This window comes from Mycolicibacterium rhodesiae (assembly GCF_002086695.1).
Taxonomy (GTDB): Bacteria; Actinomycetota; Actinomycetes; order Mycobacteriales; family Mycobacteriaceae; genus Mycobacterium; species Mycobacterium rhodesiae.
This window is the reverse complement of sequence record NZ_MVIH01000010.1, coordinates 56677-114081: the sequence shown is the minus strand read 5'-3', so window position 1 is coordinate 114081 and position 57405 is coordinate 56677. Positions and strand designations below refer to the sequence as shown.

Below are 57405 nucleotides of genomic sequence, written 5' to 3'. Positions count from 1 at the left end.
TGTTCACCGGTTTCCCGGCCTTGGTTTCGATGCCCAAACGAATCTCAATGTTGCAGAAGAGCAAGCCGACATTGGGCAGCCTGCCGGCGTCCTTCGCGGCTAGCACTTCTTCGTAGCGCCGAGTGAGCAAGTAGTCAGTGATCCCGAGCGACTCAACGCCCGGATCGGCGGCTTCGACAGCGTCCAGGTACTGCTCCATCGACGTGGAGCCGAACCGATCTTCCATGGCGGTACCGGGTGTGTGGATGTGTGGCTCCCAGCGACGCCAAACAGCGCCCCGGGGGTCAAGTCCTCCGCTGGTTTGAATCATGATGAGGGCTCTTGTAACCGTCCGCCATCACGGAGAACTAGGGGCTGAACAGCAGCGAGGAGCGTCTGCGTAAGAGCGGCGAAGCTGGGGGCGACGGTCCGATCTCCCGCCGCGGCACCCTCGGCGAGCGAGGGTAAAACAGAGCTGCGGGCCGTCCCTGCTTGCTCCAGGAACTTCAACGCCCGCAGGCTGATTACCCTCGCGTCGTCATCCGCAAGGTGGCGACGCAGGCCTGTGACCAGATCCGCCGTTTCCACGGCTTGGAGTAGTCGCAGCATGTCGAGTGCGTCCTTCTCCTTCACGCGGTTTGCCGCCGTTCTTGCGTCGACCAGTCGATCCTCGATCTTGATGGCCTTCGCGACCAATAGGGCTGCTGGTCCAGCGACGTTGACCTCGACTCGACGGTGATCGCTGGGATCAAGAGCGCGCAGCGTTTGTGAAGCATGGTCAACGACAGCTGGTTCCAGCCCAGGGGTGATTCGGGCGGCCCATTCGCCGTGGCCTGGCAGCCGTGCTGCGCGCGCCTTTTTCTTGGTGCGGCCAGATTGGGACGGAGTGACCATGATGTCGACGGCGACTTCGCCTGCCCCCAGCCAGCTTCCGGGGTTAGGTCCCGGTTTGAACTCCGCGTTCGTCAGAGCAGTGGTGATTTCGGGTTCCTCTTCCAACGCCACAACGTTGAGTGCGAGGTCACCGTCGGTGGTCATCGGCTGCTCGACGAAATCGCCCGCCCCGGTATGCGTGTATATCGCCTGAGCCCCGACCACAATGATGGCTGGCAGGTGGTCGCCAAGCGCCTGCAGGGCATCAAGCAGCACTGCGCGCGCTGCGACATACTCTGCCGGATAACCTGTTTCACTCGCGCCAGGCATCATCGTCCCTCGCTAGCACGTCGATGAGCTGCTCGGCTTCCTGGGCCAGCCGGCCCCTCGGCAGGGTCAGCAGATCCGCAAGTACCTGCCCGATCGGCGCGATCCGCAGTCCTGACGCGGAGGTTTCGGCCTCCCCGAGCAGCGTCCGATCTCGCGGCGCTGTAATTAGGACATTGCTTGTGGCTCGGTCGCTTCGCACGAGTTGGAGGTTGCCGGCCGTAGCCGTGATGTCGCTGCTATAGAGGGTGAGCAAACTCAGCGGCACAACGGGTGTGATGCCGGAGGGCAGGTATTCGCGCGCTGCCGCGGAGCCCGTGACGGTGACGACGTCGCTGCTGCCTCGAATCTGGTCGAGAGTGCGCGTTATGCCTCGCGGGGCGATGTAGTCAAGCACGACGCCGTTTCCGTTGAGGAAGCTGTAGTCGGCGGTCCACCGATCCAGGAGTGTGCGCTTGCGCACACGGGTGATCGTGCCCTCTTCGGATCGCTCGATGGCACCAGCGTCCACCAATGTGGGCATCAATTTAGAGACCGCGGCCGAGCTGCTCGACGACAGCGACGCTAGCTCACGTACCCCCACCGGGGGGTGGCCTTCCAGGAGATGCCGAATTACGCGCGCAGTGGCGGGGCCTGTGAGGCGCATGGTGGCCGCGGACTCACGAGGCCGTGGCGGCTTGGCGGCACCCTCGAGGCGGATCAGAACTACAGGATCTGATGACGTCAAGCTGACCCAACCGGTCGTATCTAGGTAGCTGATCCCCGCTTCTTCCAATTCACGCCGCAACGGCGGGCTGGCGTACTCGGTGATAAGCAGCAGCTTTGCGTTGTCCATTGGCGCCATCGCTCGCAACTGCCTAACTACATCGTGGACCGACGGACGCGGGGTGCTTTTCGCCTCGATGAGAAAGGTTGCTTCGGTGCGGTCGGCGCTGGTCAGGGTGAGCATGGCGTCATGACGTTGCGGCGCCGCTGGCTGGACGATGGCCTCCACATCCCAGTCCTCCGGTAGCCTGGCGCGCAAAGCTTCGACGGCTACCCTCACGAGCTCCGTTTCTGCTATCGAAGCGTTTCGCGCCATGAGAAACATGATAATTTACGAAACACCAGAGGGCAATGCCGCCAGTCTTGGTATTGGTCCTGCCGTCGGTGTCCTCCAGTATCGAACCGCGTGCGACACGCAGCCGCAGGGTGCACTGAAGCGTCGCGGCGTGGGGGTAGCGTCCGACCCAGGACTGTGACGAAACCCCGACCGGGGTTCGGCCCGCCAGTCGGGGGTTCTCGTCGATCTGCATTTGGTCGATGCGCTGTTGACGGTAACACCAGACGATCCGCTTCCTTTAGGGAACGCCGGGTGGCGAGGCGGCGACTTCGATCACATCCGGTAAGGAAAATGATGGCGCCACAGGACGAGCCGGTGCGCACCGACGAGACCCAAAAACGGTTGCTGGACTGGACGACAGGCCAGGCTCCATCGGAGCGGCTCGCCGCCCAGGTGCTCCTCGCCGCGGGGTACGAGGACGTCGACCCGTCGCATCCGCTCGGCGGCCCGGACGGCGGCCGGGACGGCGAGTGCACGCGCGACGGCGTGCGAGGAGTCTGGGCGGTCTACTTCTCTCGCGGCCAGGACAGGACGCTCACCAAACTCAAAAACAAGCTGAAGGCGGACATCAAGGCCGCGGCAAAGCACAACCCAAAGTTTTTGGTATTCGTCACCAACCAAGAGGTCCGGGTCTCCGAGCGCGACGCGCTGCGTGAGCTCGGCGTCGACTTCGAGATCGAGCTGTTCCACAACGAAAGGATCGCCGCGATCCTGGACCAGTCGCACTTGGCCCAGGTGCGGCAACAGTTCCTCGGCATCCCAGCGATCGCCGTCGCACCGCTGGACGTCCACGTCACGGTGGACAGTTCCGCACTTGCATTCACCGACCACGACAGGCTCCGCGACACGTTCGTGGCGATGCGAGAGGACCAGATCCGAGAGCGTTCCGAAGAGGGCCACGAGCGGGTGCGCAAGGAAGAGGAAGCGCGGGCGATCGAGAGGGCGGCCCGCGAACGCGAGGCGCAAGCTCGTGCGGCCGCGGAGGGTCGTCCCTACCTGGCTGGGCTCAGCGGCATCATGGACAGCTTCGCGCTGAGGAACCCGATCATGGCAGGCCTCGCGACACCGACCGTGGCGGACATATTCCCGAACGGCATCCCCGGTATGTATGGCAGCAAGCCGCCGAAGCCGCCGGAACCGTTGAGCGAGGAGCAAATTCAGGCGAAGGTCGAAAAATATCGTCGGAAACTCGACAAGCGGTGGCCGTCCTGCCGCGACTATCTCGCAAGTGTCGCGTTCCCAGCCCTTCGCTTCCGCATACGTAACGCCGCCGAGGTGTTCCTCAAAGAGGTCGAAGTCATCGTGACGTTCCACGGTGCGCGCGGCGTTTCGCACAGGGGATTGCAGGCATACGAGTTCAACAAGGTCGAGAACCCCAAGTGGTCACCGCCCGCGGGCTCTTACGGCATCACCACCGCATATGCCGAACCGTTTGAGTTGGCGCGGCCGCGTGACTACCCGATCGAGTGGCGGCACAATGACGATGGTGACCTCGAAGTGGTCGTTACGCTCCCGCAACTGCGGCCCCATCCGGAATGGCGCAGCGACCGGTTCGACGACGACGTGGTGTTGATCGTCGACCCCGAATTCGAGGGCGACGAAATCACCGTGTCGTACACCGTCACGGCGAACCCGTACGGCAAGCACCTCGTCGGTGAACCGTTCACCGTCCCCGTCGAGCGGCGTTCCATGTACGAGGTGTTGAAGACCACCGACGCCGCTGCGAAAAAAGATTCATAAGATGTCGGCTCTGGTCGCGCTTTTCTACATTGCTGTCCGGTAGACGGGTCTACATGATCGATAGCGACACAAGATATTTGGGCCGGTATTAGGGCCAAAATAGGGCCAAACATTCGGACCAGGCGATCTGACGGGTCCAATTTGGCCGGTCCATGAGTCTCTGACCAGTGCAAACGGAATCTTGTCAGCGGCTGAACCGCCTCACACGCGGAAGGTTCTCGCTTGGATGTCAACCCGGGCCGCCCGGGAAGTATCTCTGCTGGGGATCAAGCAGGTTCAGGCTAATCGGCACGAGGCAAGCGGGGTGACGGGAGGTCCCAGCGATCCGCTCTGTATCCCGCTCGTTTATTCAACGAGTAGGAGTCGGATCCCATGGGAATGACGACTCATGTTAAGACGCGATGTGACTCAAATCCGTTGCCTTGCAGGTAAAATAGGCACCAGTCGGTGTCGTCGAGACCCGCACGAAATGAATTGATGTTATGCGATTCACACATGTCGGCGGGTAAGTGTCGACCTTTGAATTCAGCTTCCCGGTGCTGGATTCAGCCGACGTCGCCTGCGTCGAGGCCGAAAACGTGTACGGGGGCGGACTTGCCTTTCAGCGCGTGCGATCCTCGGTCGATCAGCCCTGCTGGTCGGGTCTGAAGGGCGTGGACGGAATGCTCGGCGGCAAGGATTGTGTCGCCGGTGGTCTTGGTGAGCTGTTCGATGCGGGCGGCTACGTTTGTGGTGTCGCCTATCAAGGTGAATTCGAGGTGGCCCGCGGCGCCGATGGTTCCGGCGATCACGATGCCGGTGTTAATTCCGATGCCGATCCGAAGTTCTCCACCGAACCGCTTGGCGACCAGGCGTTGGATCGACAGGGCGGTTCGCACGGCGGCGTCGGCATGATCGGCGAGATCGTTGGGGGCGCCGAAAACAGCTAAGGCTCCGTCGCCGAGGAACTTGTTTACATGCCCACCGGCATCGACAACCGCCGGAACCACTATCTCGAACAGAGCGTTGAGGCGAGCGACAGTGTCCTCGGCGGTGTTCGCCTCGGCGAACGGGGTGAAATCGCGGATATCAATGAACATCACGGTCACCTCGCGGCGCTCACCGGTGAAGACGTCGTCACCCTGCTCCAGGAGACGTGCCGCCAGATTTGGGTCAACATATGCACCGAACGCTGTTTGAAGTCGTTGCCGCTCAGCTAATCCGGCCTGCATACGGTTGAACGACGCCGCCAACACGCCCAGGTCGTCGTCCTGAACGACCGGGAGGCGCTGGCTGTAGTCGCCGGCAGCAACACGGTTGGTTCCCTCGGCGAGGTCGCGGATTGGTGTCAACGACGGCGCGAAGGAGGTCCCGAGCGTGATCGGCACACTGAAGCCCAGCGCCAACCCGAACCCAATCACGACAATGAGCACAGGGGCCTCGCGGGCGCGATCCACTACGACTGCAACCATCGCGCCTACGACAGCGAACGTGAAAGCAACTGCCAACACGGTCAAGTTGGACCATGCGGCAAATGTCGGGCGAGAGCGGGGCAAGCTATTACCGAGCCCTGTATCGCCGACGAGAGCGACTCTCGCCGGCCGCACGGCTGCTTCCACGTAGCTGTGCACACCGGTCAGCGCCACCGAAAGTCCAAAGGTTGCACCCAATATCGCGTACTGGACCAGCCGCGACCCCGTCGCCCCAGCGATCAACCCCACGAGGAAGAACTGCAAAGCGGCGAAGAGAGGTCCGGTTACTATCCATCGGAGTCCCGCCATCCGAGTGAATACGTAAGTGGCCTCCAGCGCCCTCAGGCGGTCGACCTCAAGCCCGGCTGCCCTCCGTTCCACAAGACGGTTAACGCCCAGTCCGGGAGGAATATTGAGGTACCCCATCGCCATCATGGTGCCCACGGTCACCGCGGCCGCCTCGATATAGCGATCGGACCGTTCAAAAGCGACGATCAGAAACGACAATACGAGGGAGATCGACACCACCGCGGGGACGCTGAGCGCGTAAATCGCCCATGAATATCTCGCCCCATACCGATTCCACGCCCACTGCCAGATGCGGTCCATCCCGAAACATTAATCAGCCAGTCAGTTTGTGACCCGTAACCGCACCGGATTTGCTTCATGCCGAGTGCGACTGGAGGTCCTGCATTCTGGAACCCCAAGATTGCGAGATCGCGAAACGGAGATCCCAGAGTTATCCAACGATTGCACTTGGTTACGACCCGATGCACGTGCCCTATCGATGTCTCCTGCATCCTCGCCCGTGGGTTGCGATACGTTGTCGTCTTTTCCGGCCTGCGACCACTGGAGTTACCCCTGACGCGCGGGTGTGGAGTCACCCGACAGCCAATGTTGACGACGTTCACGAGCGCCACGGCGAAAGCCGAGCGCCAGCATCGGCCAGCACAATCCACTAGCAAAGATTGAGCCATGTTTGCCAACGCCGGACTACGTCGCCGCCCCTCGCCAGCTAACACGCAAACGCAAAGACTTCGGATTTGGGAACAAATTTGGGAACAAAACCCTCCGAAACAGTCCGAAATGGATGAGGCGCCCTGGAACGCCCCGAATTGTCGATAGCCATTTACCTGCATAAATGAGACTTAACAGACCTAGCAAACTATTGAGACGACAGCTCATAACCCAGAGGTCGCAGGTTCGAATCCTGTCCCCGCTACTTAGTAGAGCGGCCCTCGGAGATTTCTCCGGGGCCGTTCTAATGTCTGTAGGCTTCGTTCGCCGAGATGCGCTCGGCGAACGTCATGCGGGTAGGCCGGTGGTGCGTCGTGAGTGCGCGATTCGAGGAACTCGACTGGTCCGAGACCCCCATGGGGGTGATCAGCCTGCGCAGACGGAAAGAGCCGTCCCTGAACGTCGACGTGTATGAGGTCAAGCTCGGCGATGAGTTCCTGATGTCGAGCCTGTTCACTGCGGCCGAGGTAGCGCTCGCGCGCATCGGCCTGGCCCAGGCGGTCGATGGCGACCTCGATGTCGTTGTCGGGGGACTGGGACTCGGCTACACCGCCCAGACGGCGATAGAGGATCCCCGTGTTCATTCGCTGGTCGTGGTGGAGGCACTCGAAGAAGTCATCGGCTGGCATCAGCGTCGGTTGCTTCCGGACACCACCGAACTGGCGTCGGATCCGCGGGTGCGCCTGCAAGAGGGCGACTTCTTCGCCATGGCCGACAGCGAAGCCGGTTTCGATCCGCAGACACCGGGCCGGCGCTTTCACGCCGTGCTCCTCGATATCGACCACACTCCGCGGCACGTCCTGCACCCGAGTCACTCTGCCTTCTACACGCCGGCGGGCCTGGAAAAGCTCGCCGGGCACCTGCATCCTGGCGGGGTCTTCGCGCTGTGGTCCGATGATCCACCCGACGCGGAATTCGAGGCCGTCCTCGCCGAAGTCTTCGGCGAGTCCGAGGCGTCCGTCATCCGGTTCCCCAACCCGCTGACCGGCGGGTACTCAACCAACACGGTGTACGTCGCGCGGTAGATGTCGCCGGCGTACGGCCCATCGGGGTCGGTCCGCCGCGTAGTGTCTCCTGCCGGCCTGGCGGAACCCTCGCGCGCGACCCTCTAAACAGTCCGCCTAAACAGTCCGCGCCAACCGCTCCGCCAATAGCCCTGCAAACTTCGCCGGATCATCCAGCGTGCCGCCTTCGGCCAGAAGCGCTGTGCCGTAGAGCAATTCGGCGGTCTCGGCCAGTTCGGGATCGCCGCCCCGGCCGGCGAACGCATCGCGCAAACCCATCACCAGTCGATGGCTCGGGTTGAGTTCCAGAATGCGTTTCTCAGAAGGAACCGTCTGCCCGGATGCCGCCAGCATGCGCGCAAGCGCCGGCGTGATGCCGAAGCTGTCGGTGATCAGGCAGGCGGGCGACTCGGTCAGCCGGGTCGACAGCCGCACCTCTTTGACATGGTCGGACAAAGTCTCCGCAAGCCACTCGAGCAGACCGGCGAACTCCTGCTCCAGCTGGGAACGCTCGGCCTCGCTGGTCTCCTCCTCGGCGGACAGGTTCACCTCACCCTTGGCGACCGACTGCAGCCGCTTGCCGTCGAACTCGGGAACCATGTCCACCCAGACCTCGTCGACCGGGTCGGTGAGCAGCAGCACCTCATAACCCTTGGCCTTGAACGCCTCGAGGTGCGGTGAATTCAGCAGCTGCTGACGGGATTCGCCGGTGGCGTAGAAGATCTGGTCCTGACCGTCTTTCATGCGCTCGACATACTGTGCCAGCGTGGTGGGTTCCTCGTCGCTGTGCGTCGAGGCGAACGACGACACCGCCAGAAGCGTGTCCTTGTTGTCGGCGTCGGACAGTAGGCCTTCCTTGAGGACCCGGCCGAACTGCACCCAGAACGTGCGGTACTCGTCCGGCCGCTCTTTCTGGATCTCGGCGATCGTCGACAGCACCCGTTTGGTGAGTCGTCGGCGGATCGCCTTGATCTGTCGGTCCTGCTGCAGAATCTCGCGAGAGACGTTGAGCGACATGTCCGCCGCGTCGACGACACCCTTGACGAAGCGCAGGTACGGCGGCAGCAGTTCCTCGCAGTCGGCCATGATGAACACCCGCCGCACGTACAGCTGTACACCCACCCGCGCGTCCTGCTGGAACAGATCGAACGGCGCATGCGACGGGATGAACAACAGCGCCTGGTACTCGAAGGTGCCCTCGGCCTTCATCGGGATGACCTCCAGCGGGTCGTCCCAGGCGTGCGCGATGTGCTTGTAGAACTCGGTGTATTCCTCTTGGGAGACTTCGTCTTTGGGGCGAGTCCACAGGGCCTTCATCGAGTTGACTGTCTCGGTCTCGATGGTGACCTGTTCCTCGCCGCCCTCCTCGGCGGCCGGGTTGCGGCGCTCGACCTGCATCCGGATGGGCCAGGAGATGAAGTCCGAGTACTGCTTGACCAGCGACCGGATCTTCCATTCCGAGGTGTAGTCGTGCAGCTCGTCCTCGGTGTCCTCCGGCTTGAGGTGCAAGGTGACCGCGGTGCCCTGCGGCGCGTCGTCGACGTCGGCCACGGTGTAGGTTCCCTCGCCGCTGGACTCCCACCGGGTCGCGGAGCTCTCGCCCGCCTTGCGGGTCAGCAGCGTGACTTTGTCGGCCACCATGAACGACGAGTAGAAGCCGATGCCGAACTGACCGATCAGTTCCTCGGAGGCCGCAGCATTCTGTGCGTCCTTGAGTTGCTGGCGCAGCTCGGCGGTCCCGGACTTCGCCAGGGTGCCGATCAGGCCCACCACCTCGTCGCGGGTCATGCCGATTCCGTTGTCGCGGATCGTCAGCGTTCGTTCGGCCTTATCGATGTCGATCTCGATGTGCAGGTCGGAGGTGTCGACGTCGAGGTCTTTGTTCCGGAAGGCCTCCAGGCGCAGCTTGTCCAGGGCGTCGGAGGCGTTCGAGATCAACTCCCGCAGGAATGAGTCCTTGTTGGAGTACACCGAGTGGATCATCAGATCCAGCAACTGGCGGGCCTCGGCCTGGAACTCCAGCTGTTCTACATGTTCAGTCATGGTGAATCCGTTCGACGCGACGACAATTGATGCCGGCGAGATAATAGCGAGGCCGCGGTCGCGCGTGACGGCATGATGGACCCAATGAGCGCACGACCTAGAAACCGGCCGCTTCGAGCAGTAGGCGCGGTGCTGGCCATCCTGATGGCGCTGCTCGTGTCCGCACCAACCGGCATCGCGTATGCGGCCGTCGCGGCGCCGGCCGGCGACGTGCTGTCGATAGGGGATCCCGACGCACTCGGGCAGATCGACCTCTACGTCGATCCGCTGTGCCCGTTCAGCGGCAAGTTCGTGCGGACTCATGGCGACGAGATCAGCAAGCGCATCGAGGACGGCTCACTTCGGGTCAACGTGCGGTTCGTGAGCTTCCTCGACAAGTACTCCGCCAGCGGCACCTACGACATCCGAGCGATCTACGCGGCCTACGTGGTGGCCGACCAATCCCGATCGAGCGACGTCGCGTGGCGCTTCATCGAGGCGATCTACGCCAAGGGCGCCCAGCCCAAAGAGGGTGGCGACACCGACCTGAGCAACGACCAGCTGGCCGACATCGCCGACCGAGTCGGCGCGCCCCAGCTGGCCCAAGATCTCATTCGGGTCGGCCTGCCGATCGGGTTCGACGCGCACGTCATCGCGGCCAACAATCTTGATGTGCTGCACCGGTTTCCCGAGCCGGGCGTCCCGCTGGTCGTCATCAACGGCCAACCGGTCGACGAGGATTCGGACTGGCTGGCGCAGCTGCCGGGCTGAGACTAGAGCTGACCAACGGCCGGGCCGCTGGCCGCTTTTGCAATTGGGACGTCGGTTATGAAATGAATCGGCGGGGAGGACCTCTTCCCGCGCAACGCGAATCAATTTGTCTGATTATCTCCAGCCGCAGCGCGGTGGTGCGTAGCTCCGAAACTAATGCCAATATCGCACAGGTGCCCGCAATCCAACCATCGGATCCGCTACCGGCGGCACGCAGAACGCCTGCTTGCGATCGATCGCTTTACTCGCGGTTGCTGCTATACCAAATAGAGCGTCGAAGGCGGACCGGATCCTTTAAGTGCACGACCGAGCGATTGAAGTTGACCATCCGTGAGTTGGCAAATGTAGTCGATGACTGCTCGCGCAAGGGCAGCGTCGTCGTGGGCATGTTCGGTAAGTTCTCGAAATGTAGCGGGCAACTTTGCGCGCTTCTGCGGGTCAGTCCCACAACTCTTGCACCAGGTGAAAAGCTGGTCAAGAATTGACCTCATCACATAGGACTGGCCGTGTTGCGTTATGGCGAGTTCCGCTCTGCTGTGCACGAATTGGCTCGTGAGCCATTTCAGGACTTGGATTTCGTGCCAGTCCTCCGGGTGCAGTTTGGCTATCCCGCTCTTTTTGTCCACCGCGATTCGTGGAATATAGAAGTCGACGCGTCCGGCAAAGGCTGTTCGAATCAGTGCATACGCAGATCGGGAGCCGTCGAACTGGCGGTACATGCTGAAGCGGACCAGCGTCAGCACCTTGTTTATGGCCTGGTCAAAAAGAATCTTGTCGTATACGTCTTTGTTCTTTTTCGCGAGTCCTATCTTGCATTCTTCCAAATCCTGGTACTGATATGTGGTAGGCGGATCGCCATTTTTCTTCTGCTTGTCCGAGTAGTCGTCTAGGATGGCCGTGATATGGTTGCGGGGAAACAGCCCGGCGGTGTAGAAGTCCTCGAGATCGTGAAGCGCATAGGTAATGTCGTCTGCAATGTCCATGATCGACGCTTCAAGGGTTTGTACGTCTCCCATGACCCCCAGTGCTTTGCGCGGTTTTAGGAGGTGCATGTCGTAGTCGTCGTCGTAAGCGTTGAATTTCTTAGTTCTGTAATCGTCGCCGGTCTTTTTCCGCTTCCAGGGATACTTGATTACCGCAGCCTTTGTGGCGTTGGTGAGATTCATGCCGTCTTCGTGACAGAAACGGAATTCTCGACGGGTGATTATTCGCAGCGTTTGCGCATTGCCTTCAAAACCGTCAGCCAGCTTCCAATCTTTGGCCCAATCCTTCAGCACATCCTCCCCCGCGTGGCCGAAGGGAGGGTGTCCGATGTCGTGCGCCAATCCGGCTGCTTCTACGGTATTGGGATCAAGCCCACCACCTTTGTTGATCAAGTCCTTCGGTATCTCGTCAGCACCTGTGCGCAGCGCGAACTCTTCTGCGATCCGCCGGCCGACCTGAGCGACTTTGAGGGAATGTGTCAGCCGGCTGTGCTTTAGGTCACCGGAGTGGTCGGGCGTGACGATTTGCGTCACGCCCTCCAATCGGCGGAACGTCCAAGAATGCAGTATCCGATCACGGTCTATCTGGCTCTCCTGCCGCCGCACCTGAGACCCGTTCCCGCTGGGGCGGGGTTCTTGACGCTCGCGGATGTCCCGGTTTAACGGTGAAATTTGTTGGCTCACACGCGCTCTCGGTGCCGCGACACGGTCGCCCACGAGTTCAATCTCGCCCCACTGAATTGCGTCCCAGAGTTCGACGGCGACCGCCTGAAGGCTTGCTCGCTCCATTCGCGCGACGTTTTTGAGCAATTTGCCGACCGTGAGCGAAGTGTTAGCAACTTCATCGAGAAGTCGAGCGCGGAGTTGTTCCGCTAGATCTGGTTCCATGAAATCCCCCCGGCTATGCGCCAGCTGAGGTCGCTCGTCCAATCACGGCATTCGCCAAGACAGGCCTATCAGTTATTTGACGATGGCGAAAGTATCGACGAGGAACTCACAGGGGTTTGACAGATTGGCAAGTTGGCGCCCTACCAATTCCCCGATGCGTTGAACTTCGTCGATCCGCTGTGCCCGTTCAGCGGCAAGTTCGTGCGGACTCATGGCGACGAGATCAGCAAGCGCATCGAGGACGGCTCACTTCGGGTCAACGTGCGGTTCGTGAGCTTCCTCGACAAGTACTCCGCCAGCGGCACCTACGACATCCGAGCGATCTACGCGGCCTACGTGGTGGCCGACCAATCCCGATCGAGCGACGTCGCGTGGCGCTTCATCGAGGCGATCTACGCCAAGGGCGCCCAGCCCAAAGAGGGTGGCGACACCGACCTGAGCAACGACCAGCTGGCCGACATCGCCGACCGAGTCGGCGCGCCCCAGCTGGCCCAAGATCTCATTCGGGTCGGCCTGCCGATCGGGTTCGACGCGCACGTCATCGCGGCCAACAATCTTGATGTGCTGCACCGGTTTCCCGAGCCGGGCGTCCCGCTGGTCGTCATCAACGGCCAACCGGTCGACGAGGATTCGGACTGGCTGGCGCAGCTGCCGGGCTGAGGCTAGAGCTGACCCAACGGCCGGCAGACATTGGACAGGGCATTCCAGTACTGACCCGGCGGGCAGTTTTCCGCCTGCCGCGGCGTCTGGCAGGTATTGGTGATCGGGTCCCAAAACTGCCCGTTCACACAATTCAACGGTTCAGCAGCACTGACACCCACACCGAACGGTGCTGCTGCGGCGATGCAAACGCTTGCGACGGCGGCGACCGTCGCGCGACGACGAAGTGATTTCATGCGCTTATTTTTCCCGACCGTGCAAGCGCGCAAACCCCTAGCCCGCCAACCCCAGCAGCGGCGGCACCAGATACCGCCGGGCGAACGACCGCAGCGCGTCGTCGTCACCCAGCGCCACGTCCTGCGACGGCGTCAGCACGAACGACACAATGATCCGCACGGTCACCTCGGCGACTTCGAGCAGCTCCAGCTGAGTGCGACGGTCGTCGGGCAGCGCCACCGCCAGCTGATGCGCCAGGAATGACGACGCCGTCCGCACCACGCTGTCGCCTTCGGTCGTCAAGAACGGCAGCACCGTCTCCGGCTCGGTGGCGAGCAACCGCTGCAGCAATGCATGCCCGCGCAGGGTGTTCAGCGTGAAGACAAACCCCTCGACCAGCTTGTCTTCGGCCTCGTCGTAGCTGCCTGCCTCGGCGGCCAACTCGGAGAGGAACCGCTCGAGTTCCCGCAGCAGCACCGCCTCGACGATGGCGTCCTTGTTGGCGAACGTCCGGTATAGCGTCACCCGCGCCAGCCCCGAACGCTTGGTGATGTCCTCCACCGTGGATCGGCGGATCCCGAACAGCTCGAATTGCTTCAACGCCGCGTCCAGGATCTTTTCGGCGTTGCCTTCCACCGTCGGCGACCCGAACCGCTGCACCGCTTTGGCGAGCAGGCCGCTGTACTTCATTGCTGCAGTGTAAGGCCTGCTCGGACGCTATTGATACAAACAGACCGAGAATGTATCTTCGGTTTCACCGGCTCAATCGCGATCCAGGAGGCTCGACATGGCTGCTTCGACCAGGACGGCACCGTCACCGAGTCGAGAGGAGTTCTCCGACCGGCTGCTCAAAGGTTCGGCCCGCAAGTCCTACGCTCCCGTCGTCGACATCGACTGGGACACCCCCGTGGTGCCCGACAAGTACTTCCTCCCGCCCCGGATGGTCTCTCTCTACGGCACGCAGATGTGGCAGGAGATGAGCCGCGAACAGCAGATCGAACTGTCTCGGCAGGAATTCATCAACCTGCTCTCGGCCGGTGTGTGGTTCGAGAACATCCTCAATCAGGCGTTGCTGCGCGGCCTCATGCACGCCGACGTCACCGCGGCCTCCTCGCACTACTCGCTCACCGAACTCGGTGACGAGACCCGCCACATGGTCATGTTCGGCCGCGCCATCCAGGCCGTCGACGGTAAAGCGTTCCAGCCCAGCCGGATTCAGCGGATGACCATCAACCTGCTGCCGTTGGTGTTCCAGAAGACCGTGCTGTGGATTGCCGCACTGGTGGGGGAGGAGATCTTCGACGCGCTGCAGCGGGAGATCCTCGACGATCCCGACATCCAGCCGATCGTGCGCCGGGTGATGCGGATCCACGTCACCGAGGAAGCGCGCCACATCCAGTTCGCGCGCGACGGCGCCCGTCGCGACGTCCCCAACATGCGGCGTCGAAACCGCTTCCTGCTCGCGACGATCCACGGCGCCGGCGGCCCGTTCTACCGTTACCTGTTCACCAACCGCGCGGTATACCGCCGGGTCGGGCTTGACGGCCACGAAGGACGACGGCAGGCCCGCGCCAATCCGTACTTCCACGAGACCACGCGAACCGGGTTCGCACCGCTGGCGGCATTTCTGGAGGAAATCGGCCTGATGAACCGGATCAGCCGCCGCATGTGGAAACGGAGCAACTTCCTATGACAGCCGCGGCCGACGACAGCGGTGTCTTCGACGGTGAGGCGGAACTGGACGTCGCCGGTGTGCGCTGCGCCGTCCGGGTTCGCCTCACCGGACACCTCAACCCGATCGACGGGCAATACCACTGGCAGGGCCTCGCCTACGGCGCACCCGATGCCGTGGCGGCGGGCAAGCCTGCCCAACTGACCATCGGAAACCGCAGTGTCACAGTCAAACTCGTCGAGCGGGTGCCGTCCGGGCAACTCATGATCAGCGGTATCGGCACCCCGCCCTACGACCTGCTGCCGGTCTAGTCCTGGCCCACCCGCAGATGTGCGGTCATGAGCAGTCCGTCGTAGACCGACCGGTCCGGCATCGCGCCGTCGTGCGGTACGCCCTGAAAATCGGTGGCGACCTGCTGGGCGAGGTCGCGCAGCTTCACATTGGTCTCTTGTGAACGCCAGCGGAGCAGGTCGAAGGCCGCGTCGGCGCTGATGCTGTACACCATCATCAGCATCCCTTTGGCCTGATCGATGGGCGACCGGCGCGCGGCGATGTCCTCGACCTCATTGCTCACCTGCTCCTGTGCGCTACGGAGGTCACCGGTCATGTCGATGTAGAAGCCGTCACTGCCGATCACCTCACCGGCCTCGTCGCGCAACTGGTTGCCCACGACGACCACATGGTGGGTTCGACCTTGCGTGTCGCGAATACGGTGCCGCGTGCTGAACGGCTCCCGGCTGTGGCGTATCCGCTGCAGCAACTCGATCAACTCGTCGCGATCCTCCGGGTGCTTGTGGGACAGCACCAATTCGGTTGTCGGAGTGACGGACCCGGGCTCGTAGCCATGCATGCGGGTCACCTCGTCCGACCACTCCCAGCGGTCGTCGGCGAAAAAATATCTGACCCACCCGATCCGAGACAATGAGCCGGGTTCGGGCGGACGCCGACCACTACCGCAGCTGCGCTCACCCCGGCGATCATCTGGCCGCCCCGACATGTGCAATACCCTTCGGCAAGTCTGCGTCAATTTTGACGTTCTCTCAGTTCCCAACGCTGGCCATTTTAGTCGCTGTCACCGGCGCTGACGTGCAGGTTTCCCATGATCGGGACAGCGTCATCCTTCCTTCACAACTAATAGATGTTGGGCATTGGAGCGCATCGCCAGAGGGTGTGCGCGATATAGCCGGGTGAACACGCTCGATGCCTCTTTGGTGGTAAGTTGGCGGTTCGAACAGTTTGCTGCAGGGGGCGAGGAGGCAGGCCATGGCCGAGCCGCTGAAGGTCAATCCGGAGTCGCTGGTCACTTCGGGCGGGGTGTTGGATCAGCACTCGCAGAACGTGTTCGCCACCCACACCCAGGCGGACCAGACCATCGAGTCGTCGTTGTTCAGTTGGGTGGGGCAATCGCAATCCGCGCTCGCGGCAAAAGCTGCCACCTGGTCCACCGTGACCACGACCCTGACCACGCGCCTCTACGAACATGCCGAAGGCCTGCGGGTGAGTGGAATGACATTCGCAGCGATGGATCAGCGCGACGCCGAGGAGCTCGCCGACGTATATCGGCCGAACGGCCAGGCGCGTGACGCTTAGCGTCGCAGACATCGAGCGATGGGATCCCGAGGCCGTCCGCGAAGTGTTTCACGCAGCCTCCGCGCGCAGCGGAGCCGCGACCGACGCCGCGCGGGCCTCTGAGCAGCTGCCGGCATTCGAGTCTTGGGGTGGCGTGTCGGCGGACGCCGCCCGCGACGCGATCCACAAGACTCGGGTGGACCTCGACGCTCATGCCCGTGAAGCCCTCGCGGTTGCCCAGGCTGCGCAGAAGGCTGCCCAGGACATCGAGAAAGTGAAGATCGAACTCCGCGAGCTCAAAGACGACGCGAGAAGCCAGGGACTGGACGTCGACCCCGCGTCCAACACAGTGGTGAAGGGCCCCGGGTTCAAGGGGACGGCCGCGGATCTGGCCGCGAAGATCGCCGACCTTCAGACCCGGTTGAACGCAATCTTGGCCGAAGCCAACGGTGTTGACGCCGAACTGGCCGCGGCGATCAACATGGCGGACGGCAAGCTGCCGATTCCGGATGCGCAGCCCACTCCGCCGCCACCGCCGGAGTCGACGCCGCCCGAGGACGTCAAGAAGTGGTGGGATTCGCTGACGCCGGAACAGCAGCAGGCCGAATTGCGGGACAACCCACCATATATGGGCAACCTCAACGGAATTCCCGTCGAGGCTCGCGACCAGGCGAACCAGACCGCGATGCGCACCGACATCGAGAACATCCAGGAAGCCGCCAGCCGGCACGGTGTCTCCGCGCAAGACGTGCTTGACGATCCGTTCCGCTACGGCTGCACCCCGGACGACGTGACCCGCTACACCAATGCGGTCAAAGTGGAGCAGGCACTCGAAGACGATCAGCTGGCAACCGGCGCCCAGACATTTCTGCAGGTGTATCAGCCGACGAAGTTCGATGGTCAGGGCCGCGCGGCGATCGCGATCGGCAACCCCGACAAAGCCGCCAACACCACGGTGGTGGTGCCGGGCACCAGCCACAGCGTCACCGAGGGCTGGCTCAGCGCCAGCGACGCCACCAATTTGTACAACGAAGCCGTGAAGGCCGACCCGACCCGATCGGCGTCGGTCGTCGCCTGGATGGGCTATGACGCGCCGAACAGTCTGACCGACCCGCAGGTCGCGCAGACCTCACTGGCGCATCAGGGCGGCGCGCTGCTCGCTGCAGATGTCAACGGCCTCAACGTCACTCACGGTCCTGGCTCGTCGCACATGACCGTCATGGGGCACTCCTATGGCTCGACGACGGTGGCTGACGCCGCGGCCGGCTACGGGATGCACACCAACGACGTGATCCTCATCGGTTCGCCGGGTACCGATATGGCCAAGAGCGCCGCCGACTTTCACCTCGCCCCGGGCGGGCATGTGTTCGTCGGCGCCGCCTCGACCGACCCGGTCACCCAGCTCGGCGGTCTTCCTCAGGTGCACATCCCAGGTACCGGAGTGAATCTGGCGCTGGGCACCGACCCCGCGATGGACGGGTTCGGCTCGACGCGTTTCAAAGCGGAAGTCCCCGGCTGGACCATCAACGATCACAGCCACTACTTCGAACGTGGCACCGAGTCGTTGTTCAGCATGGCCGACATCGTCTCCGGCCACGGTGACGCCCTTGCTCTCGACGGCATGACCGCCCCGCATCGCAGCGACAACTTCCTCACCGACATCGGCGTGCTGCCGTCGGATCCCGAGCTTTTTCGCGCCCCGTCATCAGGCCACTACCACTAGGACAGAACCCAGTGATCTTGCCGCGCAAAAGAATCCCGCTTGCGGTGACCATGATGGTCGCCGCCGCACTATCAGGATGTGGAATCATGCAATCCGATGCTGACAGAGTCTCCAACCCGCTGACCCCGGAGCAATCCAAGGCTCAGGTGATGGATGCCGCGCACGACATCGTGACGACGTTGAACATCAATGTCGTGGAAGCGGCGTTTTGGCACGCGTCCTGTAATGACCAGGGCGACCCGCCTTTCCGCGGACAGATGCGCATCGCGTATCCGCCGGCCGCTTCGTTCGCGGCGTCCGACACCGAGATCGCTCAGATGGTCCAACAGCTGCGCAACACCGGGTGGACCTCCGATGCGGGATTCCAGACCCACGGAACGGCGTTGACCAAGGGCAATGTGGTGGCTGTCTTCGGCCCGCAGAACGTCAGCAACCCCAACCGTGACATCGAACTGTTCGGCGAATGCCGTGATACCACCACGACCAAGGACACCAAGGGCCGGGTGGAGCGCGTCACGCTGCCGTGAGTGCTCCGGCGTTACGAGGCGATCTCCGCGATCGCCGACGGAGTGTCCAGATCGCCATAGGCATTGGCGTAGCGCTGCGCCAGGGCGACGGCGACTTCGAGGCGCTGCCAGAGGCCGCCGCCACTGCTGGCGGTGGCCAGCCACAGCGCCAGGCCGTGCGCGACCGACGCCCGATAGCGCAGCCACACCTCCTCCGGCGACGGCAACTCCTCGGCGGGCAGGCCGAGCGCATCGCGGTATTCCTCCAGCAGCTCCCGCTCGTGCTCGCGACGATCCTCGACGGTCAGCGCGCCCTGCAGGAAGTACCCGACATCCAGTGACCAGTTGCCCCGGCGTGCGACCTGCCAATCCAGAAATCCGACCTCACCGTCGGGCGTGACGTAGGTGTTGCCGATGTGCGGATCGCCATGCAGCAGGGTCTGCGGCGAGGTGGTCAACGTCCGGATGTACGGCTTCCACACTTCCTCGACCAGTTGGTCGATCGACAGCGACAGCACTTCAATTGGGGTGCTGTCGTCGAGCTGTTCCAAAGCGCTCGGCAACGGCGCGTACTGCAGGCCATCGAACGGCTCGAAGGGTTCCAGCCAGCCCAATGCCTGCTCTTGCAGCACGCGATCGCCCCAGAATCGTCCGTGCAGTCGCCCGAGCCCGCGTATCCCGGAGCGTGCTTGATCGACGGTGAGCGGCCGCAGGGAATCACGTGGGTCCGCGCCACGTGCGGTCAGGTCTTCCATGACGAGACAGAAGTCGTAGGCATCTTCGTCGAAGAGCGCCGCGTAGACGACGGGATGCTCCAGCGGGAGTTGGACTCCCGAGCTGAACAGCCGCGGCTCGTGGAACATGCCGCTGGTCATCCGGATCAATTCCTTGTGGTCGGGGTCGGCGGCCTTGACGAAGACGGTCGCCGGCCCCGTGCCCTCGGAGTAGGACAACCGAAGGCGCGCACGACGATTGGTGCCGTCGTCGCGGAGGTCGATCGTGACGTCGCTGACGGTGGCGCCGGGGTGGTGGGCGGCCAGGGCGTCGGTCATCCAGGCCGGCGACACCTCGGCGAAATCGGTGGGCATTGACAGTGCGGGCGAGCTCATCTCGGCGGGCGCTCCTTGGGTGTGACTCGTCTGGACTATTACGACACGATTCGTGTCGTAATAGTGGGAAAGGTATCGCACCGGCGCCGGCGGCCGTCGGGAATCGGCGAAGTTAAGCTCCCCGCATGTCGCAACCGCCCGGCCGGCCTCGAGACGCATCGCTGCACGCGGCGATCCTTGACGCCGTGCGCGAGGTGCTGATGGAATCCAGCTATGCCGATCTCTCGATGGACGGCGTCGCCGCGCGGGCGCAGGTCGGCAAGAAGACGCTCTACCGGCGGTGGGCGTCGAAGGCGCCGCTGGTCGCCGAGGCGGTACTGGACGCCTACGGCCGTGGCGGTTCGTTCGATGTGCCCGACACCGGCGATCTGAGAACGGACCTCCAGTGCTGGCTGATCGAGCACGGCGAGTTCATCGCCGAGCCGGCCAACGCCAAGCTCATCCGCGCGCTCGTCGCCGCCGCAGCCGCGAATTCCGGCGATACTGAAGCGCTTTACGAACAACTCAGCGTTCCGCAACGCAGCGGACTCGTGGAGAGGGTGCGCCGTGCGATGGACGCCGGCGCCGTGCGTCCCGACGTCGACCCCGACGCCATCGCGAACGCTCTGATGGGCACCCTGCTCTTGCAGGTCATGAGCAACCCGGTGGCCGGCGACGATGCCGCCGGCCGGTACGAGGCTCTGGTGAATGCTCTGTTGAGCGGCGTCAGCTCCGCCTAGGGTCGTTCACGTGCATCTCGAGGAATTGCAGTGGTTCGTGGTGCTGGCCGAAACCGAACACGTCACCGAGGCCGCCGCCGAACTGGGGGTGAGTCAACCCACGCTGTCGCGCGCACTGAGCAGGATCGAGCAGACCGCGGGTGTGCCGCTGTTCGATCGCGTCGGGCGCCGCCTCCACCTCAACGAGTACGGCCGGATCATGCTCGAGCACGCCCGCCGCAGCCTCGCCGAAGTGCAGGCCGCCCTGGATCGCATTGCCACGCTGCGGGATCCCGATACCGGCCGCGTGCGCCTGGCATTCCTGCATTCACTGGCCAACTGGTATGTGCCCGAACAGCTTCGGCGCTTTCGGGAGACCGCTCCCAAGATTCAGTTCGACCTATTCCAAGGCGCAGCGCACGAGATTGCCCGCAGCATCCGCGACGGCGGATCCGACATCGCCATCACCTCACCGCGGCCCGACCCGGCGGACTTCTCCTGGCACCGTCTCTACGTCGAACGGCTCTGCTTGGCTGTCCCGATCGGGCACCGGCTCGCGGCGCGCAGCCGGGTCAGCCTTTCGGTGGCGGCCGAGGAACCGTTCGTCGCGCTCGAGAAGCCGTTCGGGTTGCGGCAGCTGACCGATGAACTGTGGGTCGAGGCCGGCATCGACCCGCAGATCGTGTTCGAGGCATCTGAGATCCCGACGATGGAAGGTTTGGTCGCGGCGGGGTTCGGCGTCGCCGTGGTGCCGGTGCCTCGCGACGGGACCGACGCGAGGGTGGTCCATGTGCCACTGTCGAACAGCCGCGCCAAACGTGAGGTCGGCCTCGCCTGGGCGCGCAACCGCCCGCTGGCGCCGCCCACTCAGCGTTTTGTGGATTTCCTCGCCGACAGCTGAGTTCGGCGTCGTCGCTCACCAGGAGTCATACGTTCGGCGCATGGCTGGTCACTGGCCCATGCATTGGACACATCAACGCTGCTTTCCTACCGTCGAATCAGTGACCATTGACCACTCCCTGGACCGCGTCTGGACTGGCCACACCCGGGGCTCGACTGCCTACACGCGACTATTGGCGGCGCTGTTCTGCGCGGGCGTGGCCACCTTCGCGCAGCTGTATTCGCCGCAAGCCGTCCTTCCCCTGATCTCGGCGGACCTCGGCGTCGGCGCTGCCAATGCGGCACTGATCATTTCGGCGTCCACCGTCGGGCTGGCGATCGGCGTGATCCCGTGGTCGGCGTTGGCCGATCGCATTGGCCGGGTCAGAGCCATCACGGTTTCCGTCTCCGGCGCCACACTGGTCGGGATGCTGGTGCCGTTCGCGCCGACGTTCGGTCTGTTGATGACCGGCCGATTTGTGGAGGGATTGCTCGTCGGTGGGGTGCCTGCCATCGCGGTGGCCTACCTGACGGAGGAAGTCGACCGTGCCCATGCCGCCCGTGCGGCGGGCACATTCGTGGCCGGAACGACGATCGGCGGACTGCTCGGACGGCTGGTGTCCAGCCCGGTGGCCGAGTTCGCCGGCTGGCGGATCGGGGTTTTCACCGTCGCGGTGATCTGCGGGATGGCGGCGATGGGCTTCGTCAAGCTGGCGCCCCAACCGCAGGGGTTCACCCCGCCGTCGCGCCGGGGCGCCAACCCTGAGGGCGGTCTCGCGTATCGGCTCGCCGCCAATCTGCGCACACCGCGCCAGCTTGTCCTGTTCGCACAGGGCTTCCTGCTGATGGGCGGTTTCGTGGCGCTCTACAACTTCCTCGGTTATCGGTTGACGGCCGCGCCGTTCCACCTGCCCGCATCAGTGGTGAGCCTGGTGTTCCTCGCCTACCTGGCCGGGACGTGGGCGTCGTCGCGCGCCGGCGCGGAAGCGGCGCGCTTCGGCCGCAAGCGGGTGCTGCTCGTCTCGGTCGCGATCATGATGACCGGAGTCGCGATCACCTTGAGCGCCAATGTGATCGCGATCCTCATCGGTTTGGTGGTGGCCACGGCCGGCTTCTTCGGCGCGCATTCCACCGCGGCCGGGTGGACCGGGCAGGCCGCACCCGTCGGGAAAGCCCAGGCGTCGTCGCTCTACAACCTCTTCTACTACGGCGGTTCCAGCGCGATCGGCTGGCTGGGTGGTATCGCGTTCGACGAGCACGGCTGGACGGCCGTCGCCGTCACCATCCTGGTGTTGGCCGGCGTCGCCGGATCCCTTGCGGCACTGGTGCTGCGCGACGGGTAGCGGTGCCTCAGTAATCCCAGACCGCTGGCACGCACCGGAACACATCACCGGCGGTCGCCACATGGCAGACCGACGGGAACGGCAGGTGAGTAGCCACCAGCGCCTCGCCGGTCGCCGCCACCTCGCGCAGCAGGTTCACCCGGACCCGGGCCGCTTCTTCGGGATCGTGCTCAAAGCCGTTCTGCCACTGCGGATTGTCGAAGCCGGGTGCGAACACCGCGTCGCCGGCGAACGTCAGCCGCTCACCACAGGACTCCAACCGAACGATGCTGTGCCCGGGAGTGTGCCCGCCGGTGCGGCTGACGAGCACGCCCGGTGCAACCTCGCACTCCGCCTCGAACGTCCGCATTTGTCCGCGGTAGTCGTTGAGGAATTGGGTGGCGGTCCGGCGCAGCACATCCGGGATCGGTTGCGGCATGACGGTGTGGCTGAAGTCGGGCTTCTCCCAGAACTCTGCCTCCCGGCTTGCGACGTGCACCTGCAGGTCCGGGCGAAGTCGTGCCTTGAGGCCCTCGGTGAGCAGACCACCGATGTGGTCCATGTGCAGATGGGTGAGCACGACGTCGGTCACCGCACCCGGGTCGATGCCTGCGGCTTCCAGGCGCGCAACCGTCTGCCCGGCCCGCGGGAAATCTGGGAACTCCACGCCGAGACCGGCGTCGACGAGAATCGTGCGGCCCTCGGTACGCACCACCACGACGTTGAGCGGCCAGTCGACGACGTCGCGCGGCAGGAACTGGTCGTCCAGCCAACCCGCCAATTCGGCCGGGGGCGTCGTGGTCGCCAGCGTCGATGCGGTGATGGGCAACACCCCGTCGCTGATCACCAGCACCTCGATGTCACCAACCGGCACCGCGTAGCGCGACGGTACGAGTTCGTCGGCTCGGGAAATGTTGTCCACACTCATGTTTGTTCTCCTGACCGGTTCGGCGATTGCCCTTCGACTGCGGAGAACGTGCAGTGATTCGAAAAGTCATCCCGGGAGCGCGGCGGTGATGCGAAGGTAGAGCCGATGCGTCGAGGAATGTTCGGTTCGCCGCTCATCGCCACAACGGTGCTGATGGGCCTGATCGGTGCGCCGACGGCGGCGGCCGGCGACAATGACTGCGATCTGCTGCTGCCTGCGACATACCAACTGGAATCGGTGTTCAACACGATCGCACCGACAGGGACGCCGCCGTGGGTGGCCGCCCAGGTTCGGGCGCCGCTGAGCCCACTGCACAACCTGAGCAGCCCGCCCGGTATCGATCTGCGCATCCGGTCCAACATGGTGGCGTCGCAGATCGACAACGGCGACCCATACCGGCCGGCGACGCCGGAGCGACTCGCCAGTGACCTGGCGAAGGCACGGGACCTGATCGTCGTCGTCCGCGACTGGTGTGCGCCCTGACGTCTGCCCCAAGATAATCGGGAACGACGCGACGGACGGAGGTGACTCGGCAGGTGAGTTCTTTGCCAGACGCGGCGACGCTGGAGACAGTGCTCGACCTCGCTGCCCGAGCCCCTTCTCTGCGCAACCTGCAGCCGTGGCGCTGGCAGGTCGACGACGAGGCCGTACACCTGTATGCGGACTGGAGTCGGCGGGCCGGTGACACCCCGGCTCACCGGCGCGACGTCCTCCTTGGCTGCGGGGCGGTTCTCGATCACTGCGTCGTCGCGATGGCGGCCGCGGGCTGGCACCCTAGTGTCCGGCGATTCCCCGATCGTGCCGACAACAGTCATCTGGCGATCCTCGAAGTGGTCGAGCAGCCGCCTCAGGGTGGGTGGCGCGAGTTGGCCTCGGCCATACCGCGGCGACGCGCCGACCGCCGCCCATACGCTTCCCGGCCAATCGCGCCCGGCACGCTTGAGCTGCTGTACATCCGGGCCAGGAAGTTGGATGTGGATGTGCAGGTTGTCCCGACGTCCCGGTGGACTCGGCTGGACGACGGCGCCGTCGAGCTTCGGTACCCGACGGCCGCCGGCGAGCAGTCCGGGGAAACACCCGATGGCCCAGCATTGCTGGTTGTGGGCACTCGCCGTGACGATGACACCATGCGGCTGCGGGCCGGCGAAGCGCTCAGCCACTTGACGCTGACGGCCACCGCGATGGGTTTCGCAAGCTGCCCGCTGACCGAGCCGTTGAACGACACCCGAAGCCGACTGGCGTTGGCGTGCGAGGCGTTCGACGGTGCAGCGTATCCGCAAGCCCTGATTCGTATCGGACACCCGTTGGGCGATGCTGAGCCGCCGCCCCCGACCGAACGTCGAGCAGCGCGCGATATCACAGTGTGGACCAATCGGTAGCGCTCAGTTCCCGAATACACCCCAACGCTTCATCTGGACGCGCTCGGCGTCGGGCCAAATCGCCTTGGCGGCAGGTGAATTGCAGAAGTAGTCCTCGGCCTGGCGAATACTCATGTCGACCGCGTGTAGGCCGTCTTCTTGGTGTGCTCGGCAGTTCACCGTCAACACCCGATTGGTGGCCGGATCGGCTTCCAGAACTTCGATGGTCAACACCACGACCAACGTGTATCCGGCGCCGGTCGGCAGATAGAAGGTGAGGTCCCGACTGGCCGGGCCGCCGCCATTGCTGACCAGATACCCGTCTCCGCTGGGATATACGGCCTGTCCGACCATCTGGGTGCGTTCGTAATGCCGACTGTCACCGTCGGCGCGCCACACCGCGAACCGGGTGTTCGGATTGGCACCGTTGAGCAGATTCCGCGAGATCGGGATGATCAGTTCGTCGCGCCCGTCGCCGTCGATGTCCTGCAGTCCGGCGCCGCCCGGGGTGGACGGCTCCAGGAGTTCGTCGATGGTCTGCACCACCGCGCCCGAGCGGTCCGTCACGGTGACCTTCACCGCCCCGGGTTTCGGCAACTCGGGCACCCTCCAGTAGTTGACGGCGAAATCGAGATCACCGGAGTGCAAGGTGCAATCGACTTGAGGCGAGGTGCCCGACGGCGTGATCACCGGGTTGGACTGCGGGCAGGGCGGCAGCGTGGTGTCGGCGACCGCGTGCGGCGACACGACGCTCGCACCCGCCACCACCACGATGGCGGCCAGCGCCCGTAGCTGCGCGCAGCGGCGCCGACTGTGGGTGTTATGCACCGATTTCCGGCAAATTCCGTGCATACCACCCACACTCACGGCCGCGGTGCCGGCGGCGCAGGTGCAGGCTTCGCTGGCGCCGGCGCGGCGCCGGGCGCAGGGGGAGCGGGAGCAGCACCCGGAAGCTGCTGCTCCTCGGGTGCTTTGGTGCCGGTCTTGGGGCCGATATCGGTGACCTGCCAGCCGTTTCCGGCCTTGTTCACGGTGACCCGCAACAGGATGATCGACACCTTCGGCGTCGGGTTCTGCAGATTGCGGGTGGTCTGATGTGCCGACACCACCACTTCGTAGGACCCGTCCGGTGTAAGGACCGGGTCGGTGGCCAGCACTTCGCCGGTGGAGCTGACCTGCGCCTGCAGCATCACCGCTTTGAGCAAGTCGGTGGCATTGACGTACTTGTCCTTGAGTTGCTGTGACACACCATCTTCGACGGAGCGGAAGAACGCGTCCGGGTCTTCGAAGCTGTAGGTGAGCGACTTCATCGCATAGTCTCGGGCCAGCTGCGCGGCTGCCTCGCGATCGGCTTGAGCTTGACGGGCCTGGGCGAGTTGGCCGTTCACCTCCCGGTACTTGAGGAACCCGAACACCCCGCCACCGACGAGCAGTACCGCCAAGACGATCGCCACCCAGAAGCTGCGGCTCCTCGACGCCCGCCCTGAGGCCGCCGGCGCGTCGGTGGTCTCGCTGACCGCATCGTCGACCTTATCGTCTTCGCCGACTGGTGAATCGGTCATCTCAGAGCTGTCCTCGCTGTTGGTCATTGGTGCCACTCGGGCACATTGAGCTGCACCCGCACGCCGCCGGTGTCGTTGAACGTCGATTCCCAGAAATCCAGCCAGTGCCCGGCGTCAATCTTGATGTCGTGTAATGGTGCCATCGCGGGCTGCAGGATGGTGGCGAAAGTGCCCAGTGGGCCGGCCAGCATGTCGAGCCATTCACCGAACTTGGCGACCAGGATCCCAGCCGGGTCCTGCGGGCCGATGACGCCGATGCCGGTGTGCGACAGGATCTCGATTTGGTGGACCAGCTGCAAGAAGGCCGGCACCGACTTCGGAAGCATTTTGCCTGTCTCGCTGATGATTTCGCCGGCATGGATGTCGCCGAGGTTGGTGGTGAACGTCGAGACATTGCTGAACAACGTGTTCAACAGTTCCTTGTCGTCACGGATCACCTTCGCGGTCAACCCGGCGGTGACGGCCAGGGAGTCGATCGTCTCGTCATTGCCCTTGAACGCCGCGGACATGTCGTTGATGATGCTGTGGATCTGGTCGAGGTTCAGTGCAGTGAACAGAACATTGGCCCTGGTGAGCAGGTCGCTGGCGGTCACGATCGGGGCCACTCGGTCCGGCGGGATCACCGCTCCGTCGGTGAAGTAGGGCGGCGCGATCAACTTCGGCCGGAAGTCGATGTACTGCTCACCGGCCGCCGACAGGTTCTCCACGCTGATCGCGCTGTCGGCTGGGACCTGGTACTTGCGGTCGACGTCCATCGAGACCGCAAGCCCGGTTGCGGTGGTTTGGATACCGGTCACCCGGCCGACTTTGATGCCGCGCATCGTCACCTCCGAGGTGGGCATCAACCCACCGGAAGAGTTGAGCAGCAGGGTCAGTCGCGTCACCTGTTTGGTCGGTCCCATATCGAGCACGCCGAACGACATGTAGGCCGCGCCGGCCAGGGTCATCACCACCAGGATCACCAGAGTGGTGCGCGCACTGAACTTCATGGCACCAACCCCATCGTCTGCATCGCCTCGACAGCTTGGTTCGCCTTGTCGGCGGGATCCACCCCTTCGCGCCCGGTGGGCGCGTGCAGTTCGGTGATGGTGTACTTCGGCCCGCCGTCGCGGAACCACCCGAGCAGCTTGTAGCGCAGCAGTGCCAGGAACTTGTCGGCGATCACCGGGATGGTGGTGTCCGCGGTGGCCATCGTGTGGATCATCGGTGTGATGTAGGACAGGATCTGCATCAGATCGCCCGCGATGGGGTTGATCAGATCGCCGCCGAGCTTACCGACGTCCTTGCTGGCGCCGACGACATTCAGGATGGCCATCGTGACCGCGGACAGCCCTTGGAGTTTCGCCGGGCCTTCGGTCACCAGCCGGTTGAACACCTGGGTGTTGGCCGCGAAGCCGGAGGTGATGTTCTCCATCCCGTCGAGCATCTGGTCGATGGTCTGCTGATTGGTGGCCAGGTCGTTGAGCACACCGGCGACCGTGTGTTGCATACGGGTCAGCTCGTGCGGATCCTGCGGGAACGCTTTGTTGACGTTGACCACGGTGGTTTGCAGTGTGCCGATCGCACCACCGGCGACGAGGTTCGACATCGAGCGAAGGAGATCCTCGACGTTGTCGGCCGGTGAGGTGTTGCGCAGCGGAATGGTGTCACCGTCACGCAGTACCGGCCCGGACCTGTCGTCCGGCGGTAGCAGGGCGATGTAGATGTCGCCAAGGGGGGTGGCCTGACGTAGCTCAGCACGGGTCGCGACGGGAAGCTTGGTGTCACCGGCTATTTCGACAGTCGTGACCGCCGTGGTGCCCTCGAGTCGGACGCTGTCGAGCACGCCGATCTGCACACCGCCGGAGTCCACTTTGGCCCGTGCCGGCAGATTGAGCACGCTGGCGAACTCGATCTTGATGTCGTAGGAGTGCCGCGGGGTGTAGGCGCCCGGGACCGGCAGCCGGGTCGGATCCAGCGAACACGCCGCCGTGAGACCGATCGCGACGGTGAATACCAGTGCGCAGAACGGGCGCAGTGTGCATCGGCTCATGGCAGCGCCGCTCCCAGAACGAGATTGGTGAGGCCGAGCGTCACCGGGTCGGTGGGGGTGCCCGACGCGCATGCGGCCGCGGCGCCGGGGATGTTGCGCTCCGTGAGTCCTTGGCAGATGGCGCCTGCCTGCGTCGGGGCGATCGACACCTGCGGCGGGATATAGGTGACGTTGTGGGTGCCCCATGCCGGTTCGTAGATATCGGCGAGCCAGTTGCTGAACTGCGGCCAGGAGTTGATCATCGCGGTGATCGCCGGGATGTGCCGGTTCAACAGATCGCGCAACCCGCCGAACCGTTTGTCGAACTTGTCGTAGAACCGCGGGCCGAACCGGTTGAGCGCCTCGATCAGCGTCGGCAGCAGGTGGGACACATTGGCCATCGCGGCCCCGAAGTTGTCCGACAGGCCTTCCATCAACTGGGCGGTGACCGGCAGCGTCTGAATCACCGAGGCGAAGCTGTCCCAGTTGTTGAGGAAGTCGGAGGTGAGGATCTCGCTGTTCTCGAACAGCTGCCGGTAGTCGGCGTCGGCCTTGTACGGGTCGGCGAGCATGGTGCGCAGGTTGCGCATCGTCTTGTTGATCCCGGGCCCGGTACCCTGCAGGGAATTACTTGCCGCACTGAGACTGTCGTTGATCGCCCGGACGCCGGGCGCCTTGGACGGATCCTGGCCCGGTTGCGATCCCAGAATCGCATCGGTGAGACTGCCGATGGCGGAGAACGTTTCGCTCACGCTGATCGGCGTCTTGGTGGACTTGAGCTTGATGCAGCCCGGACCGGTGAACTTGGGACCGCCGGTGTACGGCTTGGTCAGCTCGACGTGGCGATCGGTGACGATGGATTGCGAGTAGGTGACCGCGCCGACGTCGGCAGGCAAGACCAGGTCCGCGGGCACGGTGAAATCCACTTCGACATGGTCCGCTTTGTTGACGATCGCGGTCATCGAGCCGACCTCGATACCCAGCAGCGCGACCTTGTTACCGGGATACAGGCCCACGGCGTCGGTGAATTCGGCGCACATCGCTCGGGTGGGGTTGATCTTCGGGGCCAGCACTTTGATGCTGACGGCCACGGCGACCGCGAGGACGGTGGCGATCACCACCGCTATGGCTATTCCACGCCGCGACCGCAGTCGCGCGCCGATGCCCGATGCCTTGGTCATGTCGGCAGAGGCCATGTCAGCGGGAGCCATGTCAGCAGGTCTTCATGATGTTGGGGAGGCAGAGGTCCTGACCGGGGACCAACCGGTTGTGTTGGTCGAAGGTGACACCGTTGCCGCTGAGCATGGGTCCGATGATGTTGAGTGTCTGCCCGAGACCGTCCAGGGCCATGCCCCAGCGTTCGGGATGGGCCGCCAGCGTGTCGCTGATGTCTTCGATTCCCTCGGCGATGGGCATCACATCTTTGCCGTACCACATCGTGAGCCGGTCGAGGACGCGGGTCAATTCCTTGATCAGGGCGAAGAATTCGACGATATCGACGGCCTTGGCGGTGTACATCTTGCCGAGGATGTCGAACTGCTCGAACAGTGTGATGAGCTGGGCACGTCCTGCCGTCATGGCTCGCAGCCCGTCGTTGACGAAGTCGAGGCCGCGGTGAAAGTCGGTGGTGGATCTGCTCATCGATTCGGTCAACCGGTCGGCGGATTGGAGTAGGTTGCGCACCGCGTCGGGATACCGGTTCGCTGCGTTGGCGACTTCGGCGAAGGTGTCGTGGATGACCTGGCCGTCGACTTCTTTCACCACCGGGGTGGCCGCCTGGATGATGTCGTTGACCTCGAACGGCAGGGTGACCCGCTGCGGGGGAATACCGTTGCGGCCCAGCGGAGCTGTCCCCTTGGGGTCCAGCGCGACATAGTGGCCGCCCAGCGGGGTCAGCAACTTGATCTCGAGGGTGGAGTCCGAGCCGACTCTCACCGAGTTCTCGACGTCGAACTTCATTTCGACCAGAGCGCCGTCGAGGCGGACGCTGGTGACCTTGCCGACCGCGATGCCGGCCACTCGAACCTGGTCACCGGCGCGCAGCCCTGCGGAGTTCGGCATGTGCGCGGTGTAGCCCGCCTCGTCGGCCGGATTCAGGTAGGCCATCGCGGTGCCGGCGAGCGCGGCGATGATGACGACGACACCGATGATTCCGTTGCGGCGGTTGCGATTGGCGGCGGCGCGTTCATCCCGTGCGCCCTGGCGGCCGCCGATCTTGGCGCGCAAGGTGGTCAGGTGCTTGTCTAGTTGCATTACCGGCACACCACCAGGTTCTGCTGCGCGAAGGAGACCTGGCCGATCCCTGGGAGCGTGACCTCGCCGCGTGAGCAGGAGAACGTCGGGGTTGCCGGCTGTTCGTCCACCAGCCAGTCCCGCATGCCCTGGATCAACGACGGCGCAAGTGAGAGGCCCGCGATGATGGTCGGGGTCTGCGGCCACATCCGGCTGCTGAGGTCGTAGAGCGGGCCGGTCGTCCCATCGAAGGTGTGCTCGAAATACTGCATGACGTGGGTGGTGTTCCGCAGGACCGGCAGGCCGCTGTCCAGCGATTGACGGAATTCTTCTGCCTTGGAGCCGAATTGGGCGAGCACCACGTTGAGCTGGGAGATGAGCTGGAACAGTTGTCCGGACTTGCCGCCGAGATCTTGGGAGATCGCGCTGAGGTTGCGGATCATGGTGGTGATGACGAGCTGGCGGTCCACCGCCAGCGTGGAGATTTCGTCGAGGTCGTGCAGGAACGGACCGATGCCCGATTCGTCACCCTGAATCAGCCGCAGCAGGTTCTCGCCCAACAGGTTGAACTGGGCGGGGTCGAGGGTCTGGAAGATCGGCTGAAATCCGTTGAACAGCTTGGCCACGTCGAACGACGGGATGGTCTGCCCGAGGGGAATAGTGCCCCCCTCCGGCAGCCGGTTGTCGGGTTTGGCCGGCTGGACGAGTTCCACGTAGCGCTGCCCGATCAGGGTTTGATAGCGCACCGCGGCGACGGTGTTGGTGTAGACCGGGTGGTCGGCCTGGGCGGTGAAATCGACCTTGGCCACCCGCCCGTCGAGCCGGATGGTTTGCACCTTGCCGACCTGAACGCCAGATATGCGGACGTCGTCACCGACATAGAGGCCCGACACATCCGAAAACGTGGCGGTATAACCGGTCAGTGCTCCGGTGACCGGACTGCGTAGGGCGGTCAGCACGATGAGCGTGCACACCACCGCGACCGCCGTGAAGACTGTCAGCCAGAACACCGACTTGGTCACGCTTCTCACCGGCCACCGCCTTGCGGGGGCACCGCGGCGGGAGCCTCCGCAGGCAACGCGGCGGCGAGCCCGGGCATGGTGTCGAGGGTCAGCTCGAGATTCAACCTGACCTTGCCGTTGATGATCGGAAACGCCGTGCTGGTGCGGTCCAACAGACCTGAGATTCGGTCGTACGCAGGCGACATGCTTCCGGTCATGTACGCGTATGGCACAAAGACGCTCATGATGCCGCCGAACAGCGGGACGAGCCACGAGATGTGCTTGGCGAAGATCCCGTCGGTGGTGAAGAGCAGCTTCGCCAGCTGGTCCATGATCAGATTCATCCGGTCCACGCCGTCCGGGTGCGCCAGGAACTCCATCCCGTTGAGCAGGTCGTAGGCCAGGCTGACCAGCGGAACGGCGTCGCTGACCCCGTTGACCACCGAGGCGAGCACCGAAAGCGACTGTGAGAACGGCACTTTCTGCGAGTCGGTGACCATCTTGATCAGATCGAAGTAGGACCGGGTGACCGGCTCGGTGAGGTCGGCGTGCTTACGCACGATCGCGATGATGTGGTCGATATCGGGCGAGTCCATGATCCGGCCGAACTTCTGACCTTGGCGCAACAGCCCGGTGATGGAGGCCGAGCGCACGTTGGTGTCGACCGTCAGCGTCTGGTTCGACCCCAGCCTCGGGCCGGTTCCGCTGCTGACCAATTCGACGGCGGCCAGCCCAAAGGTGTTGGACGAGGTGAAGTTCGCGGTGGTGTCGGCCGCCAAGGCCGCTGCCTGGCGCGGCTCGAGTTCGAGGGTGATCTTCTGCTTGTTGAACCCGGCCGATTGCAGTGTCTTCACCGAACCGATGGTCAGGCCTCGGAACTTCACTTCCGCACCCGGGGTCAGACCCTCGCCGAGCTTGTCGGCCATCACCGTCAGCTTGAATGTGTCGGCGTAGCCGCCGGTTCCGAGTTGGTAGAGGACAGTTCCCGCGACCAGCAACACGATCGCGGCGATGAGGCCGCGGATGCGCAACGCGCGCGACGTGGGCCTGCGCCCGCCCTGGTCGGCAGATGCAAACATGCCCTATCCCGAGATCCGAATCCCGGGGCTGTTGCCCCAGAACAGCAGTGTCAGAACCATATCCGCGGCGACTACCGTGACGATGCTGGCCCGGATGGCCCGTCCGGACGCGCGTCCGACACCTTCGGGACCGCCGACCGCGTAGTAGCCCTGGTAGCCGTGGATGGCGATGATCAGCGTCACGAAGATGACCGCCTTGAGCACCGAGAACACGACGTCCGACGGTTGGATGAACGAGTCGAAATAGTGGTAGTAGGTGCCCGACGACTGGCCGTGCATGACGTTGACCACCAGCGCGCACGACACGTAGCTCAGCGCCAGCGTCACCACGTACAGCGGGATGATGGTCAGCATGCCGGCGATCACCCGGGTGGTGACGACGAACGGGATCGACCGGATGCCAAGCGCTTCCAGCGCGTCGATCTCCTCGGAGATCCGCATCGCGCCGATCTCGGCGGTCATCCGGCAGCCGGCTTGGGCGGCGAAGCCGATCCCGGCGATCATCGGCGCCATCTCCCGGGTGTTGGCGTACGCGGAGACGAAACCGGTCAGCGGGCCCATCCCGACCATGTCGAGGGCGCTGTAGCCCTCGATCCCCACCGACCCGCCGACTGCGGTGCCCATGAAGATCAGCACACCGATGGTGCCGCCGCCGACAATCAGTGATCCGTTGCCCCACATCACGTCGACCAGCAGCACCCCGGTCTGGTGCCGGTAGTGCTTGAGGGTGTGCGGGATCGCGCCGAGCACCTGGGCCAGGAAGCTGACTTGATGCCCGAGGCGCTGGATCACCGAGTCGCCTTGGTCGGCGATCCACAGCGGAGCCCGTAGGGCATGGGGAATGTGCCGTGACGGCGTTGCGACCCGAGCCATCAGCCCATCCTCAGCGGCATCGACATCGAGACGCCCTGGGTGATGATGAGGTTGAGGACGAACACGGCCACCACGCCGATCACCACCGACGCGTTGACGGCGTCGGCCACGCCACGCGCCCCGCCGGTGGCCTCCAGGCCGCGCTGGCAGGCCACCAGGATCACGACCACGCCGAACAGCCAGGTCTTCACCATCGCCACGATCACGTCGTTGACACTGGCGAACGAGGCGAAGGACGCGATGTAGCTGCCGGGCGTGCCGGACTGGAAGCCGACGTTGATCGCGTAACCGGCAGCCAGCCCCATGAAGATGATGAAGGCACACAGCACCGGCGCCACAAAGACGATCGCGGCAAGACGGGGAGTGACGAGGCGCTGCACCGGGTCGACGCCCATCACCCGCAACGCGTCGACCTCTTCGCGGATGGTGCGGGCACCGAGATCGGTGGCCACTGCCGAGCCGGCCGCCCCGCCGAGCAGCAGTGCCGCCACCATCGGTGCGCCTTGCCGGATCACCCCCAGACCGCCGGCGGCGCCCGACACCGAGGAGGCCCCGACCTGCTGGATGAAGTTGCCGACCTGCACGGCCACGATCACGCCGAAGGGTATGGACACCAACAGCGCCGGGATCGCCGTGACGCTGATGATGAACCAGGCTTGGTTGATGGTGTCTCGCCACGGATGGCGCAACCGGATGAGGTCGGTGATGAGGAAGCCGAACGCTTGTGCGCCGAGGCCGAAGAACCGACCCAATGTCTGCAGCGACGAATCAGTTCGGGACAGGAAGCGCCGGAAGGGCCGGCTCAGTATGTCGGCGACCTGGCGGCCCAACGGTGCTTCCGCTGGGGCCGGGGGATCGACGGGCGGCTCGGAGGTGGCGGCTGCCACGAATGCGTCGATATCGACGCACGCAAGTTCGCTGGCTTCTGTCTCGGTCGCTGCTTGGGCCGCAGTCGCGTCATCGACACCTGCGGTCAACGGCAGGCACCTCCTTAATCGCTGGCACGGCCAGTTACCCCAGCAAAGTTCGAGCTTGGTTGATGCGCGTTTACCAGCGGTACGAGTACGTGCGTTGTACCAGCGGCGGCGGGCATGTGTTCACGGAAAGAAGACCAGTGTGATGTACGCCACATTCGAGCGTCAAGCTCTATTCGCGTCGTCGAGCGATGGCCGCGGACGTCACTTTCCTGCGGAAGTGTCAATAACGTGCACGGATGCGGCTGTTGATCGTCTGTGGCGGTAAGTCCGCAGCACGGGTGAAGGTTTTGGCCCGTCGACGCTCGGCGCCGGCCGCCGCGCGGGTGGCCGGAACACCCGGGAAATGCACAGGAATTTGCCAGCGGGTCAAATTGCTGCGCGGTGACCCGCGTCGCCCCGTGGCGACCGCGTCGCTGACCACCCGAGTCGGGCCGGTCGATCGGTAGCGGTACCGCGGACCGCCGTGTCCACATTTCGCGCGACTGTCGCCGACGGACAGTCCGGGCAAATGCGGTACGGCTGTCTGTGAGATCACCAAACCCCGGCGACGACGAGCGCACCTGCACTAGGGTTCGTCCAAGTTGGACACACTGAGTGGGGGCTATGGCGAGCGCTGTTTCTGGACACGTGCCGGGGGCGATCGCGCTCGAACGACATGCCGGTCGGCTCTGAGCGCAACGGCGCGGGGGATGGGCGCACGCGAGTAGTCGATTACATCGCCGAGCGCCTCGTTCGCCGCGGCGTTCGCCATGTGTTCGGCGTGGACGGCGCCAACATCGAGGATTTCTACGACGCCGCCCACGCCTGTCCGGACCTCACCGCGGTGGTGGCCAAGCATGAGTTCTCCGCGGCGGCCATGGCAGACGCCTACAGCCGGGCCGGCGCCGGTATCGGCGTCGTCGTCGCCACCTCCGGCGGCGGAGCGCTGAACACCATCCCGGGACTGGGGGAGTCATTCGCCAGTCGGGTGCCGGTGCTTGCGCTGATCGGCCAACCGGCGACGACGTCGGACGGACTCGGCTCCTTTCAGGACACCAGCGGCGTCAACGGAGCCCTGCCTGGCGAAGCACTGTTCGCGGCGGTCTCGGTGTTCTGTGAACGGGTTGCGACGGCAGCCGACATCTCGACCGCGCTGCCCCGAGCGATCTCGGCCGCGACAAGCATCGGCGGTCCTGCGGTCCTGCTGTTGCCCAAGGACATTCAGCAGGCCGTGGTGCAGCCGGCCCATGATGATCCGGTCGCCGAGGTGGCACCCGCGGCTGAGGATCTCGCGGCGTTGGTTCAGCTGCTGCGCAGCGCCGACGGGCCGGTGACGATCATCGCCGGTGACCAGGTTGCCCGCGACGACGCCCGGGCCGAACTCGAGACGCTTCGCGCTGTCCTGCAGGCGGACGTCGCCACCGTGCCCGACGCGAAGGACACCGCGGCCGAGTCGTTGGGCGTCGCCGGGGTGATGGGTCATCCGGCAGTGGTTGCGGCACTGGGCAGCAGCGCCCTGTGCCTGCTGATCGGCACCCGGCTACCGCTGATGACCCGCGGCGGTCTGGACGCAGCACTGGGTGCCGTGCCGATCGCGTCGATCGGTGCCAGGGTTCCCTACCTGCGGTGTACGCACGCCGAAAGCCATGATCTCCGTAGCTCACTGAGCCGCCTGACGACCGCCATGGCTGACGCGGACAGGCGTATGCCGGCCTCGAACCCCGTCCGCGGCGAGCTGACGCCGCCAGATCATGCCGGCGCGGGAGTGCGCTACCGCGACGCGATGCGGGCACTGGACGGGTTGCTGCCACACGATGCCGACATCGTCGTGGACGCGGGCAATATCGGTGCGGCCGCGATCCACTGGCTGCCGGTGCGACGCGACGGCCGTTTCCTGGTTGCCCTCGGAATGGGCGGCATGGGCTACAGCTTCGGCGCAGGCATCGGCATGGCCTTCGCCCGCAACCGCCGTACCGTCGTCATCGCCGGCGATGGCTCATTCTTCATGCACGGCATGGAAATTCACACTGCGCTGCACTACCGGCTTCCGGTGACGTTCCTGTTGTTCGACAACCACGCGCACGCCATGTGCGTCACCCGCGAGCAGCTGTTCTACGGCGACGGCTACAGCTACAACCGGTTCGGCCCCAGCCGGTTGGGCGCGGGCCTGTCGGCCATGTTCCCCGCCCTGCCGTCGGTGGATGTCACCGACATCGGCGAGCTCGGCGTGGCTGTCACCGCAGCGCTCGACGCCGACGGCCCGTCCGTGGTGTCGGTGGAGTGCTCGGCCGACGAAATCCCGCCCTTCACAGCATTTTTGGACATGAAACCACAGCTGGACACCGGGAGAAGCCGATGACACTGCCTGCGCTCGAGGACATCGCCGCACACCACAATGATCAGATCGGGGCAGGCGCCGACCCGATCCCGGGACTCATGCGCATCGAGACCTCGCCCCGGGAGAAAGCCACCCCGGTCCTGATGGAGATGATCCACGCGGTGTATCCGCACGACGAGATCTTCGGCGAGTTCTGCACCGTCAACGACTACATCGACTGCCCGCCCGACGAGCTGTTCGACTATCTCGCGGACACCCGGTCCCTGGAGGAACGGACCTACAGTCTGCGGGGTTTCACCCCCACCGAGGAGGACGGCCTGTGGCTGGCCTATGACCGGCTGGGCACCGAGACCGAGATCTATACCCGCACGGTGGCCAACCGGGATGCCCGCACCGTGGACTACCACTGCGCCTGGGACCAGGGGCGGCACCTGTGGATGATCTATCTGATGCGGGTGGTCGACGCGCAGGTGGTGTTCAACAAGCCTGGTTCGGTGGTGCTGTGGACGAACTGCCACCACCCGTTCTACGACGAGAACCCGTACCCGGATGCCGCCCCGCCGCAGCGACCGGTCTGGGTGGGGGACTTCTGGGACATGTTCGGCGCCGGGCACCTGCTGGAGTTGAAGAATCTCAAGGCGATTGCCGAGTACCGCCACCGTAACGGCTTGCCGATCACTCCGGACTGGATGCGCGCATCATGAGCCAGCCCACGGTCAGCCTGATCGACGTCGCCACCTATCTGCCCGAGAACCGTGTTCCCGCACAGTGGTACACCCAATTCAGCGGCGACGACGACATGCGGGACAACCCGATGTTCCGGCCGCCGGACTACCGGCACCATGCGGCCGACGACGAGTCCAACGTCGACATGATCCAGCGTGCCGTCGGCGCACTGATCGACCGACACGGACCCGCGGTGCTCGACGATGTCGATGTGCTGCTTACCCATTCGCAACTGCCGGATCTGCCGATCCTCGGTGCCGGCGGCGAAGTCGCCAAGCGGCTGGGCATCAGCCCCGAGTGGATCATCGACGTCCACAACGGCGGCTGCGCGGCATTTGTGTTGATGCTCAAGCTCGCCCGCCAGCTGTTGGCCGGTGGAGCCGGGCGCACCGCACTGATCGCGGTCGCGCAGAACGCCGCAGGCAAGATCTTCGAGCAGGACCAGGTACGCAAGCTCGCCCAGGCGTCGGTGCCCGGCGACGGCGCGGCAGTCGGGCTGGTCACCGTGTCGGAAAGCTCGCCGGTGCTCGACATCGAATGCCGCTACTTCGGCGAGAACGCCACCGACATGACGTTGGCCGCCGATCCCGCGCGGCGCTGGTGGGAGGCAGGCCCCGGGCAGGGCTACGTCGGGTTCAACGAGGGCAAGATCATCAAGGTTCTGGCCCGCGGCAACCGGCAGGTCCCCCAGGTGGTGCGCGCGGTGTGCGACCGGATCGGCGTGAAGCCGGGCGACCTGGACCTGCTGGTGACCAACCAGCCCAACCGGCTGTTGCTGCGGAATTGGAATGAGGCACTTGGCATTTCACCCGATCGTCATCGCGACACATTCCAGGAGTGCGGCAACCTGTTCGCCGTCGCCATCCCGGTGAACTTGGAGGCGGCGATCCTCGATGGCCAGATCGGTGCCGGCGATATCGTGATGATGGCCGGGTTCGCGCACGCCGGAGATTTCGCGGGCGCCGCTGCCATCCAGTGGGGCGGAACCCGGACATGACGCAGCCGGCCACCCTGGACGCAGTCGTCGACGACATCATCGGCCTGATCACGGCCGAAACCGATTGCGCCACAGCGTTGACCGTCGACTCGGGACTGCAGGATGCGGGCATGGACTCGGCCCGGGTGCTGTCGCTGGTGTTCCGGATCGAAGCCCGCTACGACATCGAACTGGACGCCGAGGACGGCGACGACCTGCGCACCGTCGGCGATTTGGCCCGGCTGGTGCTGCGTCGCATCCAGGAACGGCCATGATCGGCGCCCCGGCGATCCGGCCCAAGTTCGAGACGCTGACCGAGATGCTCGATGCAGCAGCCCTGAGCGGCCACAGCCTGATCTTCGTCGACCGCAACGAGACTGACACCACCATCCCGATGGCCGATATCGCCCGGCGGGCGCGTTCGGTCGCGGCCGGCCTGCACGACAACGGCATCCTGCCCGGCGATCGGGTCGCGTTGGTACTGCCCACCGGCGCGGAATTCGTCGCCTGCTTCTTCGGCGCCCTCTACGCCGGCGCCATCCCGGTACCGCTGTACCCCCCGGTGCGGCTGGGCAAGCTCGACGAGTACCGGCATCGCACCGCCGCGATGCTGCAGGCCGTCGGAGCGGTCGTGGTGGTCACCGAGGATCGCATTCGTCCGCTGCTCGAGGCCGCCGGGACGTGTTGCCGGACGGCTGCCGAACTCGACGGATCAGGTCATCGTGACATCGATGCGTCCGCCGATGACGTTGCGCTGATCCAGTTCTCCTCCGGCACCACCCATGACCCGAAACCGGTCGCGCTCACGCATCGCAACCTGCTGTCCAACCTCGCGGCGATCGCGGACTACTTCGCCGCGGCGGGCATGCCCGATCAGGTCGGTGTCACGTGGCTGCCGCTTTATCACGACATGGGACTGATCGGGAACTTGCTGAGCGCGTTCTATCTTCCGCGGCCGCTGGTGTTGCTACCGCCGGAACTCTTCCTGGCCGTCCCCGCGGCGTGGTTGCGCGCGATCTCACGGCACCGCGGAACAGTCACCGCCGCACCGAACTTCGCGTTCGGCCTGTGTCTCAAGCGGATCCGTGATGAGGAACTCGATGGTGTCGACCTGAGTTCGTGGCGACTGTGTCTGAACGGCGCCGAGCTGACCAGCGCCGAGGTCCAGCGCCGATTCAGTGCGCGGTTCGCGCGTTGGGGGTTCGACGCCCGGGCAGTCACGCCGGTTTACGGCTTGGCCGAAGCGTCGCTCGCGGTCACGTTCACGCCGGCCGGCGCGATGTTCGGCGTGCACCAACTCGGTGACAGGGAGCTGGTGAGTACGGGCCGTCCGCTGGCCGGTGTGGAGGTGGAGATCCGTGACGACGATTCCCGGCCGTTGCCCGACGGCGAGGTGGGACACATCTTCGTTCGCGGACCCAGCGTGATGGCCGGTTATTTCGGCCGTGCCGACCTCACCGCGCAGGTCCTGTCGGGCGGTTGGCTGGACTGCGGCGACGTCGGATTCGTCCACGACGGTGAGCTTTTCGTGTGCGGCCGCACCAAGGAGACCGTGATCATCCGCGGCGCGAACCACGCACCACAGGATTTCGAGGCCGCCCTCGACGGGCTGGCCGGCGTCCGCGCCGGGTGCGCGGTCGCGGTGGGGTACGTTCCCCCCGATGCGCACGACGAGGCACTGGCGATGCTCGTCGAGACCACCCCGGACGCACCCGAGGATCTGGCGAGCGATGTCGCGGCCCGGGTGCTGCAGCACACCGGCATCGCCGTCGGGCACGTCGAACTGCTGGCACCGGGCACCCTGCCACGGACGTCGAGCGGGAAGATGCGCCGCCTCGAAGCGCGCACCCAATGGCTGGCGGGGACCTTGTCGCCGTGTTAGCCGGTATCGCGCGGCTGGCGATGCGTGCTCCGCGGCGGATGATCGCGCTCGCGCTGATCGTCGTCGCGGGAGCGGCGGCATTCGGCATTCCGGTGGCGGGCCGGCTCTCCGCTGGCGGGCTCACCGATCCCGGCGCCCAATCGTCACAAGTGAAAGCTTTGCTGGCCAGCACTTTCGGCCAGGGTGACATGCCGCTGCTGATTACTGTCAGCTCGCCCGATGGGGTCAATTCCGCTGCGGCGCGCACAGTGGGGACCGATATTGTGCGGACCCTCACCCGGTCTCCCACTGTCGCGACGGTGACCTCGCCGTGGACCGCTCCGCCGTCGGCCGCCACATCGCTGATCAGCAAGGACGGCACGGTCGGCGTCGTCGTCGCCGGTATCACCGGCGGCGATAACAGCGCACCCAAGAATGCCGGGGCACTGATCAGTGCGGTGGCTCACGACCGCGACGGTGTGACCGTGCGGGCGGGTGGCGAGTCGGCCATGATGCTGGAGATCAACCAGCAGAGTGAAAGAGACCTGAAGGTCATGGAGGGCATTGCGATTCCACTGAGCTTCCTGGTTCTGGTGTGGGTGTTCGGCGGTCTGGTGGCGGCATCGCTGCCCTTGGCGGTCGGCGCGGTCGCGATCTTCGGCGCGATGGCGGTGCTACATGCGATCACTTTCGCCACCGATGTCTCGATCTTCGCCCTCAATCTCGCTGTCGCCCTTGGTCTGGCGCTGGCGATCGACTACACGCTGTTGCTGCTGAGCCGCTTTCGCGACGAATTGGCAGGTGGTGCGAGCCGTGATCGTGCCCTGATGCGCACCATGATGTCTGCCGGGCGGACGGTGTTGTTCTCCGCGATGACCGTCGCACTGTCGATGTCGGCGATGGTGCTGTTCCCCATCTATGCCCTCAAATCCTTCGGCTACGCGGGCGTCGCCGTCGTCGCATGCGCCTCTCTTGCCGCGGTTTTCGTAACCCCGGCGGCCATCGTGTTGCTCGGCGACCGGTTGGACTCGCTGAATCTTCGCCGGTGGCTACGACGCCAGGCCGTGGCCGCGCGTCCGATCGAGGAGGGCGCCTGGTATCGGGTGGCCATGTTCTCGATGCGCAACGCGGTGCCGGTCGGGCTGGTCATCGTAGCGCTGTTGACGGTGCTCGGCGCGCCGTTCCTCGGCGTCAAATGGGGAGTGCCCGACGACCGTGTCCTGCCGACATCGAGTTCGGCCCATCTGGTCGGTGACCAGCTGCGCACACAGTTCGCCGCCGACCTGGCCAAGAACGTGACCGTCGTCATCCCGGATCTCAGTGGTGTCGCCCCCGCACAGCTCGACGCTTATGCCGCTGAGCTGTCGCGGGTGTCGGGTGTGTCCTCGGTCTCCTCTCCCGGCGCGACGTTTGTCGGCGGTGCCTCCGTCGGTCCGCCGACGGCGGCGACCGCGATCGCGAACAACGGCGCGTTCCTCACCGTCACCAGTACCGCACCGTTGTACTCCCAGGCATCCGAGACCTTGCTCGATCAGTTGCAATCCGTGCCCACCCCGTCCGGTCATCGGGTGTTGATCGGCGGGACCCCTCAGGTCAACCGTGATACCGCCAGCGCCATCGCCTCCCGGCTCGGAATGGTTCTGGCGATCATCGCCGGAATCACGTTCGTGCTGCTGTTCCTCATGACCGGCAGCATCGTGGTACCGCTGAAGGCGTTGATCCTCAACGTCTTGTCGTTGACCGCCGCGTTCGGTGCGTTGGTGTGGATCTTCCAGGACGGCAACCTCGATGCCTTGGGCACGACCTCGACGGGCACTCTGGCGATCAGCATTCCGGTGTTGTTGTTCTGCATCGCCTTCGGGCTCTCGATGGACTATGAGGTGTTCCTGGTGTCGCGCATCCGCGAGTTCTGGCTGGCGAGCGCCAAGACCGCCGCCGACAATGACAGGAGCGTCGCCCTGGGACTCGCTCACACCGCGCGGGTGATCACGGCCGCGGCACTGATCATGGCGATCACGTTCGCGGCGCTTTCCGGTGCTCAGGTGTCCTTCCTGCGGATGTTGGGTGTCGGTCTGACGCTGGCGATCCTCGCCGACGCCACGCTGGTGCGCGTTCTGCTCGTGCCTGCCTTCATGCACTTGATGGGCCGCTTCAATTGGTGGGCGCCGAAGCCTTTGGCGCGCTTGCATGATCGGGTCGGAATCCGGGAGGCCTCGCATGCCTAGGAACGCCAAAGTGCCGCCAGCCGGATTGGCGCGTGCCGTCGAGTGGTTACGCCACTACCTGCTGCTGCTCCACCAGCGGATGCTGCCCGCACCGATGGCGATGATGGAACTGGTGGTGTCGGGGTGGCCTGCGCAAGCGATCACGACGGCCGCGCAGCTGGGTATCGCCGACGCGCTGGCAGGCGGGCCGCTGCCGATCGACGAGCTTGCCGCGCGGGTGGACGCGGACCCCGACGCGTTGCGGCGGCTGATGCGGGCACTGATCGGGCGGGGCATCTTCCGCCGGCGCCGCGATGGCCGATACGCACTGAATTCTCTTGCAGCCACCCTCCGCTCGGATGCGGCGATCTCGCTGAGAGGTGCGGCGATGTTCCAAGGCTCACAAGAGCAGCGGGAACGCTGGACATTGCTGACCGACTCGGTCCGAACGGGTGAGTCGATCGTCCCCGCCCTGAGGGGTATGGAAGGTTTCGACTACCTCGTCGAGATACCGGAGCATGCCAAGCTTTTCGATCAGACCATGACCAGCCTCGCCCAGATGACGCTGGCCGTCGTGGTGGCCGGCTACGACTTCGCCGCACACCGCACGATCGTCGACGTCGGTGGGGGACAGGGCGCGATGTTGGCCGCCATCCTGGCCAAAGCGCCGCGGGCGCGAGGGGTTCTCTACGATGTGCCTCGGGTTGTCGCCGGCGCGCCGGAGTTGTTGCGGGCCAGCGGTGTCGCTGACAGGGTGCAGATCGTCGAGGGCTCGTTCTTCGACCATGTGCCCGGCGGCGGTGATGCGTATCTGCTGAAGAACATCATTCACGACTGGGCCGACGACAGGGCGTTGCAGATCCTGCGCAATGTCCGGTCGGCGGCCGCTGCAGGCAGCACGGTGCTGCTGGTAGAGATGGTCGTCCGCGACAACGGGCGCGACGGGCCGGAGAACTGGGTGGATCTGGAGATGCTGCTGAACCTCGGATCCCGCGAACGGACGGCCGACGAATACCGAACCTTGTTGGCGCGCGCCGGTTTCCGGATGACTCGCGTGGTGCCGACTGCGTCACCGCTCTGCGTGGTGGAGGCCGTCGCCGATGAAGCCGGTCCTGGGTAGTCGAGGAGACTCAGGTGGATATCGCGACCATGCCGCGCGCCGGATTCGATGCCTCCTGGCTGGACCGGCGTCTGCAGACCGGCCGGCCGGAGTACCTGGACCGCGATGATGTCGACGACCGGGTCAAGCGGCAGGTGATCTGGTCTCTCGACTGGATGGGCCGAATCCTGCGGGACCACGAGCGCCTCGCCGCAAGGGCGCTGCCGCTCATCGCGGACATCGACGAGCCGAGAATTCTGGAGTTGGGGGCGGGTCATGGGGCGCTGTCGCGGGCGGTGCTGACACTGCGTCCCGACGCGCGCGTCACGGTGACCGACATCGATCCGGTATCGGTGGCCGCCATCGCCGCGGGTGATCTCGGCAGCGATCCGAGGGCGGTAGTCCGCCGCGTCGACGCCGCCGATATCGACTTCCCCGACCGGTCCTACGATCTCGCGTTGTTCGCCCTGTCGTTTCATCATCTGCCGCCCGTTGCGGCCGCGCGCGTGCTGGCGGAGGGAACCCGCGTCGCGGACACGCTGCTGATCTGCGATCTGTATCGCCCGTCGGCTCCCGTGCACATGCTGCGACTGGCGTCGATGCTGCCTTTCGTGCTGCTGCCGTTCGCCCATGATGGTCTGATCAGTTCGTTACGTGCCTACAGCCCTTCGGCATTCCGCGCGCTGGCCGCCCACGCCGATCCGGCCATCACCGTCGAGTTCAGCCGTCTGGGCCGTAACCAGCTTGTGCTGGCGCGGCGCACGAGGGTGCCGTGAATCCTCTGGCGACAGCGGCCGCACTGGGGCGCGCGGCGTGGGCCGGCATCGACCCGGAGGGCTTCTTCCGCCGCCACGCCGCCGACCGCGCACCATTCACGGTGCTGTTTCCCGGACTGGGTGAGGTGCAGTTCTTCACCACTATGGACGGGGCGCGCGACATTCTCACCGCGCCCGGCGCACTGTGCCGGGCGCCGCTGCCCAACCCGATCGAGCCGGTCGTCGGCAAGAACTCGCTCATCCTGCTCTCCGGTGAGGCGCATCGCCGGGCCCGAAGTGTGCTGGCACCGCCGTTTCGCAACGAGCTCATGCGTGACTACGTCGATCTGATCGCCGAGTCCACCGAGCGGGAGATCGCGGCGTTGCGGCCGGGCGATCACCTGCAAGTGGGCCGCACCGCTCGATCCATCACCCTGGATGTGGTGATCCGGGTGGTGTTCGGCGTCACCGACGATGCCCGGCGTCGCGAGTTCTCCTCAGTGACAACGCAGTTGCTCAGATCCGGCAGCGCGGCGCTGATGCTGGTTCCCTGGCTGCGCCGCGATATCGCGGGTCGGGGGCCGTGGGCCCGCCTGGTTGCGTTCCGAACCCAACTCGACGACTTGTTGTCCGAGCAGATCGGGGAACGCCGGCGCAGCGGTGACCGCGGGGGTGATGTGCTGGCGCTGATCCTCGACGCCACCGATGACGAGGGCAGCGGCCTGACCGACGCGATGCTGCACGACCAGCTGCGGACGATGCTGGCCGCCGGCCACGAAACCAGCTCCACGTCGCTGGCGTGGGCGCTACACCACATCCACCTCGACGACAAAGTCCGCACCCGCGTGCTCGACGAACTCGCCACCGTCGGCACACCGGCGGAGATGGCCGCGTTGCCGTACCTCGGCGCGGTGGTCCAGGAAACCCTGCGCGTCCACCCGACAGTGCCGATCGTCCTGCGCAGACTCACCGGCCCACTCACCGTAGCCGGCGTTTCCTGCGCACCCGGTGATGTGGTGGGAATCGCGCTGCCCGCTTTGCATTTCAATCCTGACCTGTGGACCGACCCGGACACGTTCGACCCCGAACGCTTTCTGAACGCCAGACCGTCGCCATTCCAGTACGCGCCGTTCGGCGGGGGCTACCGCCGGTGCATCGGTGCGGCCTTCGCACTCGACGAGCTGGCGGTCGCGATCGGCACCATGATAAAGCGGCTCGACCTCGCGGCTGCGCAGCGCGGGCGGCCGCCGCGCGCGGTGGCGCGCGGGATCGCGACCAAGCCCAGCCGCGAAATCACATTGGAAGTGATCGCGCGGCGTTAGGTTGACCCTCACGCAGCGTGAGGTGTGAACATGATCGATATGACGCAGGAGATGCGGGTGGACGAGCTCACCGTGGGCGAGGTCGCGAAGCGATTTGGCATCACGGTGCGGACGCTTCATCATTACGACGAGATCGGGCTGTTGCGCGCCAGCAGGCGTGCCGCGTCGGGCTATCGGGTCTACACCGCGGCGGACCTGACGCGCTTGTCCCAGATCATCGTCTACCGCCGCCTCGAGCTACCTCTCGACGAGATCGCGAGCCTGCTCGACGAAGGGGATGTGGTCAGCCACTTGGTCCGCCAGCGCGAACGCGTCATGTCCCGGCTCGACGGGATGAAGAACCTCGTCGAGGCAATCGATCACGCATTGGACAAGGCAATGACGAACACACCTATGACCGACGACGACATGCGCGAACTGTTCGGTGACGGCTTCGACGACTATCAGGCCGAGGCTGAGCAGAAGTGGGGTGAGACCGCGGAGTGGAAGGAATCGCAGCGCCGCGCCAAGGCCTACGGCAAGGAAGAGTGGGTCCAGATCAAGTCCGAAGGGGAAGAGGTCGAGAAGGCGTTGGCCGACGCTTTCCGCACGGGGGTGCCCGCCGACTCCGACGCGGCGATGGATGCGGCGGAAAAGCATCGGCTGCACATCAATCGCTGGTTCTACGATTGTCCGGCGGCGTTCCATCGCAACCTCGGCGACATGTACGTGAGCGATCCCCGATACGTCGCCACCTATGACGAATCGTTCGGACTCCCGGGTCTCGCGGCCTATTGCCGCGACGCGATCCACGCGAACGCAGACCGTATCGGCCCCTGAGCGCACCCAACGCGGTTGCGCTGCCGCATCACTGGCGATAGGTCGCCAGGAACTGCCCGATCGTGCCGATGGCGGCCTCCAACTCATCGGCCCGCGGCAGCATCACGATCCGGACGTGGTCGGGGTCAGGCCAACTGAGGCCGGTGCCGGGAATGATGTGGATCTGCTCCTGCAGCAGCAAGTCCAAGGCGAACTGCTCGTCGTCGCGGATCGGATACACGCTCAGGTCGATTTTCGGGAACGCGTAGAGCGCTCCTCGGGGTTTGACGCACGAGACGCCGGGGATGGAGTTCAATGCCGCCCAGGCGAGGTCGCGTTGCTCGCGCAGCGCGCCGGCGGGCAGTGTGAGGTCGTGCCCGGAGCCATCGGCTTCCAGCGCGATCCGAATCGCCTGCTGGCCGGGTACATTGGCGCACCGGCGCAGGCCGGCGACCGTTGTCAGACCGTCGAGGTAACTCACGGCATGATCCGTCGGCCCGGACACCGCGAGCCAACCCGCCCGAAATCCCGCGCAGCGGTACGCCTTTGACAGGCCGTTGAAGGTCAGGCACAGCAGATCAGGTGCCAGTGCGGCCGTCACGGTGTGAACGGCGTCGTCGTAGAGAATCTTGTCGTAGATCTCGTCGGAACAGACGATGAGGTTGTGCTCGCGCGCGACGTCGAGAATTCCGGTCAGCACCTCGGGTGGGTACACCGCGCCGGTCGGATTGTTGGGGTTGATGATGACGATCGCCCTGGTGCGCGCGGTGACCTTCGCCGCGATGTCGGCGACATCGGGATACCAGTCCGACGACTCGTCGCACCGATAGTGGACCGCACGCCCGCCGTTGACGTTCACCGCGGCGGTCCACACCGGGAAGTCGGGGGCGGGTACCAAGACTTCGTCGCGCTCGTCGAGCAAGGCCGTCATGGCCATCACGATCAGTTCGGAGGCGCCGTTGCCAAGAAACACGTGCTCGACATCGACACCGGGCACGTCTCGGACGGCGTAGTACTGCGCGACGGCGTTCCGGGCCGGGAGCAACCCCTTCGTGGGGCTGTAACCGGCCGAGGTCGACAGGGCCTCGGCGATCTGGCGAACCAGGTCGGCGGGCGGCTGGAAGCCGAAGGGGAACGGGTCGCCCGTATCCAGCCGCATGACCCGGTGTCCCACTGCTTCGAGTCGCGACACCTGCTCAGCGATGGGCCCCGGCGCCTCGTGCGAGAGGTTGGACAACCTGCTCGACTGCGCGAACTTCATACGGTTCCTTCGCAGGTCTACCCGGTGACGGGGCCGGGGTATTAACCGAGGCGTCAAAAGCCTAGCGCCCAACCGGCGACTGACCGAGCGATCAGGTGAAGGCGCGGGCGACGACGTTGGTTAGCCTTACCAGCGAAAACGGTGTTGTCGCAGGTGGTCGTCGGGCCAGACCACGCGTGTGCGGCGTTACGTCCGTCCGCGTTTCAAGAGCACGGCGACCGAGACGACGGCGATGATCAGGACCACAGCCGCCGGAATGGCCTGTTCCCGCGCCCGTTGAGCCGTCAGCGGCATCGCCCGGGTTTTCGTGGATTCGGGAAGTGGTGTGGCACGGGCGGGCGTTGACACCGCCAGGGATGCGTCGGCTGCAGGCGCCGAAGGTGGCGTCCCCGAATGGTTCTCGGCCTCGAATCGGTGTCCACCGAAAAGCAGTACCGCGGCAGAGGAGAACACCACGGCACCCAATACGAGGCCACCGCGAGTGATGCGTGGCATGAATTCGGCCTAAGGTCTGGCAACACCGGCCGCTACCGTCGTAGGACGTGCGTGTCGCTGCTTGGCAAGATCCCGGCACGGTAGTACCTCTGAACCGGCGATCTCCAGGACAATCGAGCCTGTTATCGCTATGCATGTCGCCGTGACGCGCCGCTGCGTTACATCGAGATCCGCACCATTGCGTTGTGCTGCTTGCACTTTCACCGGTCGCCAGCATCGGAAGAATGCTGGTTTCGGGGGTCTCACCAGCAGAGTCTCCGATATGGTCAGACTCATGCGCCCCAAGAGCCACGCGAGAAACGGCGCCGGCGTGTTGTCAGATCGCTCAACCCGGGTTTGCATCGTCGCCCTCGTGGCTACGAACAAGTTATGACCGGCCACGAGATGCTCGTGGACCGCTATGCAGTAGCCGGGGTGCTCGGCCGCGGAGGCATGGCTGAGGTTCGCGAAGGATGGGACACCAGGCTGAATCGGCCGGTGGCGATCAAACTGCTCCACCCGACGTTGACTGCCGATCCGGGCATTCGGCGCAGGTTCGAGGACGAAGCCCGCTCCGCGGCGCGACTCTGCCATCAGAACATCGTCACGGTCTACGACTTCGGTGACCACCAGGGCACCCCGTTCATCGTGCTCGAACGCTTGCCTGGGCAGACACTTGCCGACATCATCGCCACTGGACCGATGCCGGCGGCGCACGTGCGCTCCGTGCTCGACGACGTCCTTGCCGGTCTCGGCGTGGCCCACGCCGCTGGGGTCCTGCATCGCGACATCAAGCCCGGCAACATCTTGGTGGCGGCGACGGGCGACTCGATGAAGGTGGCCGACTTCGGTATCGCCAAGACCGGTGGCGCCGCGCACACGATGACCGGGCAGATCGTCGGCACGATGAGTTACATGAGTCCCGAGCGCGTCGCCGGGGCTCCGGCGTCGGTGGGTGACGATCTGTATGCCGTCGGCCTGATGGGTTACGAAGCGCTGCTCGGCAGAAGAGCGTTCCCGCAAGACAATCCCGCCGCATTGGCGCACGCGATCATGGACAGCACACCGGCCCCCGTCGCGGCGGTACGCACCGACGTGGATCCAGTCCTTGCTGCTGTCATCGACCGCGCCATTGCCCGAAACCCGGTGCAGCGCTTCGCCAGTGCTGAACACATGCGGGCCGCGTTGGCCGGTGATCAGCGTGCGATTCGCGCGGGCGTAGCCTCCGTGGGGCCACGTCCGGCAACCAAAGTGCTGACAGGGCATCCGATTCCGGCAGCTCCGTATGTGCCGCAGCCGGCGCGGCGGCGCGTTCGCACGTACGGGATTGCGGCCGGCGCTCTGAGCGTTCTGGCCGTGTCGGCGTTCGCCTTGGCGATGGATCCGGCATCGTCGGCGCCGGATCCACAGCCGGTCAGCACCAGTGCTCCCGCTGCCCCCGCGACGAGTGCTCCGCCGCCGCCGAGCCCTGTGGTCCAGCAGCCCGCACCCGAGCCACCTCAGCCGGGTGGACCCGCGGGCCGCGGCCATGGAAAGGGTGACAAGAAGCGGGGCTAGGTCGGTAATGCCCGGTCGGCGACCTGCGGCGTTAGTATCTACTGGCCACGGAGGCCTGCACTACGCGGAGCAGCCATGGGAGGAAGGGGTCGTGCCCTTGGAATGGCCGTTCGTGGCGAGATCAGCGGAGATCGACCTCGCTATCGATGCTGTCGAGAACTCCTCGTTCAGTGGCGTGATCTTCACAGGGGAGGCCGGCGTCGGCAAGAGCGCGTTAGCGCGCCAGGTTGGTGAACGGCTCGGCGGAAGGGGAATGCAGACCCACTTTGTTCTTGGTACTCAGACCTCTCAAGATGTGCCTCTTGGCGCTTTCGCCGGGATTGTGCGGATCCCCAACGCCCTCGACCCGATTGGCTTGCTCGCGGCGGCCCACGACGCACTCGGCGATGCCCACGACCGGCTGCTCGTCGTGGACGACGCCCATTTGCTCGACCCCTTGTCGGCGATAGTCGTCCATCAGCTCGCGGTCCGCGGTTCTGCGACGCTTATCGTCACCATGCGCTCGGGAGTCGAGGTACCGGACGCCATCACCGCGCTGTGGAAGGACCAGTATCTGCGCCGCATCGACGTAGGTGCACTGTCGCGTGGCGAGACTGATCGGTTGATCGTCGAGGTGCTTGGCGGCCCGGTCGCGGGGACGCTCGTTGACCAGCTTCACGAATTGTCATCTGGCAACCCGCTGCTGTTGCGCAGCCTGCTGGACACCGCAATGAACGACGGACTGCTCACAGATGACACCGGCTGGTGGCGACTCACCCAACTGCCGCGGTTGGGCGTTGACATTGAGCAACTGCTCGAGGCGAGGGTGCGCGGCCTGCCGCCGATGGAGCGTGAAGTTCTTGAAATCGTCTCGGCTGCAGAGGTGTTGGACTGGAATGTGCTGCGCGCCATGTGCGATGCCGCCGCGATCGGCGACGCAGAACGACATGGTGTGATCGATGTGATCAACGATTCGCAACGTGTGCGCGTCCAGGCGGACCATCCTGTATTGGCTGATGTGGTGCGAAGACACTGTGGGGTGGCTCGGCTGCGCCAGATCAATACCACTCTGGCACAGAACTTCCGGGCGCTGATCGACAGTCAGGACGACGGTCCGGCGAGAGATCCGCGGCTGCTCATCGAGTATGCGCGGCTGATGATGAACAGCGATACGCCGCCGGATGCCGGCCTGGTGACCGACGCCGCCGAGACCGCGATGACCATGTCGAGCCTGGTTCTTGCCGAGCAACTCGCGCGGTACGCCTATGGCAACGGCGGCGGTCTACGCGCCGCCATCGCACTCGCCGACGCCCTGGCCTGGCAGGGTCGCAGCCAAGAGGCGGAAGAACTGCTGGCAACCTTCGACCCCCGCGACGAGATCACGCTCGTCCGGTGGGGCTGTCTACGGGCAACCAACCTGTTCTTCGGTTGTGGTCAACGTGCGATGGCCGAAGAGGTGTTGGGTGTGGTTCGGTCCCGTGTCACGATGACCGCTCTGCGCAGCTACGCGCTGGCGGTTGAGGCTTCGATCGCCTACTTCGCCGGTGAACTCGACACCGCCGCCGCTGCAAGTTCCGCGGTCATTGCTGACCCTCACGCGATGCCTATGGCGGTTCTTTGGGCGGCAGTCCCGGCTGCCGCCGTGGCCAACTTTCGCGGCAGATCCGACGATGTTGAGACAGCAGCGGCCCGTGGTGCCGCGGCGGCCAGGCACTGCGCGTCGGGACCTCAGCGGTATGCCATATCGCTGACAGAGACATTGTCGGCGCTGAACCAAGGCGACATCGCCAAGGCCCAGGCGATCGTGGAGCGGCAGCGGAACCAGGCGCATGGCGCACCGCACGCCGAGGCCATCGTCGCCGCGATGGCTGGCCGGGTCGAGCTCGCGGCCGGCGATCCGCAAGCCGCCAGTGACTGGCTGCAACGTGCGCTGTCGGCCATGGTCTCGACGCTGTCAGGCGGCTGGGTGACCTTGGTGGCGATCTGGGCGGTGCAGGCTGAGGTACTGCGAGGCGACTGCGGAGCGGCCTCGCGTGCGTTGAACACGGCCGAGGTCACCTGGGGGCCCGCGGTCGAGGTGTTCCGGCCGCTTCTCGAGGTGGCCAGAGCTTATCTGTGCGCCGCGACCGGCCGGCGGGCCGCTGCGCACGACCACATCGACCGGGCCGCGGATGCCGCTGCGAGATCAGGGATGACGGTCGGTGAGCTGGAGGCACTGCACACCGGGCTACGGTTCGGGATGGCCCCCGATGTGGCGCGGTTCAAAGTCCTTGCCGAGCAATTGAATAGCCCGGTCGCGATGCTTGCCGCAGCGCACGCCGAGGCGATTGCCGCGGACGACGGAGAAGGTCTTGACAGGGTGGCCGGCGAGTGGGAGTCGCTTCGGATGAGGGCACATGCGGCAGACACCTTCGCCGCGGCGGCGCTCGCACACCGCCGAGCGGGCGCCCGTCTGCTTGCCTTGAAATCCTCTGCACAGGCGCATTGGCTGGTAAGCAGTTCAGGGCTGCATACCCCGGCGACTGAGATCAACGAGGCGCCACTCCCATTGAGCGACCGGGAACGTGAGATCGCCCTACTGGTTGCCGACGGACTGTCGAACCGCGAGATCGCTGTCCGACTGGTGCTGTCGGTTCGGACCATCGAAGGCCACCTCTACCGGGTGTACAACAAGCTGGGTATCAACGACCGCGAGCAGCTTATCCGCCTGATCAGCAATGTCGATCCGCAAGCGCCTGCCAACGGCTAGCGGTGCGCGGTTATGCGCAAAGCGACTGGCACAGCGTCATGACGCGCGAAACGCATTGTGCCGGTTCGATTTCCAGTACAACGTGCGCTTCGCGGCAGCGTTCTTCGATGCACTCGAGCGCTGAAATCCCAGCGCAGTCAAAGAATGTCACCTGCGTCATGTCCAAAGTGAGGCGCCTGCAATTGCCCGCGCGGCGGAAAACGAAGTCGGTGAAGTAGCGGGCAGTGGACATGTCGACATCGCCGGCTGCGGTGACGCGAACGTCAGTCGTGTTGGACCACTCAGCGAAGAGTTGCAGTCGGTCCGTCGGCGGGCCAACGGTCGAATTGGAAGAGATCAAATGCATCGGAAGGCTCCAATGAGCACTAGAAGGAAATAACAAGTGTGTGTGGGACGCGCCCGAAAGGCTCGCATTGCGGGTGCAAGATGCACCGCTCGCCTGCGACGAATACCGAGGCTGGAAATTCAACCTAGGTCGAGCCTACACCCACAGGCACGCCACGGCCTAGGTCGGCGAATAGCTCCTGTTGGGGCAGGTCCGGGTCGATCAATCGCTCAAGGCTGCGGACTGCCCGGCTCGCCACCAGGACGGCCGGTGTGAGAAAAACCCGTCAGCAGGGCATATCGGCGGGCGTGTAGTACGCCACGCCGTTACCGGTCAGACACGGCGGTCGTCCGGCTGCGGCCTGAGCTGCCGCATCATCGGGCGAGGCCACCGGTGGTACCACGCCGGGGCTCAGCTCGATGCCAGGACCGACCATCACATCCGGGCCGAATGCGACGCACCCCGTGGCGTCCTGCGCGGCGGCTGCTGCGCCGCAATCGTCGGCCCGCGCCGGCGAAGGTGCCATCACCAGCGCCGCAGCCAGCCCCACGACGGCGAAAAGTGTCTTCATCGGTCTTTTTTACCTGCCTGCGAGCGCGATATGGCACATTTCGGCGGCATTGCTTCAGCGGGGCGATACCAACCCCCGTCTCGCAGCGTCGGGCAGACAATGCTCCGGAAGCACCGGGAACTTCGAAATCCCACACAGGTGTCGTGAGGTCGGATAACGGACAAAGGCCGCGGCGGTGCTGAAGGTCGACTTGCCGAGCGGAGTTGGGTCGTCGAGCCGAAGGCGCGCCCGCAGTTCGAGCGGACATCGACGAGCGCGGCGCGATCTCGTCTGCCGCTCTGTACTGATGAGGTGCCGGACACATCGGCGATTCTGTTGCCGTCAATTCGGGTACGGAATCTGCATGGCACTGAAAACACTTTCTCTGGCATCAGTTCTGTTCTCCGGTGCGGCAGCTGCCGCGATCGCGGCAGCTCCGCTGGCTGCCGCCGATCCCGCGCCGGGCTGCGTCAACCCTGACGGCAGCCCCTGCCCGGTGGCCACCGCCGGTCCGAACGGCGCCTCCGGCGTCATTCCCGGCGGCCCGGGCGGCGTGGCAGGCCCGGGTGGAGCATCCGGCGCAATTCCGAATGGTCCCGGCGGCGCGGCCGGTCCCGACGGTGCCAGCGGGTCGATTCCGTACGGCCCCGGCGGCACCGCGGACCGCGGCGGCGCCAGCGGCGGCATCCCGAACGGCCCCAGCGGCTCGGCCGGGCCCGGCGGGGCGACCGGGTGCATCCCATACGTGGGCTGCGCCTCCGTCGGCTAACCAAACCTGGCTAGCTCCAACGGTTTTCGCTCACGAACTCGGCGAGTGGACGCCCCAACGTCCACTCGTCGAGTTCGAGCGCAGGCCGGTCGGGGAAGTCGGGCACCGGCCCGAGGCACAGCACGGCCACCGGCTCACCGCCGGCGGGAATTCCCAATAACTCCCCGAGGCGGTGCGGATCGAAGATCGACACCCAGCCCATCCCGAGGCCCTCGGCTCGCGCTGCCAACCACAGGTTCTGGATCGCGCACGACACCGAAGCAAGGTCCATGTGCGGCATCGTGCGACGGCCGAAGACATGGCTTTCCCGGCCGTCGCCGAGCGCAACCACCAACAATTCGGCGCAGTCCAGGATGCCCTCGACCTTGAGTGCCAGGAATTCTTCTGCCCGAGCACCCAGTGCGGCAGCGGTGTGTCTGCGCTCTTCGTCGACCAGAGCATGGATCTTCTGCCGCAACCCCGTGTCGGTGATGCGCAGGAACCGCCAGGGCTGCATCAAGCCGACGCTGGGCGCGGCGTGTGCGGCCGCCAGCAACCGGGCCAGTACCGCATCGGGGACCGAAGCGTCCGGTTTGAACCTGCGCATATCGCGGCGCTCGTGAATGACGCGGTAGACGGCGCGGCGTTCGGCGTCCGTGAACGCGTGCTCGGTCACCGGGTCATCCTAAGAGGCACGGTGCGATAACGACCGGCGCGGTGCGACGGTTCGATCGGGCCCGCGGTGGTTACTCTAGGGATCCCGGAGCGGCAGTGGCGCCGTCCCGAGCGAGGAGGGGGCCATGTCAGCGTCCCGTACGGCCGTCAAAAACGGTATCGACCTGCCGCCCAGCCGGATCGTCGAGGTGAGGGCCGCCGACGGCACCCGCCTGCACACCGAGGTCTTCGGCCCCGAGGATGGCTACCCGATCGTCCTCGCGCACGGCATCACCTGCGCGTTGCGGGTCTGGCATCAGCAGATCAACGATCTGTCCCGCGACTTCCGGGTAATCGCCTACGACCACCGCGGACACGGCCGCAGCGGGGTTCCACGCCGGTCCGGCTACAGCCTCGGCCACCTCGCCGGGGACCTCGACTCCGTACTCACGGCGACCCTGCGTCCGGGCGAACGAGCGGTGATCGCCGGCCACTCGATGGGCGGCATCGCGATCAGCTCCTGGGCCGACCGCTACCGGCACCGGGTGGCCCAGCGAGCCGACGCCGTCGCATTGATCAACACCACCACCGGCGACCTGCTGAAAGAGATCAACCTGCTACGGGTGCCCGCGCTGCTGGCGGCCGGCCGATCACTCGCCGCGCGCCACATGATCAGGACATTCGGCGGGGCGCCACTGGTCTGGGGCGCCCAGCCCGGCAGCCGCTGGTTCGTCACGATGATGGCCGTCGGTGCGGGCGCCGATCCCGCGATCGGCAAGCTGGTTCACGACCTGTTCGCCGAAACCCCGGCAGGCGGACGTGGCGCGTGGGCGCGAGTGCTCGTCGACGAGATGAATTCACGCCACATCGACCTCACCGGCCTCACAGTGCCCACACTGGTGATCGGCAGCACCAACGACCGGCTGCTGCCGATGTGCCAGTCCCGCAAGATCGCTGACGCTGTTCCCAACCTGGTCGACCTGGTCGAGACGCCGGGCGGACACTGCGCGATCCTGGAGCATCCCGACGTCGTCAACGGGCATCTGCGAACGCTGGTCTCAGCGGTGACCGCGCAGCGCATCAGCTCCTAAGCGCCGCAACGACTTCCGCTGCCGCACGCCGGCCGGACCGCACCGCGCCGTCCAGGAAGCCGGTCCATTCGTCGGCGGTTTCGGTGCCGGCCCAGTGCAGCGGCCCGACTGGTTCGCGCAGCAGGTGACCAAACTCCGTCCAGGCGCCGGGCGGCACCGCTGCGGTCGGACCGCCGGGAGCGAAAGTCTCTGCGCCCCAACAGTGGTCGAGGTAATCGACGGGTTGCTCCGCGTCCGGGCCGAACAACGCCGAGAAGCCGGCGAGTGCCTGCTTGCGACGCTCGTCGGCGCCGAGCGCATCGAACTCGCGAGAATCGGCGAATCCGAGCAGGATTCCCGGACCGTCGTCGCCGGGGCTGACGTCGAACGTGATGAACACCGGCCCCTGGTCGGACAGCGCCTGCCCAGACAAGCCCTTGTCGCGCCAGAACGGCCGCGGATACGCGGCGTACGCCTTGCTCAGGGCGCCCTGCGGCCAGCTCTGCGCCAGCTGCTGATAGCCGATCGGCGGGGGAGGGGCGACGTCGATGTTCTGCCGGTGCGCGGGCGGGATCGCCACGATGACGCGCCTCGCCTCGACGGCGCCGGCCGACGACGTGACCGCGACCGCGTCATCGGACCATTCGATTCGCGTCGCTATCGCATTGAGCCGGACGCGGTCACCCAGCTCTGCGGCCATGGCGTCGGCGATCTGCTGGGTGCCGCCCGGGAAGTGATCCTGCTGGGCGCCGCCGACCACGTCGAGCATGCGGTCCAACCCCCCGGCCGCCTTGACGTAGCGCACCGCGTGCAGCATCGACACCTCGTCGGGTTCGGCACCCCAGGTGACCCGCGACATGATGGCCATCAGGTCGTGTGACGACGCGGTCGCGCCCACCGAGCGCAGCCAACCGCCCAGCGACGTCGCGTCGAGCTTGTTGGCCGTGGCCGATGTCCAGGGTCGGGCGACGTCGATGCCGCGGCTCAGCCGCTCGACCTGCCATTGGATCCGGCCGATGTCGAGGAGTCCGATCAGCGACAGCTTGGGGATCGTGCCGCGGTAGGACCGCACCTTGCCGCGCCACCGGATGAGATTGGCGCCGTCGTGATAGGTGGGTTCAGTGGTGCAGCCGAGCTCTTTGGCCAGTGCCAGGACGGCGTCCTGGGTGGGGCCGACGAACGTGCCACCGAGGTCGACGGGCACACCGGCCAGCGACGCGGTGCTCGAGCGTCCGCCGACCCGGTCGCGGCCCTCAAGCACCAGCACATCGTGATTCTGTTTGACCAGTTCACGTGCGGCTGCCAGGCCTGCGAAGCCTGCGCCGATCACCACTACGTCGTAGCTCACCACCCCACCAGTGTTGCCTGTCCCGATCGCCCAAACCAACGTTTGGCCGCGAAAGGGCGAGTGGCGAGCCGCAGAACGTCGACTTCGGCGGCGCTAGCGG

Annotated in this window: 54 protein-coding genes and 1 pseudogene (2 of these 55 cut by a window edge); 28 read left to right on the top strand and 27 right to left on the bottom strand. The window is 65.2% G+C overall.

Features of this window, described 5'->3' with window-relative positions; genetic code table 11:
- The 3 genes in view from BST42_RS20000 to BST42_RS19990 are tightly spaced (each overlapping or abutting the next) and all read right to left on the bottom strand, a layout consistent with a single transcriptional unit that may run on beyond the window.
- Positions 1 to 310, bottom strand: the beginning of a protein-coding gene (locus BST42_RS20000; protein ID WP_083121052.1) for a TrlF family AAA-like ATPase. The gene continues 2642 nt to the left of window position 1, outside the view; 310 of the gene's 2952 nt are visible here — the first part of the coding sequence; the start codon lies at positions 308 to 310; the stop codon falls past the left edge of the window.
- The gene (locus tag BST42_RS19995; RefSeq protein ID WP_237159520.1) at positions 307 to 1185 is read right to left on the bottom strand and encodes a hypothetical protein; all 879 of its coding nucleotides are present in this window, start codon (positions 1183 to 1185) and stop codon (positions 307 to 309) included. The genes BST42_RS20000 and BST42_RS19995 overlap by 4 nt, the downstream gene beginning before the upstream one ends.
- The gene (locus BST42_RS19990; RefSeq protein WP_083121133.1) at positions 1166 to 2260 is read right to left on the bottom strand and encodes a hypothetical protein; all 1095 of its coding nucleotides are present in this window, start codon (positions 2258 to 2260) and stop codon (positions 1166 to 1168) included. The genes BST42_RS19995 and BST42_RS19990 overlap by 20 nt, the downstream gene beginning before the upstream one ends.
- Positions 2261 to 2575: 315 nt before the next feature.
- On the opposite strand from BST42_RS19990, the gene BST42_RS19985 reads away from it, so the two are divergent.
- Positions 2576 to 4021, top strand: a complete 1446-nt coding sequence (locus BST42_RS19985) for a hypothetical protein (protein WP_133057486.1) — start codon at positions 2576 to 2578, stop codon at positions 4019 to 4021.
- Positions 4022 to 4566: 545 nt separating this feature from the next.
- Here BST42_RS19985 and BST42_RS19980 read toward each other — a convergent pair.
- Positions 4567 to 6081, bottom strand: coding sequence for an adenylate/guanylate cyclase domain-containing protein (locus tag BST42_RS19980; RefSeq protein ID WP_083121050.1), 1515 nt, complete (start codon positions 6079 to 6081; stop codon positions 4567 to 4569).
- A 722-nt stretch (positions 6082 to 6803) separates the two neighbouring features.
- On the opposite strand from BST42_RS19980, the gene BST42_RS19975 reads away from it, so the two are divergent.
- Positions 6804 to 7514, top strand: a complete 711-nt coding sequence (locus BST42_RS19975; RefSeq protein ID WP_083121132.1) for a polyamine aminopropyltransferase — start codon at positions 6804 to 6806, stop codon at positions 7512 to 7514.
- A gap of 96 nt (positions 7515 to 7610) precedes the next feature.
- On the opposite strand, the gene htpG is transcribed toward BST42_RS19975, so the two are convergent.
- The gene (htpG, locus tag BST42_RS19970) at positions 7611 to 9536 is read right to left on the bottom strand and encodes a molecular chaperone HtpG (protein WP_083121049.1); all 1926 of its coding nucleotides are present in this window, start codon (positions 9534 to 9536) and stop codon (positions 7611 to 7613) included.
- Positions 9537 to 9620: 84 nt separating this feature from the next.
- On the opposite strand from htpG, the gene BST42_RS19965 reads away from it, so the two are divergent.
- The gene (locus tag BST42_RS19965) at positions 9621 to 10286 is read left to right on the top strand and encodes a DsbA family protein (RefSeq protein WP_083121048.1); all 666 of its coding nucleotides are present in this window, start codon (positions 9621 to 9623) and stop codon (positions 10284 to 10286) included.
- Between the two features lie 257 nt (positions 10287 to 10543).
- Here the strand turns inward: BST42_RS19965 and BST42_RS19960 are convergent, their stop codons facing one another.
- A complete protein-coding gene (locus BST42_RS19960; protein ID WP_083121047.1) occupies positions 10544 to 12157 on the bottom strand; it encodes a deoxyguanosinetriphosphate triphosphohydrolase family protein in 1614 nt (537 codons plus the stop codon).
- A 165-nt stretch (positions 12158 to 12322) separates the two neighbouring features.
- On the opposite strand from BST42_RS19960, the pseudogene BST42_RS19955 reads away from it, so the two are divergent.
- A pseudogene (locus BST42_RS19955) lies at positions 12323 to 12817 on the top strand (DsbA family protein); the annotation flags it as partial.
- A 273-nt stretch (positions 12818 to 13090) separates the two neighbouring features.
- Here BST42_RS19955 and BST42_RS19945 read toward each other — a convergent pair.
- Positions 13091 to 13723, bottom strand: a complete 633-nt coding sequence (locus tag BST42_RS19945) for a TetR/AcrR family transcriptional regulator (RefSeq protein ID WP_083121045.1) — start codon at positions 13721 to 13723, stop codon at positions 13091 to 13093.
- Positions 13724 to 13820: 97 nt separating this feature from the next.
- On the opposite strand from BST42_RS19945, the gene BST42_RS19940 reads away from it, so the two are divergent.
- Positions 13821 to 14726, top strand: a complete 906-nt coding sequence (locus BST42_RS19940) for an AurF N-oxygenase family protein (RefSeq protein ID WP_083121044.1) — start codon at positions 13821 to 13823, stop codon at positions 14724 to 14726.
- A complete protein-coding gene (locus BST42_RS19935; RefSeq protein WP_083121043.1) occupies positions 14723 to 15016 on the top strand; it encodes a DUF4873 domain-containing protein in 294 nt (97 codons plus the stop codon). Before BST42_RS19940 ends, BST42_RS19935 begins: the two co-directional genes overlap by 4 nt.
- Here the strand turns inward: BST42_RS19935 and BST42_RS19930 are convergent.
- Positions 15013 to 15702: a PAS and ANTAR domain-containing protein gene (locus tag BST42_RS19930; protein WP_083121042.1), complete on the bottom strand. Its 690-nt coding sequence runs from the start codon at positions 15700 to 15702 to the stop codon at positions 15013 to 15015. The two genes, BST42_RS19935 and BST42_RS19930, sit on opposite strands and share 4 nt — an antisense overlap.
- Before the next feature lie 266 nt (positions 15703 to 15968).
- Here BST42_RS19930 and BST42_RS19925 point away from each other — a divergent pair, with 266 nt between their 5' ends.
- The 3 genes from BST42_RS19925 to BST42_RS19915 are packed head-to-tail and all read left to right on the top strand — an operon-like array spanning position 15969 to position 18524.
- Entirely contained in the window at positions 15969 to 16295 is a 327-nt protein-coding gene (locus BST42_RS19925; protein WP_083121041.1) for a WXG100 family type VII secretion target, read from the top strand.
- Positions 16285 to 17997 (top strand): alpha/beta hydrolase, encoded by a 1713-nt coding sequence (locus tag BST42_RS19920; RefSeq protein ID WP_237159517.1) that lies wholly within the window; start codon positions 16285 to 16287, stop codon positions 17995 to 17997. Before BST42_RS19925 ends, BST42_RS19920 begins: the two co-directional genes overlap by 11 nt.
- 17 nt (positions 17998 to 18014) lie before the next feature.
- On the top strand, positions 18015 to 18524 hold the full coding sequence (locus BST42_RS19915) for a lipoprotein LppJ family protein (RefSeq protein WP_494337763.1): 510 nt from the start codon (positions 18015 to 18017) through the stop codon (positions 18522 to 18524).
- An 11-nt stretch (positions 18525 to 18535) separates the two neighbouring features.
- On the opposite strand, the gene BST42_RS19910 is transcribed toward BST42_RS19915, so the two are convergent.
- Positions 18536 to 19612 (bottom strand): phosphotransferase, encoded by a 1077-nt coding sequence (locus tag BST42_RS19910; protein WP_083121040.1) that lies wholly within the window; start codon positions 19610 to 19612, stop codon positions 18536 to 18538.
- Between the two features lie 125 nt (positions 19613 to 19737).
- On the opposite strand from BST42_RS19910, the gene BST42_RS19905 reads away from it, so the two are divergent.
- From BST42_RS19905 to BST42_RS19895, 3 genes are all read left to right on the top strand, one after another.
- Entirely contained in the window at positions 19738 to 20331 is a 594-nt protein-coding gene (locus tag BST42_RS19905; RefSeq protein WP_083121039.1) for a TetR/AcrR family transcriptional regulator, read from the top strand.
- Between the two features lie 10 nt (positions 20332 to 20341).
- Complete coding sequence (locus BST42_RS19900; RefSeq protein ID WP_083121038.1) at positions 20342 to 21211, top strand: LysR family transcriptional regulator; 870 nt, start codon at positions 20342 to 20344, stop codon at positions 21209 to 21211.
- A 100-nt stretch (positions 21212 to 21311) separates the two neighbouring features.
- Positions 21312 to 22532: an MFS transporter gene (locus BST42_RS19895; protein WP_237159516.1), complete on the top strand. Its 1221-nt coding sequence runs from the start codon at positions 21312 to 21314 to the stop codon at positions 22530 to 22532.
- A gap of 7 nt (positions 22533 to 22539) precedes the next feature.
- Here BST42_RS19895 and BST42_RS19890 read toward each other — a convergent pair whose 3' ends face one another.
- Positions 22540 to 23439, bottom strand: coding sequence for an MBL fold metallo-hydrolase (locus BST42_RS19890; RefSeq protein WP_083121036.1), 900 nt, complete (start codon positions 23437 to 23439; stop codon positions 22540 to 22542).
- A gap of 105 nt (positions 23440 to 23544) precedes the next feature.
- Between BST42_RS19890 and BST42_RS19885 the strand changes: the two genes are divergently transcribed.
- The gene (locus tag BST42_RS19885; protein WP_083121035.1) at positions 23545 to 23922 is read left to right on the top strand and encodes a hypothetical protein; all 378 of its coding nucleotides are present in this window, start codon (positions 23545 to 23547) and stop codon (positions 23920 to 23922) included.
- Positions 23923 to 23975: 53 nt separating this feature from the next.
- Positions 23976 to 24818: a nitroreductase family protein gene (locus BST42_RS19880; protein WP_083121034.1), complete on the top strand. Its 843-nt coding sequence runs from the start codon at positions 23976 to 23978 to the stop codon at positions 24816 to 24818.
- 3 nt (positions 24819 to 24821) lie between these two features.
- On the opposite strand, the gene BST42_RS19875 is transcribed toward BST42_RS19880, so the two are convergent.
- From BST42_RS19875 to BST42_RS19830, 10 genes are read right to left on the bottom strand one after another with little or no spacing between them, the layout of a single operon-like run.
- Positions 24822 to 25625 (bottom strand): hypothetical protein, encoded by an 804-nt coding sequence (locus tag BST42_RS19875; RefSeq protein ID WP_237159515.1) that lies wholly within the window; start codon positions 25623 to 25625, stop codon positions 24822 to 24824.
- A gap of 35 nt (positions 25626 to 25660) precedes the next feature.
- On the bottom strand, positions 25661 to 26359 hold the full coding sequence (locus BST42_RS19870) for a hypothetical protein (RefSeq protein ID WP_165760883.1): 699 nt from the start codon (positions 26357 to 26359) through the stop codon (positions 25661 to 25663).
- A gap of 23 nt (positions 26360 to 26382) precedes the next feature.
- Positions 26383 to 27348 carry an MlaD family protein gene (locus BST42_RS19865; RefSeq protein WP_083121031.1) on the bottom strand — a complete coding sequence of 322 codons (966 nt, stop codon included), beginning with the start codon at positions 27346 to 27348 and terminating at the stop codon, positions 26383 to 26385.
- Entirely contained in the window at positions 27345 to 28391 is a 1047-nt protein-coding gene (locus BST42_RS19860; RefSeq protein ID WP_083121030.1) for an MlaD family protein, read from the bottom strand. The genes BST42_RS19865 and BST42_RS19860 overlap by 4 nt, the downstream gene beginning before the upstream one ends.
- The gene (locus BST42_RS19855) at positions 28388 to 29581 is read right to left on the bottom strand and encodes an MlaD family protein (RefSeq protein WP_237159514.1); all 1194 of its coding nucleotides are present in this window, start codon (positions 29579 to 29581) and stop codon (positions 28388 to 28390) included. Before BST42_RS19855 ends, BST42_RS19860 begins: the two co-directional genes overlap by 4 nt.
- 1 nt (position 29582) lies before the next feature.
- Entirely contained in the window at positions 29583 to 30623 is a 1041-nt protein-coding gene (locus BST42_RS19850; protein WP_083121029.1) for an MlaD family protein, read from the bottom strand.
- Positions 30623 to 31633, bottom strand: coding sequence for an MlaD family protein (locus tag BST42_RS19845; RefSeq protein ID WP_083121028.1), 1011 nt, complete (start codon positions 31631 to 31633; stop codon positions 30623 to 30625). Before BST42_RS19845 ends, BST42_RS19850 begins: the two co-directional genes overlap by 1 nt.
- Complete coding sequence (locus BST42_RS19840) at positions 31630 to 32682, bottom strand: MlaD family protein (RefSeq protein WP_083121027.1); 1053 nt, start codon at positions 32680 to 32682, stop codon at positions 31630 to 31632. Before BST42_RS19840 ends, BST42_RS19845 begins: the two co-directional genes overlap by 4 nt.
- A gap of 3 nt (positions 32683 to 32685) precedes the next feature.
- Positions 32686 to 33555, bottom strand: coding sequence for an MlaE family ABC transporter permease (locus BST42_RS19835; protein ID WP_083121026.1), 870 nt, complete (start codon positions 33553 to 33555; stop codon positions 32686 to 32688).
- On the bottom strand, positions 33555 to 34532 hold the full coding sequence (locus BST42_RS19830; protein WP_083121025.1) for an MlaE family ABC transporter permease: 978 nt from the start codon (positions 34530 to 34532) through the stop codon (positions 33555 to 33557). Before BST42_RS19830 ends, BST42_RS19835 begins: the two co-directional genes overlap by 1 nt.
- 655 nt (positions 34533 to 35187) lie before the next feature.
- On the opposite strand from BST42_RS19830, the gene BST42_RS19825 reads away from it, so the two are divergent.
- From BST42_RS19825 to BST42_RS19780, 10 genes are read left to right on the top strand one after another with little or no spacing between them, the layout of a single operon-like run.
- On the top strand, positions 35188 to 36870 hold the full coding sequence (locus BST42_RS19825; RefSeq protein WP_083121024.1) for a thiamine pyrophosphate-binding protein: 1683 nt from the start codon (positions 35188 to 35190) through the stop codon (positions 36868 to 36870).
- Positions 36867 to 37553, top strand: a complete 687-nt coding sequence (locus BST42_RS19820) for an SRPBCC family protein (protein ID WP_083121023.1) — start codon at positions 36867 to 36869, stop codon at positions 37551 to 37553. Before BST42_RS19825 ends, BST42_RS19820 begins: the two co-directional genes overlap by 4 nt.
- Positions 37550 to 38572: a 3-oxoacyl-ACP synthase III family protein gene (locus BST42_RS19815; protein WP_083121022.1), complete on the top strand. Its 1023-nt coding sequence runs from the start codon at positions 37550 to 37552 to the stop codon at positions 38570 to 38572. The genes BST42_RS19820 and BST42_RS19815 overlap by 4 nt, the downstream gene beginning before the upstream one ends.
- A complete protein-coding gene (locus BST42_RS19810) occupies positions 38569 to 38826 on the top strand; it encodes an acyl carrier protein (RefSeq protein WP_083121021.1) in 258 nt (85 codons plus the stop codon). Before BST42_RS19815 ends, BST42_RS19810 begins: the two co-directional genes overlap by 4 nt.
- Positions 38823 to 40433 carry an AMP-binding protein gene (locus BST42_RS19805; protein WP_083121020.1) on the top strand — a complete coding sequence of 537 codons (1611 nt, stop codon included), beginning with the start codon at positions 38823 to 38825 and terminating at the stop codon, positions 40431 to 40433. The genes BST42_RS19810 and BST42_RS19805 overlap by 4 nt, the downstream gene beginning before the upstream one ends.
- On the top strand, positions 40427 to 42637 hold the full coding sequence (locus BST42_RS19800; RefSeq protein WP_083121128.1) for an MMPL family transporter: 2211 nt from the start codon (positions 40427 to 40429) through the stop codon (positions 42635 to 42637). The genes BST42_RS19805 and BST42_RS19800 overlap by 7 nt, the downstream gene beginning before the upstream one ends.
- A complete protein-coding gene (locus BST42_RS19795) occupies positions 42630 to 43736 on the top strand; it encodes a methyltransferase (RefSeq protein WP_083121019.1) in 1107 nt (368 codons plus the stop codon). Before BST42_RS19800 ends, BST42_RS19795 begins: the two co-directional genes overlap by 8 nt.
- A 29-nt stretch (positions 43737 to 43765) precedes the next feature.
- Positions 43766 to 44491, top strand: coding sequence for a class I SAM-dependent methyltransferase (locus BST42_RS19790; RefSeq protein ID WP_083121127.1), 726 nt, complete (start codon positions 43766 to 43768; stop codon positions 44489 to 44491).
- Positions 44488 to 45792: a cytochrome P450 gene (locus tag BST42_RS19785; protein WP_083121018.1), complete on the top strand. Its 1305-nt coding sequence runs from the start codon at positions 44488 to 44490 to the stop codon at positions 45790 to 45792. The genes BST42_RS19790 and BST42_RS19785 overlap by 4 nt, the downstream gene beginning before the upstream one ends.
- A 57-nt stretch (positions 45793 to 45849) precedes the next feature.
- Positions 45850 to 46611 (top strand): MerR family transcriptional regulator, encoded by a 762-nt coding sequence (locus BST42_RS19780; RefSeq protein WP_083121126.1) that lies wholly within the window; start codon positions 45850 to 45852, stop codon positions 46609 to 46611.
- A 28-nt stretch (positions 46612 to 46639) separates the two neighbouring features.
- Here BST42_RS19780 and BST42_RS19775 read toward each other — a convergent pair whose 3' ends face one another.
- The gene (locus tag BST42_RS19775; RefSeq protein ID WP_083121017.1) at positions 46640 to 47851 is read right to left on the bottom strand and encodes a pyridoxal phosphate-dependent aminotransferase; all 1212 of its coding nucleotides are present in this window, start codon (positions 47849 to 47851) and stop codon (positions 46640 to 46642) included.
- Between the two features lie 186 nt (positions 47852 to 48037).
- The gene (locus BST42_RS19770) at positions 48038 to 48346 is read right to left on the bottom strand and encodes a hypothetical protein (RefSeq protein WP_083121016.1); all 309 of its coding nucleotides are present in this window, start codon (positions 48344 to 48346) and stop codon (positions 48038 to 48040) included.
- A 369-nt stretch (positions 48347 to 48715) separates the two neighbouring features.
- Here BST42_RS19770 and BST42_RS19765 point away from each other — a divergent pair, with 369 nt between their 5' ends.
- Both BST42_RS19765 and BST42_RS19760 read left to right on the top strand, forming a co-directional pair.
- Positions 48716 to 49882: a serine/threonine-protein kinase gene (locus tag BST42_RS19765; protein WP_083121015.1), complete on the top strand. Its 1167-nt coding sequence runs from the start codon at positions 48716 to 48718 to the stop codon at positions 49880 to 49882.
- Between the two features lie 112 nt (positions 49883 to 49994).
- The gene (locus BST42_RS19760) at positions 49995 to 52610 is read left to right on the top strand and encodes a helix-turn-helix transcriptional regulator (RefSeq protein ID WP_165760882.1); all 2616 of its coding nucleotides are present in this window, start codon (positions 49995 to 49997) and stop codon (positions 52608 to 52610) included.
- Between the two features lie 10 nt (positions 52611 to 52620).
- Here BST42_RS19760 and BST42_RS19755 read toward each other — a convergent pair whose 3' ends face one another.
- Both BST42_RS19755 and BST42_RS19750 read right to left on the bottom strand, forming a co-directional pair.
- Complete coding sequence (locus BST42_RS19755; RefSeq protein ID WP_083121013.1) at positions 52621 to 52956, bottom strand: STAS domain-containing protein; 336 nt, start codon at positions 52954 to 52956, stop codon at positions 52621 to 52623.
- Positions 52957 to 53221: 265 nt separating this feature from the next.
- The gene (locus tag BST42_RS19750) at positions 53222 to 53506 is read right to left on the bottom strand and encodes a hypothetical protein (RefSeq protein WP_083121012.1); all 285 of its coding nucleotides are present in this window, start codon (positions 53504 to 53506) and stop codon (positions 53222 to 53224) included.
- A gap of 343 nt (positions 53507 to 53849) precedes the next feature.
- Here BST42_RS19750 and BST42_RS19745 point away from each other — a divergent pair, with 343 nt between their 5' ends.
- A complete protein-coding gene (locus BST42_RS19745) occupies positions 53850 to 54254 on the top strand; it encodes a hypothetical protein (RefSeq protein WP_207569540.1) in 405 nt (134 codons plus the stop codon).
- Between the two features lie 10 nt (positions 54255 to 54264).
- On the opposite strand, the gene bluB is transcribed toward BST42_RS19745, so the two are convergent.
- A complete protein-coding gene (gene bluB / locus BST42_RS19740; RefSeq protein ID WP_083121011.1) occupies positions 54265 to 54909 on the bottom strand; it encodes a 5,6-dimethylbenzimidazole synthase in 645 nt (214 codons plus the stop codon).
- 124 nt (positions 54910 to 55033) lie between these two features.
- On the opposite strand from bluB, the gene BST42_RS19735 reads away from it, so the two are divergent.
- The gene (locus BST42_RS19735; protein WP_083121010.1) at positions 55034 to 55978 is read left to right on the top strand and encodes an alpha/beta fold hydrolase; all 945 of its coding nucleotides are present in this window, start codon (positions 55034 to 55036) and stop codon (positions 55976 to 55978) included.
- Here the strand turns inward: BST42_RS19735 and BST42_RS19730 are convergent.
- Entirely contained in the window at positions 55968 to 57308 is a 1341-nt protein-coding gene (locus BST42_RS19730; protein ID WP_083121009.1) for a flavin monoamine oxidase family protein, read from the bottom strand. The two genes, BST42_RS19735 and BST42_RS19730, sit on opposite strands and share 11 nt — an antisense overlap.
- A 90-nt stretch (positions 57309 to 57398) precedes the next feature.
- Positions 57399 to 57405 carry the end of a TIGR03617 family F420-dependent LLM class oxidoreductase gene (locus tag BST42_RS19725; RefSeq protein ID WP_083121008.1) on the bottom strand. 974 nt of this gene lie beyond the right edge of the window, so the window shows 7 of its 981 coding nt (coding positions 975-981); its start codon lies off the right edge, out of view — the gene reads right to left on this strand; it ends in the stop codon at positions 57399 to 57401.

Coding starts and splice junctions, on each gene's coding strand:
- BST42_RS19930 (WP_083121042.1), bottom strand. CDS start 15,702: ATGTCGGGGCGGCCAGATGATCGCCGGGGTGAGCGCAGCTGCGGTAGT.
- BST42_RS19985 (WP_133057486.1), top strand. CDS start 2,576: ATGGCGCCACAGGACGAGCCGGTGCGCACCGACGAGACCCAAAAACGG.
- BST42_RS19960 (WP_083121047.1), bottom strand. CDS start 12,157: ATGGAACCAGATCTAGCGGAACAACTCCGCGCTCGACTTCTCGATGAA.
- BST42_RS19825 (WP_083121024.1), top strand. CDS start 35,188: ATGCCGGTCGGCTCTGAGCGCAACGGCGCGGGGGATGGGCGCACGCGA.
- BST42_RS19990 (WP_083121133.1), bottom strand. CDS start 2,260: ATGGCGCGAAACGCTTCGATAGCAGAAACGGAGCTCGTGAGGGTAGCC.
- BST42_RS19840 (WP_083121027.1), bottom strand. CDS start 32,682: ATGTTTGCATCTGCCGACCAGGGCGGGCGCAGGCCCACGTCGCGCGCG.
- BST42_RS19745 (WP_207569540.1), top strand. CDS start 53,850: ATGGCACTGAAAACACTTTCTCTGGCATCAGTTCTGTTCTCCGGTGCG.
- BST42_RS19835 (WP_083121026.1), bottom strand. CDS start 33,555: ATGGCTCGGGTCGCAACGCCGTCACGGCACATTCCCCATGCCCTACGG.
- BST42_RS19965 (WP_083121048.1), top strand. CDS start 9,621: ATGAGCGCACGACCTAGAAACCGGCCGCTTCGAGCAGTAGGCGCGGTG.
- BST42_RS19775 (WP_083121017.1), bottom strand. CDS start 47,851: ATGAAGTTCGCGCAGTCGAGCAGGTTGTCCAACCTCTCGCACGAGGCG.
- BST42_RS19755 (WP_083121013.1), bottom strand. CDS start 52,956: ATGCATTTGATCTCTTCCAATTCGACCGTTGGCCCGCCGACGGACCGA.
- BST42_RS19805 (WP_083121020.1), top strand. CDS start 38,823: ATGATCGGCGCCCCGGCGATCCGGCCCAAGTTCGAGACGCTGACCGAG.
- BST42_RS19735 (WP_083121010.1), top strand. CDS start 55,034: ATGTCAGCGTCCCGTACGGCCGTCAAAAACGGTATCGACCTGCCGCCC.
- BST42_RS19850 (WP_083121029.1), bottom strand. CDS start 30,623: ATGCAACTAGACAAGCACCTGACCACCTTGCGCGCCAAGATCGGCGGC.
- BST42_RS19865 (WP_083121031.1), bottom strand. CDS start 27,348: ATGAAGTTCAGTGCGCGCACCACTCTGGTGATCCTGGTGGTGATGACC.
- BST42_RS19910 (WP_083121040.1), bottom strand. CDS start 19,612: ATGAGCTCGCCCGCACTGTCAATGCCCACCGATTTCGCCGAGGTGTCG.
- BST42_RS19905 (WP_083121039.1), top strand. CDS start 19,738: ATGTCGCAACCGCCCGGCCGGCCTCGAGACGCATCGCTGCACGCGGCG.
- BST42_RS19750 (WP_083121012.1), bottom strand. CDS start 53,506: ATGAAGACACTTTTCGCCGTCGTGGGGCTGGCTGCGGCGCTGGTGATG.
- BST42_RS19890 (WP_083121036.1), bottom strand. CDS start 23,439: ATGAGTGTGGACAACATTTCCCGAGCCGACGAACTCGTACCGTCGCGC.
- BST42_RS19860 (WP_083121030.1), bottom strand. CDS start 28,391: ATGAGCCGATGCACACTGCGCCCGTTCTGCGCACTGGTATTCACCGTC.
- BST42_RS19855 (WP_237159514.1), bottom strand. CDS start 29,581: ATGGCTCCCGCTGACATGGCCTCTGCCGACATGACCAAGGCATCGGGC.
- BST42_RS19815 (WP_083121022.1), top strand. CDS start 37,550: ATGAGCCAGCCCACGGTCAGCCTGATCGACGTCGCCACCTATCTGCCC.
- BST42_RS19980 (WP_083121050.1), bottom strand. CDS start 6,081: ATGGACCGCATCTGGCAGTGGGCGTGGAATCGGTATGGGGCGAGATAT.
- BST42_RS19945 (WP_083121045.1), bottom strand. CDS start 13,723: ATGAAGTACAGCGGCCTGCTCGCCAAAGCGGTGCAGCGGTTCGGGTCG.
- BST42_RS19820 (WP_083121023.1), top strand. CDS start 36,867: ATGACACTGCCTGCGCTCGAGGACATCGCCGCACACCACAATGATCAG.
- BST42_RS19765 (WP_083121015.1), top strand. CDS start 48,716: ATGACCGGCCACGAGATGCTCGTGGACCGCTATGCAGTAGCCGGGGTG.
- BST42_RS19925 (WP_083121041.1), top strand. CDS start 15,969: ATGGCCGAGCCGCTGAAGGTCAATCCGGAGTCGCTGGTCACTTCGGGC.
- BST42_RS19770 (WP_083121016.1), bottom strand. CDS start 48,346: ATGCCACGCATCACTCGCGGTGGCCTCGTATTGGGTGCCGTGGTGTTC.
- BST42_RS19940 (WP_083121044.1), top strand. CDS start 13,821: ATGGCTGCTTCGACCAGGACGGCACCGTCACCGAGTCGAGAGGAGTTC.
- BST42_RS19790 (WP_083121127.1), top strand. CDS start 43,766: ATGCCGCGCGCCGGATTCGATGCCTCCTGGCTGGACCGGCGTCTGCAG.
- BST42_RS19870 (WP_165760883.1), bottom strand. CDS start 26,359: ATGACCGATTCACCAGTCGGCGAAGACGATAAGGTCGACGATGCGGTC.
- BST42_RS19995 (WP_237159520.1), bottom strand. CDS start 1,185: ATGATGCCTGGCGCGAGTGAAACAGGTTATCCGGCAGAGTATGTCGCA.
- BST42_RS19810 (WP_083121021.1), top strand. CDS start 38,569: ATGACGCAGCCGGCCACCCTGGACGCAGTCGTCGACGACATCATCGGC.
- htpG (WP_083121049.1), bottom strand. CDS start 9,536: ATGACTGAACATGTAGAACAGCTGGAGTTCCAGGCCGAGGCCCGCCAG.
- BST42_RS19795 (WP_083121019.1), top strand. CDS start 42,630: ATGCCTAGGAACGCCAAAGTGCCGCCAGCCGGATTGGCGCGTGCCGTC.
- BST42_RS19935 (WP_083121043.1), top strand. CDS start 14,723: ATGACAGCCGCGGCCGACGACAGCGGTGTCTTCGACGGTGAGGCGGAA.
- BST42_RS19885 (WP_083121035.1), top strand. CDS start 23,545: ATGCGTCGAGGAATGTTCGGTTCGCCGCTCATCGCCACAACGGTGCTG.